The following is a 57,671-nucleotide window of genomic DNA, read 5'->3' as shown; positions in this document are numbered from 1 at the left end:
TAGTACCATTGCACTGAAGCGCGGAATGACCTATACCATCGAGAGCTTTACGTTGGATCGTGGGGTGACTTTGATATCCGAGCCGGGCTTCGGTACGCAAGCCCGTATTGAGATGTCTTCTTCCTTTAATGTAGAGGGAACGATGGAGCTAATTAAGTTCGAAGACGTGCATTTTACTGGCAACATCGGTGGTAGTTATGTGTTTAACATCAGTAAGGGGGCTGCAGTTAACAAAATTGAATTTGAGGCTTGTAGAATGTCCGAGCTACGCGGTGTGATGCGTCTACAGTCTGAAGGACAGAAATCGGTGAACGAGTACGTGATTAATAACTCTATTGTGCTGAATATTGGCAATTATGGTGTGTGGACCGTAGACCATGAGGCTGCTACTGTAAACAATGTCCAGTTAACAAATTCTACGTTTATTAATGCAGAGTGGATTGGACGATATAATTCTGCAGTGCGTACTGATCTGAATTCAATGTTGATAGAAAGTTCGACCTTCTTTCGCGCGCCTCACAGTAATAGATTTATTCTTGATATTGCGCGAACAGGTAGTACGATTGGTAGCTTTACCGCCAGCAATACACTATTTGGTTTTACGACAGGTGGGCGTTCGTTTAATAGTCGGACTCCGGCTTCGGTTTCCGGAACGAATAGCTTCGCTACTTCTGATGCAACCTGGGGCACGTCGGCGACTCAGGGGTTGCCAGCAGCAGGTATTGTACGTTCTTCGTTGTCTTCGGAACAGGTTTTTGCAGCGCCGGATAAAACCAACTTTGCCAATAGCGACCTGACGATTATCGAGGAAGCTTTGTTTACGGTTGGGGATCCAAGGTGGAGGCCATAGTCAGTTGGTTGCGAATTATAAATTGTTTTACGAATAAGAGTAATTTAAGGTATGAAATGTTCATGTTTCCGAAAATATAGACACACATGAATATTCCATATAGGCTTTAAAAGTCAAATAATATACATATGAAAAAAAGAACCTGTTTAGGAAAAATTTTTCCGCGGCGTGTTAAAGGGCTTTTTCTAGCAGGCATTATTGCGATGCCGGCAGTGGGTATCGCTGCGATAGAAAAAAACAATCCTTTTGCCATGACCGTCAATAAGTTAGTGAACGTTTCGGGAAAGGTTGTCGATCAAGATGGTAATCCTGTGGTTGGTGCTACGGTGCTTGTAAAAGGTACTAAGACTGGAGTAAAAACAGATCAGAATGGAGTTTTTCGCATTAATTTACCTGAAGGAAATACTATCATAGTTGTAAGCTATGTAGGCTATAAAGTCACGGAAGTAAATATGGCCGGACAACAGAATGTCACTATTAAGTTGGAGGTCTCTGATAATGCAATGGATGAGATTGTAGTTACAGGTTATGGTACGCAGCGACGTTCAGAGATTGTCGGATCTGTAGCTACAATTAGTGGTGAAGAATTAATGGATATTCCTGCGCCGAATATCGCTGGCGCTTTGAGGAATAGGATTGCAGGTGTTGGCGTAAGTCAGGAGTCTGGTAGACCTGGTGCCCGAATATCCTTGAATGTTCGTGGATCCAGTATATCCAGTAACGCGCCTAGAGGAGCAACGTCAGAACCACTCTATATTATTGATGGCATTACAGTGGATGCAGATGTGTTTGATAACCTAGATGCCTCTATGGTTGAGAACATCTCAATTTTGAAAGATGCTTCAGCGGCCATTTATGGTGCAGCTGGAGCAAAAGGGGTAGTCTTGGTTACGACCAAAAGAGGCAAACAAGGAAAACCGAGCATTTCATATAATGGTTACTTGGGTGTTACCGATATGGCTACAAAGCCCGACCTGCTGTCCGCATATGAGTTGGGTGTGTTTCTTAACGAAGGCTTTAGGACGAATAATTCACCAGCTGGTGACTACTTTTCGTTACAGGATTTGGAATATTTGAAGGGACTTAATACAGAAAGCTGGCTGGATCAACTGTGGCAACCGGCAGTTATGCAACGCCACAATGTCAGTGTTTCAGGTGGTGGTGAGCGAGTGACCTTTTTTGTAGGAGGCGGCTACCAAAACGAGAATGCAAACTATGCTGGTATGAAGCAGGATAAGTATACTATGCGGAGTGGATTGACTGCTACGATCTTAGAAGGTCTAAAGGCCGATATCAATTTCAGCGTGGATCATAGGGTGCGAGATAGCAAAAACGGGTTGAATGCAACCGACCAGGCTTTCTATGGGGCAATGCTTTCCACACCGGATTGGATTCCACTTACGATAGATGGAAAGCCTGTCTTTGTAGATCGTACCGGAACACGGAACCCGTTGGGCATTTTGAATTCGGGATCGTATCAAAGAAACAAATTGCAAAATTATCGGGTTAACGCGAACCTAACATATCAACCAAAATTTTTAAAAGGATTCACAGCAAAGTTCCAAGTTTCCCAGGGCGGGGGTAATACGACCAGTTCACAATACAATGCGCCTTATAAGCTATATGCTTTCGAGCCAATTGGTAGTAATAATCAGTTTTACTCTTCCCAACCGGCTGAAAACCATGAGAGAGATGGACTTGCCGCTACAAGTGCTAGCCTAACAACGAGTTTAGCCCGCGATAACAGTTATCAAGGATTTATTACGTTGTCCTACGCCAACACATTTGGTAAGCATAGTGTGGATGCTGTCGTCGGAGGTGAGCAAACGGTGAGTGATAATGAGTTTTTTTCTGGACGTTGGGATAATCAACTTATTCCTGGTACAGATGATTATTGGGCATTTGATCAGAATAGATACGTTTTACCAATAGGTGGTCGTACTATCAATGAAACTACAAAAAGATCTTTCTTTGGTCGTGTAGGCTACGATTTTGATAAAAAATACTTAGTACAACTTGTCTCTCGTCTCGACGCCTCTTCAAATTTTGCTAGTGGTAATCGTTGGGGTTTGTCTCCCAGTATTGGTTTCGGCTGGGTTGTGAGCCAAGAGAATTTTTTTACGGAAAATGTATCTTTTGTGAATTTTCTCAAACTTAAAGCGAATGTCGGTATAGCGGGAGATGACAGGGTTGCTGAGCGTTTATGGCAAGATCGATATAACTTAGATTTGAACAATGGATATATGTTTGGTGAGAACAATTACGGGATTGGGCTTAATCCTGCCGAATATCCGAATCCTTTTATCACATGGGAGAAAAAACGTACCATTAACTTTGGTATAGAGTCCTCGATGTTTAACAACAAATTAAATATTGGAATGGAGTTCTTCCAAAACAAGGTCTTCGATGGTTTTGATAGAGGAGGGAATGAAATAACGCCTCATTATGCGGGACTTCTTCCTCCCATTATCAATTATCGCGAGAGTTACAATTGGGGATCTGAGTTTACAGTTGGTTACAATACAAAAATTGGACCCGATTTTAACATCAGTACAAACATCAACTTTGGATGGGGTAATTCTATTGTAACTAGGGTGCTTTATGCTCCAGGTGATTTCCGTGTCTCAGACCTTTCCGACGGTAGTTGGATGGGAACCAAATTTGGAGTAGACCCCAACGTATATAACAATAATAACATAGGTTATAAAGTCGTGGGCATGTTCCGTACGCAGGATCAGGTAGATGCTTTTCTTGCTGAAAATCCAAACTACCGTATCAATGGTACAGTGCCACAGCCGGGATGGTTGATGTATGAGGATACAAACGGTGATGGTACAATAAGTACCTTGGATCAAACGCTATTGTTTGACCGGACAAACTCAGCATTTTCATCGGGTTTAACCGTTAATTTATCGTACAAAAGCGTCAGTTTAAATACCAATGTTTTTACGAGATTTGGAGGTAAGGTATTTATAGATGGTAACGCACGAGCGAAAGCAGGAGTTGGCCGAAATGTAATGAGTTTTTGGAAGGATCGATGGACTCCAGATAACCCAATGGAAGGTACCTATCCCCGAGCAGATGATCCTTTAATTAATTCAAATGCTGATTTCTGGGCATTAAATGGCACCACAATACGTATCAACAACATGACTTTGGCCTATAAAATTCCTACAAATGTAACCAGTCGTATAGGTATGTCAAATGCACGTGTTTTGTTGACCGGTAATAATCTGTGGACCTTAGTCAACCCATTTAGTTACAAAGATCCATATACCGGAAATGCTTATGATTATCCAACAGTGCGTACCATTTCTGTTGGTATTACTGCTAATTTATAATAGAATAGAGTTATGAAAGAGAATATAAAGGTAATTTTGAAGAGAGGATTGGGTATCCTATTAATCTCAGGCATGTTCGTCGCCTGTAATGACGACGACTTTTTCCTGCTGAAAAACCGAAACGGGCTAGGATCAGAGGTCGTTTGGAATTCGGAGGGATCGATTGATATGCATTTAAATAAAACTTACGACAATATCATTCCACGCTGGCCTTATCAAACGGTACCTGATCGTTTTGATATTCACTTAGTAAGCGATGAAAGCTATTATGCGTCAAATGCCGGTTGGGGAGCGAGGGCTATGGGAGTTTTTGGTGCAGCATTAACCAATCACGATGTACGTTATGTTGGAAATCTTTATAACAATAATTACTTATCTAACCGCTATTTTGATATTGCACGGTGCAACAATGCCATAAAGTTTATTCCCGATAGTCCAATAGACGAAGCAAGGAAACGACATTTTTTGGGTCAATACCATACGATGCGCGCGATGGTTTATTTGGAATTGTGTAAAGTTTATGGAGGTGTACCACTTGTACTGGAGCCGCAGGATCCGGCAAATATAGAGGCAAATGGTCGTGCCAGTGCACGCCAATGCTTTGAAGTAATTGTTGACGATCTAACTAAGGCTGTTGACTACTTAAGTGACCCAGATTACGTTACAACGGGTGATCATTGGGGACGTCTTACTGCAGAAGCTGCTGCATCATTAAAAGCAAAGGCCTTATTGTATTGGTCTAGTCCACAATTCAACCCAGTAAGCGATCCAAAGCATTCCTACGATGCGGCTAGATGGCAAACTGCTCTGGAAGCCAATAAGACTGCATATGATCTGTGTATTGCGAAAGGACATCGCCTGGTCCCGGAATACGGAAACATTTTCCGAATCGCGCCAGGGGCGTCAAATCCGGAAACAATAATTTCTAGACCTTATTCAAATTCTAGGCAGAATAGAGGGCATGACGAAGAACGAAAGAATCGACCAACGTCGGAAGCTGGGGCACCTTTCATAGGTTACCGAGCTACTCTGAAATTATTACAGGCTTATCCTATGAAGGATGGTAGTCCTATTGGAGAGGGTAATTATGCATACGATGAGGTCTTGTTTTGGAAAGACAGAGATCCACGCTTTACAGCGACATTCGCCCACAACGGTAGTGTTTACCCACTTAGTTCAAATAACAATCGAATTCAATGGAACTATCAGGGTGCTATAAATAACGGTGTCACGGAGAGCGCTAACTGGGCCGTTTATACAAAAAAATTCACGACACCCGGACTAGCTGCTGCCACAGTCCCAATTCAAAATGGCGTCGGGGGAAGCGGAATGGACTGGATCGAAATGCGTTTTGCCGAGGTGATGCTGAACTATGCGGAATGCGCGAATGAGACCGGAGATATGGCAACTGCAAAAAGATTGGTAAGGGAAATAAGACAGCGTGCGGGTATAGAGGCAGGAAGTAATGATTATGGACTGGGTACCATTGGAAGTCCAGCCCAGATGCGAGATCTTATTCTAAACGAACGGATGATAGAATTTGCCTTTGAAAATAAACGCAACTCAGACCTCCGCCGTACGCGCAGATGGCATTTGCTGTCGGGAGAACCTCTGGAAACGATACAGATCATAGTGAACGACCCTTTTACGGCCGCGAATTTAAACAGTGGAGTGCGGGAGACCATCGATATTAATAATAAGGAATCTTACGAAACTTACTTCACTACCGTAGTTCTTCCTCAGCCAAATGGGTATGGAGTGATCAATATTCCGGAGTATCATAATTTTTATACTTTTCACAACGATTTCGTATGGAGAGGAGTGAATATTTATCCGACGATTGGATGGGAAGGTGGAACTTTTGATCCTTTAGATAATTAACGATGTGTATTCAAGAAAATTAAATCAGTAAAAATGAAAAGAAATAAAATATTGGCTTTTTTGACTGTCATCACGTTGGCAACACTCTCTTCGTGTAGCGTGGAGTCTGAAAATATATTTACTATGTTTAAGGATGTGAATGTAACTTTTCACGATGATAGCCCCTACGCTGTAACAGACTACAAAAGGGTAAATGATGGAGATAGTGTACATATCAGTTTTACGATAAGTTCTGCAAACAAAGATATGATTAAGATCGTAGTAGATAGTACACGGGGCAACGGCGCCGGTCAGGTTGCTACAAGGGAGTTTGCAACAAAGGAGCATGAAAGACGATCCTATAGTGGCAAGATCAAGTTTAAGATGGCACGGGACGGTAAAACTACATTTCGAATATGGGCACTGGACGATAAAAACATCTATATTGGTGATGGATATAAAACCGTCACCGTAGAAGGTACGGCCAGTTATACACATTTAGCTAGCAGGACAGTATATGCCCCTTGGGGAGGAGGCGATGTAAATACCTTTTATTCTCTAGGTAAAGGAAGGTCATTTAATTACGCAGAAGGACAAGCCAATTCGGCCGATATAGATTTCGGGATTTATGTCTTGTCGGATACTAGACCTGCCCACCTCAATAGAGCTGCCTTCAATTTGTATTCTATTAGTACTCCAGTAAATCCTTTACCAGAATATGATATTAGTAGTTGGGAAAAGAGGGAAACCTTGTTCAGTGCACCTATAACAGGTAGTTTGAGTACCTTTAACGATGTATTGGCGTCTTCAAGCATGATCGAGCAGGAAGCAAAAAAACGGACAATTAATTTAACGCATACTAATGTAACAAATTGGGATTCTGCTTTAGGTCCAGGTTGCATGGTTTATTTTTTAACTCCTGAAGGAAAATATGGGGCCCTGCTAGTTAATCAGACTTCAGCTGATTTTGATAGACGTCCATATTTAGCAATCAGTACTAAGGTACAGAATTAAACATAGCTAAGTTCTAAGGTATAATCCGCACCTGTCTTCCGACAGATGCGGATTTGTTTTTTCAGTATCTTCTGCTGGGAAGATGTTTAACATCGTACAATAACTTGCTAATAGTAGACAATATTAGCATATACATTCTGTCTACCTTAACCGCAGTTATAGATCTAGCGACTAGCTATTGCACATCGATCAACTCTTTTATTGAATTTTGGTTTAGAGTAGATATAGTTTAGTTGGCATATGAAATTTATTTTGAGGATTAAAGAAATGAAGATAAAAAGTATTTTTTATAGTGGTTTCGGCATTCTAATGCTGACCTGTCTAATAAAATTTGTACAAGGACAAGATGCAAAACCTCATGTAAAAGTAGATTTCAATATGAATGGCCGCTCCCCTCAAGAGGTGGAGTACGACCATGGTAATTCAAGCCATGTCCACTGGACGGTCAGCAAGCCGCTCGCTGATGAAGTCACCGTAAACGGACCGACCTTTAGCGTGAAAAAGGGAAAACGAGGGGGACCGCTTAGTCCAACCTATTATAAAGCCTCTGTGCAGAAAGGATTATTTGATGCGAGATTTACAAACGATGGCGTTATGGTAGGAGGCGGCGATTTCGCCGAAGGTGCGGTAATAGATCTTATTATTAAGGGATTACCAAAAGGACAGCACAGCTTACAGACTTTTCATAATATGACCGATAACCTAGAAGCAGAAGAGGCCTGTCCCATTGATATCTATGTGAATAATGTTCAAAAGGTATCGGGGCTACTTCCAACGGTTCGCTTGGAACGGATCGAGGACATCGCTTCCGCAAGACTGGTATTGGATGTAAAGGAGAATGAAGATGTGGTAGTATCCTTCCGGGCAGTAGAATCTGGCGCACAATCGATAAAAAATGTGATCATTAACGGCTTTTACCTGAATGCAGCGGATGTCGCCGATTTAGCCAGAGCCATCGAACCGGTAAATGGGAACGAACATGTGGATGTACCTATTGGGGGCGGACATACACTGAGGTGGGAATCTGCCAAAGGCGCGCAATCGCATGATATTTATTTTGGCAAGGATTCCCTGGCAGTAGCATCGGCTGACCGGAATTCGCCCTTGTTTAAAGGAAACCAACCTAAGGCCGACACGACCTATGCAATCAACAATCTCTACAGTATGGATACCTACTACTGGCGGATAGATGAGGTGGTTAGCAAAGACGAGATGCATAAAGGTGAGGTGTGGCGATTTAGAACGGCACAGCTGGCTTTTGAAGGAGCAGAAGGCTTTGGCCGCTGGGCCCGTGGAGGCCGCGGAGGCCAGGTAGTATATGTCGACAACCTCAATGATAGCGGCCCCGGAAGTTTGAGAGAGGCGGTTACCAACGACATCGGTCCGCGTACCATTGTATTTAACGTCGGTGGGGTTATCGAACTGAAGTCAAGGTTAGTGCTAAGCGACCGCTACGTGACGGTTGCCGGGCAGACGGCTCCGGGTAAAGGCATCCTTATCCGTTCGGCTCCATTTGGTATCGGGGCGAGCGATGCGGTAGTGAGGTTTATACGATTGCGCTTAGGTGCTGGTCCTACAGCGGATGGTATGGGCATGAACGGAAACTATTCCATTATGGACCATTGTTCGATTAGCTGGACAATAGACGAATCATTCAGCTCGCGCGGTGCAAAAAACATAACCTTACAGCGTACATTGATATCTGAAGCACTGAATGCTGCCGGACATAAAAACTATCCAGCAGGTAAAGAACACGGTTACGCTGCGACTATTAGCGGTAGTAAAGGGAGCTTTCATCATAACCTGCTCGCGCATTGTTACGGGCGTAACTGGAGTTTAGGGGGTGGACTCGACGGTAATAACTATATGACGGGCTTATTGGATATCCGTAATAATGTGGTATACAACTGGGGTAGTAGAGCCACCGACGGCGGAGCACATGAGGTAAACTTCGTAAATAACTATTATAAACCAGGGGCAGGTACGACGAGGCTGCCGGAGGTCTATAATCAGCAGCATGAAAACATAGGGCTTGGAACACAGCGGGTTTATTTTGCCGGTAATGTGGTGCCGGGAGTATTTGATGAACAGTCACAGGATAGAGGAAGAAAAGCAACCTACAGTAATGGCGCCACCAAAACATACGAAACGTTTGTAGATGAACAATTCTTTGATGCGCCCGTTACCACGCAATCTGCCAAGCACGCCTACAAAATGGTATTGTCTGATGTAGGTGCGACGCAACCTTACTTTGATACCCATGATCAGCGTATGGTCGAGGAAACATTGGCCGGTACATTTTCGGTAAAAGGAAGTGTGACCGGTAAACCGGGGTTTCCGGATGATGAAAAAGACTCCGGGGGCTATGAAGATTATCCGACTACAGAGCGGGACGAAAAATGGGATAGCGACCGCGATGGTCTCCCGGATTGGTGGGAAAAGATTCACGGTTTTAACATCCATTCGCCATCGGGTGATTTTTCCGATGCCAATGCCGATGTGGACAGAGACGGTTTTACCAATCTAGATCATTACCTGCAATGGATGGCACAACCACATTATAACGCGGTAAACGGCAACGATGTAATAATTGATGTGAAAGAACTTTCGCGTGGTTTCGAAGCAAAGGCAGTTTATACCGTGGCTAAAACTGTAAACGGCACGGCTACCGTACACGATAATATGGTTACGTTTAAGCCTAGCAAGGAAGGTTTGTGTTCATTTGAATTTACGGTGACAGATAGCGAAGGGCATCGGATGACTAGGCAAGTACATATTCTCGCGAAGTAGAAAAGGGATGCTAATATCGTAGAATAAATTGATAACCACAGCTACGATTAACGTGCTAAAAGTACGTTAATTTGAGTTGCAATTATAAATTAGTGAGACTACAAAAAGCACAAACAATAATTTTGATTTATATAGTAAGTGATACAAAGATGAGGAGAACAATATTTCCATTAATGCTGATGATTTGTGGTTTATTCGCACAGTACGAAGCACAGGCGCAATATCCAAAAATTCCGGCGGATGTAAAGAAAGCATCTGACGAGTTGATGACAAGGGCCAAACAGCAGTCGGATGAAGCTTGGATAAAGGCTTTACCGGTTATCGAAGAATATGCCAAGCAAGGCAAACCGTATATTCCGTGGGCGGGACGACCAACAGATCTTCCGCAGGCGGAAATTGCTGCATTCCCCGGAGCAGAGGGTGGAGGTAAATTTACGTTTGGCGGACGTGGAGGCAAGGTATATGTCGTAACCAGCCTGGATGATAATGGACCGGGTACACTACGAGAAGCCTGTGAAAAAGGAGGCCCACGAATTATCGTATTCAATGTCGCCGGAATTATTCGTTTGAAAACACCCCTTATCATACGTGCACCTTACATTACCATTGCAGGACAATCTGCTCCCGGCGATGGTGTTTGCGTAGCGGGTGAATCCGTATGGATAGATACCCATGACGTTCTTATCCGTCACATGCGATTTAGAAGAGGGGAAACATTTGTAGGTAGACGGGATGATGCCATAGGTGGTAACCCCGTGGGAAATATTATGATTGATCATGTTTCTGCAAGTTGGGGATTAGATGAAAACATGTCTATGTACCGCCATATGTATAATGATAGCACCGGGAAGCAAGAAGTGAAGCTGGGGACTGTCAATATCACGATACAAAACTCTATATTTTCGGAGGCTTTAGATACATATAACCATGCATTTGGCAGTACGCTGGGCGGTGAGAATTGTACTTTTATGCGCAATTTATGGGCAAACAACGCCGCCAGAAATCCGTCCATAGGTTGGAACGGCATTTTCAATTTTTCGAATAATGTAATCTATAACTGGGTGCACCGCGCAATTGACGGCGGAGATTATACTGCACAATACAATATCATCAACAATTACTTTAAACCAGGACCGGCAACACCGACTGGAAAGCCAATTAGCTATCGCATCTTGAAACCTGAGTCAGGAAGAAGTAAATTACCGTATGTCGTATTTGGTCGTGCTTATGTAGCAGGTAATATAATCGACGGAAATGAAAAAGTAACTGCAGACAATTGGAATGGTGGAGTACAACTTGAAAACAAAGCGGGCAATGAAATGAGTTTTGAGGAAGCTACCCCGTACTTTGCTGCAATGAAAGTAGCCAAGCCACTACCCATGGCAGATATGAAAATAATTTCCGCTCAGGATGCCTATGGCTATGTATTGGAGAACGCGGGTGCAACTTTACCCAAAAGAGATCCTGTAGATACACGTATCGTGAAAGAAGTGCGTGACGGTAAACCGACTCCGTTACAAAACGTCACATTGCCAGAAAAAGATTTTGAACACAGAAGATTAGCAAAAGATTCGTATAAAATCGGTATTATAACAGATATCTCACAAGTGGGGGGGTATCCGGAATATAAAGGAAAAGCCTATAAAGATAGCGACAACGATGGTATCCCCGATGATGTAGAAAAACGTATGGGCTTAAATCCAAATGATGCATCGGATTCAGCTAAAATTACCGAATCGGGGTATGCAAATATTGAGATCTATTTAAATAGCTTAGCTAGTAAATAGAAAGTTAAGAGTTTCTAAACGGGGTGGTTCCCGTTAAGTCGGTTAGACCCTAATGTACGTGTGTCTCCCACACGGCTAGGGTTGATTATTAGTTGGTTTATTTCGAAAAGGTCGCATTCTGCGGCCTTTTTTGATGCTCCCGCCATCTTTGCGCTTCAGTTTAATGGTATCAAGCACCCTTGGTAAAATACTATAATAGCTAGAGAAAATGCTATAAAGACAATTCTACTTTTTAAAGTAAGTTTGTATTTGAGGGAGAAGCAATTAACAACATGTCTTATGCGAAATGAAACTGTATATTCCGCTCTAAACAAGGCCTCAGAGGCAGAGGTGAGATCAATGGAAAGGAAAATTACGAGTGGTGTGTTTTTCTATCAGGCATTTCGTGAATGCAGCGCATTTTATCTAAGTTTGTTTGTGCTAAGAAATTGATAATGTGAAGCTTTAAACCAGATTAATCAGAGAAATTACATTGAAAAAACGGTATATATATATGTTGGCTTGTGTGGCGGCGCGTTTTGCGCTCTCCGTGCTTCTGTGCTGTTCTGCTATTGTAGGATTTGCGCAAAAAAAGGTGAGTCCAGTTAGCGTGTCTTCGGACGGTAAGTTACAGTATGTCCTAGATTCCCTGGGTAACCAGATTCCTGATTTCTCCTATGCGGGTTACCAAAGCGGCAATGTCGCCATACCAGACGTACCGGTGAAAATTGCCGTTCCGCAAAAAAGTGGCGATGCAACTACGCGGATACAAGCGGCTATTGACTATGTTTCGGGCCTGCCGTTAGACAAAAACGGATTCCGCGGTACAGTTTTATTGGAGGCCGGTGAATATCAGTTAGCCGGATCGCTTAAATTACACAGCTCAGGTGTGGTGTTGCGAGGTGCAGGCTTTGATAACGAGGGTACAGTGTTGTTGGGTACCGGTGAAAGTCGAGAGACGTTAATCCGTATCGCCGGGAGCGTAGATCAAAAGATCGAAGCGAAGGCAAATGTAACATCTGCTTATGTGCCGGTAAATGCACGGAAGATGGCTGTTGATCATGCCGCCCAATTCAAAGTGGGTGACAAAGTAATGGTCAAGAGGCCATTTACACAAGAATGGATTAATATACTGGGTACAGACCATTTTGGGGGTGGAATCACTTCGTTGGGCTGGAAACCTGGACGAATCGAGATATCATGGGATAGAAATGTGGTGGCCGTAAATGGCAATACCATCGAGCTGGATGTGCCTATTACCACAGCGTTGGATCAACAATACGGCGGTGCAACAGTCGAAAAATATATCTGGAACGGAAGGATTGAACATGTAGGTGTAGAAAATATGACACTAAAGTCGGCCTACAACGGCTCGAATGCAATGGATGAAGATCACCGTTGGATGGCCGTAACCATTGAAAATGCAGCCAACAGTTGGGTGCGCCAAATGCAGTTTAAGCATTTTGCAGGTTCCGCGGTCTATGTGTTAGCTACGGCAAAGCAAGTGACCGTGGAGGATTGTATTTCGCTGGATCCAGTGTCAGAAATTGGTGGACAAAGGCGGTACACCTTCTACACAAAAGGTCAACAATGTTTATTTCAGCGCTTATATTCCGAAAAAGGGTACCACGACTTTGCAGTAGGCTATGCAGCTGCAGGACCGAATGCTTTTGTGCAATGTCAGGCCGTTGAGCCGTATAGTTTTAGCGGTGCAATAGACAGCTGGGCATCGGGGGTTTTGTTCGATGTGATCGATATCGACGGGCAAGCGTTAAGTTATAAAAATAGAGGACAAGATGGTCAAGGTGCCGGATGGGCTGCCGCTAATTCGGTTTTCTGGCAGATTTCTGCTGCTCTGGTAGAATGTTATCAGCCGCCAACTGCGCAAAATTGGGCCTTTGGCGTATGGGCACAATTTCAGGGTGATGGACACTGGGAACAGTCCAACGAACATGTTAAACCTAAAAGTTTGTATTATGCACAGCTCAAAGATAGAATTGGTCAAACTGCTGTAGAGAGAACTATCCTTCTACCAATATTGACAGAAGCCTCTAGTAGACCGTCTATCAGTGTGGCTATGGAACTCACAAAACAAGCTTACCAACTTAATCCACAATTGATTGATTTTATCCGTGAAGCTAAAACCCGTCAATCTTTGCAAATTTCTACCTCGGGCCTGCGCACGATAGATCAAGTGGGTTATAAAGAGCCCGTTACGCATACAGCGCAGGGATCCATGACCGTGGCAAATGGTTGGTTGCAACGTAATCAACAGGTGCTGGTCGGTAAAAAGACAGATATTCAATGGTGGAGCAGTACGGCCAAGCCACACAGTATAGAAAAAGCAAAACCGCATATTACCCGCTTTGTACCTGGTGAAACAGGTCTTGGTCTTACCGACGATCTGGAAGAAGTGGCGGCAACGATGAAAGCCAACCAGGTGTTAAGTATAGATCACAATTACGGTCTGTGGTATGATCGTCGTAGAGATGATCACGAACGCGTTCGTCGGATAAATGGCGAAGTATGGCCTCCGTTTTACGAACTCCCTTTTGCGCGTACAGGAATGGGATTGGCGTACGACGGCCTGTCCAAATACAATTTGACCAAATACAACAAATTCTACTGGAATCGTCTAAAGGAATTTGCTGATCTGGCGGACCAAAATGGACTCATATTGCTTCATCAAAATTATTTTCAACATAATATCTTGGAGGCCGGAGCACATTATACCGACTTTCCTTGGCGTACGGCTAATAATATCAATGAAGTAGGTTTTCCTGAACCGGTACCCTACGCCGGCGATAAACGCATATTTATGGCCGAGCAGTTTTATGATGTGGAGCATCCGGCACGCCGTGCTTTACATCGCGCCTACATCCGTCAATGTTTGGACAATTTCAAAGATAATAGTAGTGTTATTCAACTGATCAGCGCAGAATATACAGGTCCGCTACATTTCACAGCATTTTGGATTGACGTGATTAACGAGTGGAAAGTAGAAACGGGAAAAAGCCCCATCATTGCACTCAGCACACCAAAGGATGTGCAGGATGCGATATTGGCCGACCCGAAGCGTGCTGCCGCCGTTGATGTGATCGATATCCGCTATTGGCACTATCAGGAAGATGGTTCGACGCACGCCCCAGAAGGCGGCAAGAACCTCGCACCGAGACAGCATGGTTTTGGGAAGAAAACTTCCGCAAAACAGGTATACCGGGCAGTATCTGAGTATCGCAAGGCGTATCCGGATAAAGCGGTGACCTACCATGGCCCCAACTATCCAGAAATGGCTTGGGCCATTTTTATGGCAGGAGGATCGATGGCCAATCTACCTCTAGTTGGTGACGGGGAATTCTATCGGGCAGCGGCGACGATGAAAGCGGAGTCCATCGAAGATCATTGGATTTTAAAAGGAAAGGAAGGCGCTATCGTCTTTCAACCCAAGGTGGACCAATTGAAGACGCTCTTCCCTGAGCTGAAAGGGGTTTATGCCGTACATTATGTGGATCCTAAAACGGGAAAACTATTGGGATCGGAGCGGATTAATGTGGACAAACAGCCGTTATCCAAAAAATTTAACACATCGGATTTGGTCATTTGGATCAGTAAAAGATAATAAGCAGAATAAGAAATTAAGAATATAACACAACACGTATGAAGGCATTTGGGCATAAATTACTCCCTTTTCTATTGGCAGGCGCATTGTTCTCTTGCGAGTCGGAACAAGAATCAACAGGAATATCAACTTTGAAGGTTTCTGAAAACGGACGCTACCTGACTTCAGCAGACGGCAAACCCTTCTTCTGGTTGGGCGATACCGGCTGGTTATTGTTTGGTAAGCTGAACCGTGAGGAAGCAGAGACGTACCTGGAAGATAGAAAGCAAAAGGGATTTAATGTGATTCAAGCCATGGTACTACATACCGTGCCTGCTGTCAATGTATATGGTGATTCGGCAATGATCAATAGCGACATCGCCCGTCCACTGGTTACGGAAGGTAATAACCCGGATAATGCAGACGAATACGACTATTGGGACCATGTCGATTTTATGATTGATAAAGCGGCTGAAAAAGGAATTTATATGGCATTGGTGCCGGTCTGGGGCTCTCCTGTAAAAGATGGAAAGGTCTCTCCGGAACAAGCAAAGGTGTATGCTACTTTTCTTGCGGAACGTTGGAAGGATAAGCAAAATATTGTATGGTTAAATGGTGGCGACATCAAAGCGACGGATTCACTCGAGGTATGGCAGGAGATCGGTAAGACGATCAACGCGATTGATACCAATAATTTGATCACGTACCACCCGCGTGGACGTACAGCCTCTTCAGACTGGTTTCACAACGAGCCTTGGTTAGATTTTAACATGGTACAGTCTGGTCACAGAAGGTACGACCAAGATACGTCTGCAAACGAACAGAAGCATTACGGCGAAGACAACTGGAAGTTCATGGAAGTGGATTGGAACTTAAAACCGATCAAACCGACGATTGATGGCGAACCATCGTACGAAGGCATACCACATGGTCTGCATGATATCGAACAGCCGCGCTGGAATGACGCAGATGTACGCCGATACGGCTATTGGTCGGTGTTTGCCGGGGCATTTGGTTATACATACGGTCAAAACTCCGTGATGCAAATGCATTCCAAAACAGATACCACGACTGCTTACGGTTCGACGGAATTATGGTCGGAGGCCATACATGCACCTGGGGCAGGGCAAATGAAATACCTCAAAGAGCTTCTGCTTTCCCAAGACGATTATTTCAATCGTATACCGGATCAGTCTATCGTAGCGGAAAACGGTGAAAAGTATGATCGCTTATTGGCTACCCGTACAGATTCCTATGCCTTTATTTACAACTACAATGGTCGGGAGATGAAGATAAATATGGGTAAGATAAAGGGTGATAACGTGAAAGCATCCTGGTTTAACCCACGTAATGGGGAGAAAACGGCCATTGGCGACGTCGAAAATAAAGGTGTTCAGGTTTTTCAACCTGAAGGCGGTAAGAAGGATGGCAATGACTGGGTGTTGGTTTTAGAAAGTAAAAATTAAATAGGAGGATTTAGATGGGCCTGATCCGCAACATTCTTTTTTTTAGTATAATCATCCTTTTGGCGTCTTGCCAAAAGGATGTGTACATGTTTACATCTTTTCATGAACCCGCCGATGAGGGTTTACGGTATTTGTACAGTACGGATGGCTACAAGTGGAACGCGATTGACGGCATTTATTTGAAACCTGAACTGGGTTCTCAAAAAATAATGCGGGACCCGTCGATGGTGCGCGATAAACAGGGGGTATACCATCTGGTATGGACAATCGCCTGGAAAGGAGATAAAGGAATAGGTTATGCGCAATCTAGGGATCTAATCCATTGGGAGAACAAAAAGATTCTTCCGGTTATGGAGCACGAACCGACTACGGTAAATGTATGGGCGCCAGAACTGTTTTACGATGAGGATGTGGATCGGTTCATTATCATTTGGGCTTCTACCATTCCCGGCCGGTTTCCACGTGGAATAGAACCGGAGGATAACAATCAGCGTATGTACTACACGACGACGACGGACTTTGAAACGTTTTCGCCCACGAAGTTATTTGCTGATCCGGGCTTCAGCATTATTGATGCAGTCATTGTGAAAAAGGACAAAGATGATTATGTACTGGTATTGAAAGATAATACACGCCCCAACCGAAATTTGAAAGTTGCTTTTGCAGATAATCCACTGGGACCGTATACCGATGTTTCTGCACCCTATTCGGATTACCTGACGGAAGGCCCTTCTGTGATCAAGATCAAGGACGAGTGGTTGATTTATTTCGACTCGTATGGCAGTAAAAGTTACGAGGCTGTGTCCACGAAAGATTTTAAAACTTTTGAAAAGGCAAATGACAGAATTTCTGTACCTGAAGGACACAAGCACGGAACGATATTTAAAGCATCACGGAAGGATTTGAAAAAGTTATTAAGTAGATAAAGACGCAGATAAGCTGATTCGCAAATAAGCAATAAAAGAATGAAGATAAAGTCAACAATATTAGGGATAGCTGTTTTGGGATTGGTGCAGCAAGCATTTGCGCAAGATACGGTACGTTATGTGGGCAAGACGCTTTCAAACGTGGATTATCATCACGGCCAACTAACTCCTGCCGTGGGTACGCATAATATTCAAGTATTCCGTGCAAATAGGGAGTTTCCGGAACTTGCGGGTGGTCACGGTTTTACCTATAATCACCAGCCGTTTCTGGCGTATTGGAACAATACGTATTACCTGCAGTTTTTGAGTAATCCTATTGGGGAACACATCGCGGATGGAAAAAGCTTGCTGCAAACGTCAAAAGATGGCTATAGCTGGACCGCTCCCGTAGAACTATTTCCGCCCTATTTGGTCCCGGAAGGTTTTACGAAACCGGGGCGCACCGATAAGGCTGGTAAAGATCTTTATGCGATCATGCATCAACGGATGGGCTTTTACACGTCTAAAAATGGCAAATTGCTTAGCATCGGTTATTATGGCGTCGCACTCGATGCCAAAGATGATCCCAACGATGGAAATGGCATAGGTCGTGTCGTCCGGGAAATCAATGCTGATGGTTCTTTTGGACCGATCTACTTTATCCGTTTCAATTCTTCGTTCAATCAAAAATTAGCTAAATATCCTTTTTATACAACGAGTAAAGATAAGGCATTTGTACAAGCCTGCAAGGAATTGATGCAGCAACCTTTAATGATGCAGCAGTGGGTAGAGGAGGCTGATCGTAATGATCCTTTGGTGCCGTACAGTCGGCCTATTAAAGCGTTTGCGTACTATCACCTAAACAACGGCGATGTAATTGGCCTTTGGAAACATGCGTTGACTTCCGTGAGTAAAGATGGAGGCAGAAGTTGGGCGTTTACACCACTCCGTGCTCCGGGCTTTGTCAACAGTAACGCAAAAATCTGGGGACAGCGTACATCAGATGGCCGCTTTGCTACGGTTTATAATCCTTCAGAGTTCCGTTGGCCTTTAGCAGTATCGACAAGCAGCGATGGACTGAATTATACGGATCTCATGCTGTTGAATGGTGAGATCAGTACAATGCGTTATGGAGGCAATTACAAATCATACGGTCCACAGTATGTTCGGGGTATTCTGGAAGGAAATGGAGTTGTACCGGATAACAATATGTGGTTGACGTACAGCATGAATAAAGAAGATATGTGGGTAGCGAAAGTGCCTGTGCCTCTTGCGTCGACTGTGCAGGAAAATGTAACAGACGACTTCTCAAGCGGAGGTAGTGAAGCCTATAATAAATGGAATATTTATAGCCCGTTATGGGCAAGCGCCAAGATAGAAGGCAATGCCCTGGTCTTACGCGACAAAGATCCATACGACTACGCGAAGGCGGAGCGTGTGGTTCCAGCTTCCAAAAAAATTAAAGTTGAATTTGTCATAACAGCAGAGCAGGCCGATACCGGGAATCTTCAGATCGAGCTTTTAGACAACAAAGGGTTAGCTGCGGCACGTTTGATCTTCGATGCGGATGGATCGATTAAAAACAAGGCGGGCTACAGAAATGCTGGCGTTCAGATGTATCAAGCAGGGCAGCAATATGTGGTCACATTAACTGCAGATGTCGCTACACGTTCTTTCCAGATGTCTATCAATGGCGAAGAGAAGGGTACACGCTTATTCTTCCAACCCGTAAGCGAGATCAGTCGTGTGTCCTTCCGCACAGGGGATGTGAGACGTTATCCAGATGCCGATACACCGACCGATCAGGAATTTGATGTTAAGAGTCCAGGTACGGCGGTTACCGAGGCAGTATATAAGATTCTTTCCTTTAAGGCAGAAAAGATAAATTAAATGAGACGAGTCGTCATATTCCTATATTTGGCTATTTTTTGCGTATCAGCGAAAGCTGATATTGTATTGCCAAATGTGTTTGCGCATCATATGGTGTTGCAACGGGATCAACCCGTTTCGGTTTTTGGTTCCGCAGACGTAGGTGAAGATGTCGTGGTGGAATTCGATGGGCAACGCAAATCTACTCGTGCAAACGCGGATGGTTACTGGAAAATAGAGCTGAAAGCCATGAAGGCAAACTCTGTAGGACAGACGCTGAGGATTCGTGGAAAAAATGAAATTCGATTGAACGATGTGTTGGTGGGGGAAGTTTGGCTGTGTTCTGGACAATCCAATATGGAGTATCCCATGCGTAAGATCGCCAAGGAAAAAGCGCCGTTGAAAGGGGAGTTTCCTCAACATGCTGTCGCGGAAGCTAACAATGCACAGATAAGGATTTTTTTAGTTCGCAGAAAGTTCCTAGCGAAACCAGATGGCCGCTATGAGGGATGGAGTGTAGCGCAGGATTCGGCTTTACGTCAATTTTCCGCACCCGCTTATTTCTTTGGTAAAAAACTTCAGGAAGAACTCGGAGTACCGGTCGGGATTATCTCTTCGGCGGTGAGCGGTAGCCGCATTGAACCTTGGCTGTCGGAATCGGCGCTGCAGGCTTCTCCTTATTTTAAAGATAAAAAAGTGGACGGAGACCCGGGTAAATTTTACCATTCCATGATCGAACCGCTCGCACCTTACACGATTAAGGGCTTTGTGTGGTATCAGGGAGAAACGAATGTTTTTTTGAAAGAGACGGTGGAGTATGCCTATAAGCTGAACGCGTTGATTACGGAATGGAGAGATGCGTGGCATAATCCGAAAATGCCGTTCTATTTTACGCAACTTGCACCATTTCACTATTCGTTAGACGAGAAGGGAGAGGTTAGGATGGCAAGAACAGTACTCCCTGAATTTCGGGAGGCACAGGACCTGATTTTACAGATTCCTTATACCGCCCGTATCATTACGACTGATCTGGCCGATAATGTACACGATATACATCCCAACTATAAATGGGAAATAGGACGTCGGCATGCGCTGAAAGCATTAAAGTACGCCTACAAAAAAGACATACCCGCAGACGGCCCTGAATTCCGGAAGGTGACATACCAAGGCAAGAAAGCTTTGGTTCATTTTAGCGGTGCTGGCGATGGCTTACAGGCAGTAGATGGAAAGCCATTAACTGGATTTGAAGTAGCGGGGATAGATGATAAGTATTATCCTGCCGATGCGGTTATTCGGAACGCAACGATTGTATTGGAAAGCGCTAACGTGCCGCAGATTCAGCAGGTGCGTTTCGCGTGGGATGAGGCAGCACAGCCTAATCTCGTGAACGGCACCGGATTGCCGGCGGCACCCTTTAGAACAAACAATCCCAATAAAAATTTAAAACTGAAATAGCTTATATACGATGAAATTTGGCCTAAAAATAGCATTATCTTTACTGTTGTCCATGTGTATTGGGGGAGACATCCTCGCCCAGAAGACCGAAACACAATATTTATCCGGAAGAGGTAAAGATAATACTACTTTATGGGATTTTTACGTGACCGAAGGCCGTCAAGCGGGTTCGTGGACAAAGATCCCTGTGCCATCTAATTGGGAGATGCAAGGATTCGGTAAGTACAACTACGGATTCAATAAGGAAGAAAATAAGGGTAAGGAATCGGGCCGCTATAAGCACACTTTTGTGCTGGATAAGTCTTGGAAAGGCAAGAAGGTCAATATCGTTTTTGAAGGATCAATGACCGATACGGAAGTCAAGATCAATGGAAAATTAGCTGGCGAAATTCATCAAGGTTCTTTTTACGTTTTCAGGTATGATATCTCCGACCTAGTGCAGTATGGAAAAACGAATATCTTGGAGGTTAATGTCGCTAAGCATTCTGCCAATAAATCGGTAAATGCTGCAGAGCGGGAAGCTGACTATTGGATTTTCGGCGGAATCTTTCGTCCCGTGTATCTTGAGGCTATTCCAAAAGATCATATCGCCCGTGTGTCGTTGGACGCAAAGGCAGACGGGAGCTTTCGTGCAAAAATTCGGACGGAAGGTACTGCGGATAGGGTTCGTATGCAACTCTATGATGACCAGGGAAATGCTTACGGATCGGCTATTGAACAGCAGTTGAATGGAACGGAGGCCTGGTTGGACGCTACGTTTTCTAATCCAAGATTGTGGTCATCGGAATTTCCCAATTTATATCGGGCTCAATTCACATTATTACGAAAAGGGAAAACACTGCACCAAATCGAACAAAAGTTGGGATTTCGTACTGTTGAGGTCAGGGAACGCGATGGGGTCTTTATCAATGGGGTAAAAATAAAGTTTAAGGGTGTTAACCGTCATTCTTTTCATCCGGAATCCGGCAGAACAACAAGTAAAGAGATTAGCGTTCACGATGTCAAACTCATGAAAGAAATGAACATGAATGCGGTACGTATGGCGCATTATCCGCCAGATAATCATTTTTTGGAAGCATGCGACTCGTTGGGGTTATATGTGATGAATGAATTGGCAGGTTGGCATGGACATTACGATACGCAAGTGGGATCAAAATTATTGCGTGAAATGATGGTGGTTTCTGAAAATAACCCGTCGATTATCTTTTGGGCAAATGGAAACGAGGGCGGACATAATCCCGAACTGGACACGATCTTCTTTGAAGAAGATCTGCAAAAGCGCCCGTTAATTTATCCCTGGGCAGTATATGGTGGATTCGAAACAACCCACTACCGCGAATATAATTATGGCATAGGAACCTATGATCACGGACACAACATCGTCATGCCAACAGAATTTTTGCATGGCATGTTTGATGGTGGTCACGGCGCGGGGATAGAAGACTATTGGAAGGCGATGTGGGCAAATCCGCTATCTGCCGGCGGTTTCCTATGGGACTTTCAGGATCAGGGGGTAGTTCGGACAGATAAGCAGGACAGTATTGATACGGATGGTAACCACGGTGCAGATGGCATTGTAGGTCCGTATTATGAAAAAGAAGGCAGTTTCTTTACGATAAAAGAGGTTTGGAGCCCGATATTCTTTGAAAAAAGAGAAATGACAAAAGACTTCGATGGTGCTTTCCACATAGAGAACAGGTATTCTTTTACTAATATAAATCAATGCACATTTTCGTATGAATTACGGAAATTAGGAAGGTTTGGTGAAGACAAAAACAGTCAAACGGGTACTGTTGTTTCACCAGATATCAAGCCGTATGATAGAGGTATATTGAAAGTGAATTTTCCAACGGACTGGCGTAGCTACGACGCGCTGTACATTACGGCTAAAGATGTAAATGGACTCGAAATTTATACCTGGAGCTTTCCGATCATACGACCAGCTACGACGGCAGAACAACTAATTACAGTCGGGAATGGTACCATTCAGGTGTCTGAAGAGGCGAATAGTCACGTGATTAAAGCCAACGGGATAACATATCGCATCAATAAGACGACGGGACTATTGGAACAGGTCGACAATGCAAAGGGCCGTATACCATTTTCGAATGGTCCTGTGCTGCAAGAAGCTGTGAATAATTTTAAAGGATTTACAATTACCGAAGAAAGTGATAAAGTAATTATTGCCTCGACATTTGATAAGAAGGAGAGTTATAACACGCTGCGTTGGGAGATTTCGGCTTCGGGTCAATTAAAAATGCATGTGCAGTATTTTCCAGAGGCTTACTTCACGAGGTTTGTCGGTGTAAACTTTTCGTTTCCCGAAGATCAAATTAAAGGGGTAGAATATTTGGGAATGGGACCGTATCGGGTGTGGAAAAATCGCATGAAAGGGAACCAATTTGGAGTATGGAAAAAAGATTATAACGATGTAGCTACGGGTGAAGTCCCGTTTCAGTATCCGGAATTCAAAGGATACCATAGCAATATGTACTGGACAGAATTCATTACAAAGGAGCAGTCTTTTAAAGTATTTACGGATAGGGAGGATGTGTTCTTACGCTTGTTTACGCCAAAAGAGCAGAAAGATACGGACTGGAAGAATATGGAACCTACTTTTCCGAATGGAGATATTTCGTTCATGAATGGGATATCCGCTATTGGAACTAAAACCCAAAAGCCGGAAACAACAGGTCCTATGGGAATGAAGCATGTGTATTACGATTTTGAGAAAGAGCCGATAAGAGCACTACATATGATATTGTATTTTGATTTTTCGGGAGAGTAGTAAAATGAAAGAGATGACGAAGAGTATAGGTTTGATTTTCCTGCTGTGTTTAAGCTTAACCACTTTTGCACAAACCAGAGTAGATGCTCTACGTTGCGAATTGTTGGAAAATCCAATCAGTATGGATGTGTTGCAACCTCACCTGAGCTGGAAGATTGCTACGGACGAAAGAAATGTGGTGCAGCTTGCTTACCATGTCCTTGTAGCCTCCTCTCCCGAAAAACTAGCACAGGATATTGGCGACCTGTGGGATTCAGAGAAAATAACTTCTGCTAATTCTATACAGGTGATCTATCACGGTAAGCCGTTGAAATCTAGGAATGAATGCTTCTGGAAGGTCAAGGTCTATACAAATAAAGGGGAGTCGGAATGGTCAAATGTAGCACAGTGGACCATGGGATTGTTGCACTATAAAGACTGGACGGGACGTTGGATAGGGTTCGACCGTTATTTCCCAACCGACAATGTGGAGGAAGGCCGGTTATCGGCGCGTTATCTTCGGAAAGAATTCAAGACGGAAAAAAAAGTTCACAAAGCCATAGCCTACATCATGGGCATGGGGCTGTATGAACTGTATATAGATGGTCAGAAGGTGGGGGATCAGGTATTAGCACCTTCACCGACGGATTATACGCAAAATATTAAGTACAACGTGTTTGATGTAACAGATAGGTTGACCGAAGGTGATCACGCGCTGGGTGTAGTTTTAGGAAACGGACGCTTTTATGCCATGCGACAAGCCAAGCCATATAAAGTCAAAACCTTTGGGTTTCCGAAGTTACAGTTTCAATTGATGATTACCTACACGGATGGCTCTACAGAAACCATCAAAACCGATGATTCATGGAAAGGTACAGCAAACGGCCCCATCACCGCAAACAATGAATATGATGGAGAAGATTATGATGCCCGTAAAGAATTGTCCGGATGGGCAAATGTGGGATTCGATGAACATGAATGGTTGCCATCTGAATATGTTCAGGAACCGGGGGGTACCTACGAAGCACAGCTGAATGGACACATGAAGGTAATGCAGGATATCGTCCCCGTGACGGTGACCCCTAAAGGAAATGGTCGATTTATCCTTGACTTCGGCCAAAATTTTTCGGGCTGGGTGAAGATGAAAGTAAAAGGGGAGAGCGGCACTAGGGTAACGCTTCGTTTTGCAGAATCGTTGGAGAACAATGGCGAGCTTTTTGTGACGAATCTGCGTGATGCCAAATCCACAGATCACTATACATTGCGTGGAGGTGAGGTAGAAGAATGGGAACCCCGTTTTACGTACCACGGATTCCGTTATGTGGAGGTAAGTGGATATCCCGGTACACCGACCAAGACCGATTTTGTAGGTCGTTTTGTTTATGATGCTATGGAAACAGTGGGCACATTTACATCTTCCAATATCTTATTAAATCAAATTCATCAAAATGCGTGGTGGGGTATAGCATCTAACTATAAAGGTATGCCCGTCGATTGTCCACAGCGAAATGAACGTCAGCCTTGGCTGGGAGATCGCCCTGTGACAGCCTATGGAGAGACTTTTCTATTTGATAACACAAACTTTTATATCAAATGGCTGGAAGATATCCGTTTGTCTCAAAAGGAAGATGGTGCCATACCAGATGTTGCTCCGGCTTTTTGGCGGTATTACAGTGACAACATCACCTGGCCGGGCACTTACCTGATGATTGCGGATATGTTGTACCGGCAAACGGGCGATATTCGTGTGCTAGAGCAGCATTATCCTGCTATGAAGAAGTGGATAAACTACATGGCTACACGCTATATGGATACGGAGGGTATCATTACGAAGGACAGCTATGGAGATTGGTGTTTCCCTCCGGTATCGATCGAAGCAGGTCGTGGACAGATTGCGGACAAGAAGTATCCTAGTGCGCTGATATCTAGCGCCAATTATTACTATTTGCTGAATCTGATGAGTAGATTTAGTTTAATAGTCGGACAGGATGACGATAAACTTTCTTTTGAAAAAAGTGCCGATGGCATGAAAAAGGCCTTCAACAAACGGTTTTATCATACTGAAGGTTTTTATGGAGACAACAAACTCACAGAGAATATCCTGGCGCTGTACTTTGGCTTGGTTGAAGAAGGAAACAAGACCCAACTCGAGAAACAGATCGTCCGTAACATTGAAGTCGAAAATAACGGACACCTGAGTACAGGTGTTGTGGGTATACAATGGTTGATGCGTACACTGACAGAGATGGGACGTGCAGATTTGGCCTATAAATTGGCAACCAATACAACCTATCCTTCCTGGGGGTATATGGTCGAAAACGGTGCAACAACGATCTGGGAATTATGGAATGGGAATACAGCGCATCCCAAGATGAATTCCCAGAATCATGTGATGATGCTTGGTGATCTGTTGGTGTGGTATTACGAGCATCTTGCTGGTATTAAATCTACCGAGAATGCTTTTCAGTCTATTATAATGAAGCCTGAAATCGTTGGTGATCTGACATTTGTTAACGCATCCTATAACAGTTCGCGGGGTATGATCGAATCGCACTGGGTGAAATCGAAATCGAGCTTTGAATGGCAGGTTCGTATTCCCGTGAATGCAAAGGCCATTCTACATATACCTGCTAAAGATCTACAATCTATTACCGAAGGGGGACAGAAGATTCAGGACAATAGCATATTTAATATCCTGGAATCCCAAAACGGCAGCGTGACAGTGGAAATCGGATCAGGACACTATCAATTCAAAACCAAATTGTAAATGAGAAAGAAATTGACCACAGCAATAGTTTTTTGTATCGTATTGTCGGTATCGTTAGCGCAGGAAAATGCGCTGTACAAATGGAGAAAAGGGATCGTAAAAGACGAATTTGTTTATGAATCTGCGCCGTTCCCATCATGCCATTCGGCAACGATGGCCGAAACTCCTCAGGGACTGGTTTATGCTTTTTTTGGCGGAACACACGAACGTAATCCGGACGTAGAAATCTATGTATGCCGATATGAGAACGGTCAATGGACAGCACCGCAATCTGCTGCTGATGGTGTCCAGCAAGATGGTCGCCGATTGCCCACATGGAATCCTGTATTCTATCAAATTCCTGATGGAGACTTGCTTCTTTTTTATAAGGTAGGCCCCAAACCTTCGGAATGGTGGGGCATGTTGAAGCGTTCCAAAGACGGAGGGAAAACCTGGTCGGATGCTGAAAAATTACCGGACGGCATTTTGGGGCCGATAAAAAATAAACCTGTTTTGTTAAGTAATGGTAACCTAATTAGTCCGACAAGTACCGAAGGAAACGGATGGAATATTCATTTCGAAATTAGTGCTGATTTTGGCAAAACCTGGCGTAAGGTAGGACCGATAGCAAGAGGTGTAGACGATGTAAATGCCATTCAACCCAGTGTTTTGGATCATGGAAATGGAAAATTACAGATCCTGGCAAGAAGTCGCAATTGGGCAATCGTAGAATCCTGGTCAACCGACAATGGAGAGACCTGGACTCCGTTGGTCAAGAGCAGCTTACCCAATAACAATTCGGGAACAGATGCCGTAACAATGAAAAATGGTACCCATGTACTGGTTTACAATCATGTGCTACCTCCACCGGAAAGTCCGAAAGGCAAACGGACACCATTGAATGTTTCTATTTCCAAAGATGGTAAAAACTGGGATGCCGTACTGATCTTGGAGGATTCTCCGATCAGTCAGTATTCCTATCCTGCTGTTATACAGACGAAAGACGGACTTCTACATTTTGCCTATACGTGGCGACGTGAAAAAATGAAACATGTGGTCGTGGATCCAGCAAAATTAAAAAAGAGAAAGATTAAAAATGGAATATGGCCAACAGTGAACGGATATAGTTTACCAGAAGAAGAACCATATAAAGCAGAAGAAGAATAACTGATAGTTCATTGTATATGTTAACGAGTCGTGTGTTAAAAATTAATTTTCCGGGCCAATTGGTGTTCGGAAACGGAGTGTTAAAACAACTGGAGGAAGACCTTGTTCAGATGCAATGTAAGGGGGTCATCGTGATGACCATTTCCCCTTTGGAAGAGCAGTTAGCACCTTTCGTTCAGACGTTGCGCAATCATGCTGTCCAAGTTATTGTGGATACGAGCATCGTGCAAGAACCTACCTTTGCTGATTTTCGGCAGATAATGGCAAGGTTCCAGTCTGCTGATGTGGATACGGTCATAGGTATAGGCGGAGGCAGTGTTTTGGATGTTGCAAAATTAGTTGCTGCACAATTGGGCAATACCCAAACCTTAGAAGAGATTGTTGGAAACGGATTGCTTAAGGAGAGAGGTAAACGTTTGATATGTATGCCAGCTACATCGGGCACAGGGAGCGAGGTTTCTCCAAACGCTATCTTAGTCGATGACGAAGGACAGAAGAAGGGTATAATCAGTCCTTTTTTAGTGCCAGATATGGTATATGCAGATCCTCTATTGACCCTAAGCCTGCCAGCGTCGATTACAGCAGCCACCGGTTTGGATGCGCTGACACACTGTTTGGAAGCGTATACGAATAAGTTTTCCCAACCATTTATTGACATGTACGCTTTTGAAGGAATGCGTCTGATTGCTGCTAACCTAGAAGAAGCGGTAAATAATGGGCATAATGAAGAAGCTAGAAGTCGGGTCGCTCTGGGCAGTATCTTGGGAGGTTTTTGTTTAGGTCCCGTTAATACCGCTGGGGTTCATGCATTGTCGTACCCATTAGGGAGTTCGTTTCACCTGCCACATGGACTATCTAATGCGCTATTATTACCCTATGTCATGGAATACAATTATAGCGCAAGTCCAAAGAAATATGCTGAGGTAGCTATTGCCCTGGGCTGTAAAAGAGAAGGAACAGATGAAGAAACTGCACAGGCGGGAATAACCAAAATAAAAGAACTTATAAAAGCTTGTGGCATACCTGCGCGGTTGCGTGAATTGGATATACCAAGGGGGGCTATTCGCCAAATGGCAGCTGATGCCATGAAAATTACACGATTGTTGGTCAACAATCCTAGAGAGATTACATTGACGGATGCCATATCCATTTTTAATGCCGCTTATTAATTTATGAAAGAAAATAAAATGAAAGATACTATTGTTCCTGTAGTTGCTCCGCTCCATCAGGATCGTACCCTAGATAAGGATGCTGTAGGACGTATTTTCTCGTACTTATATGCAAATAATGCCATCCCTTTTATATTGGGAACGACCGGGGAGTCCGCTTCCCTGTCCAACGCCTTTAAAGAAAAGTACTTGCATGCAGCTTTAGCAAATAAGGTAGCGGATCAGCAAGTTTACGTGGGTATTTCCTCCAATATACTGGAGGAATCTATTGATTTGGCGCAACAGGCATACGATTTAGGCGTAAAAGCTGTCGCAGCTACATTACCCACCTATTATAAGCTGTCAGATGCGCAGATGGAGAATTATTTTCTGCAGTTGGCTGAAAAATCTCCTACTGATTTGATTATCTACAATATTCCTGCTACGACCCATATGTCTATCCCCCTTTATTTATTGGACAAATTGAGTTACCATCCAAAAATTGTTGGGGTTAAGGACTCGGAAAGAAGTATAGAGCGCTTAGATCAGTCATTATCATTATGGGCCGACAGGGCGGATTTTAAACATTACATGGGGTGGGCAGCAAAGTCAGCCTACGCTATGATAAACGGTAGTGCGGGCATAGTGCCCAGTTCGGGTAACTTTGCGCCCGCAATCTATCGGCAGATGTGCACCGCTGTACAGGATGGTGATGTAGATTTAGCCTACGCGTTGCAGAAGCAATCGGACGACTTGGGTGCATTATATCAAACGGATAAATCATTGGGTGAATCCCTGTGGGCGTTAAAAGTCCTGATGAAAGAGCTGGGCTTATGTGATGCCCATATGATGCCACCATTACAAGCGCTGGATGCAGCAGAGGAAAGTAAACTGATCTCCGCTTTTCAGGAGTTAATTAATAAAGACAGTATAAAATTGAATATTACGAATCATGTCTAAACCTATCATTGGAATTACCATGGGCGATCCGGCTAGTATTGGTCCCGAGATAGCTTTAAAAGCAGTTTTAAACCCTCATATTCATGAAATATGTAGACCATTGCTCGTAGGTGATGGAGCCGTTTTCGAACATATCGCAACGGTTTTGGGAATGAAATTGACTATCCATCGTATTCAGCAGGTATCGGAAGCCAAGTTTGAATTGGGAACAGTAGATGTTTTTGATTTAAAAAACACGGATATGGCCAAGATCACTTTTGGTGAAATTTCGGCTGAAGCGGGAAAGGCCTCTTTTGAATCGGTAACTAAGGTTATCGATCTGGCCTTAAAAGGCGAGGTTGAAGCCACAGTAACAGGGCCGATCAATAAAAAGTCCATTAATGAGGCGGGGCATTATTTTGCGGGGCATACGGAAATTTATGCGCATTATACCGGGACGAAGAAATATGCGATGCTCTTGGTAGAAGACAATTTAAAAGTGATCCATGTTTCTACCCACGTCTCACTGCGGCAAGCATGTGATCTGGTAAAAAAGGACCGGATTGTAGAAGTAGTAGATTTGTTGCATCATGGTTTGATCAGTTTGGGTGAGACAAATCTAAAAATAGGTATTGCCGGTCTAAATCCGCATGCGGGCGACTCCGGTTTATTTGGAACGGAAGACGATGAAGAGATTCTTCCGGCCGTTGTCGAAGCAAAATCCAAAGGGTACGACGTGGAAGGGCCGATTCCTGCTGATACCTTGTTTTCAAAGGCGGCAACAGGCCACTATGGTGGTATTGTAGCCATGTACCACGACCAAGGGCATATTCCGTTTAAGTTGACTGGGTTTAAGTGGAATGCGGAGAAGAAACAGATGGATAGTGTAAAAGGGGTAAATATAACCATGGGGCTACCTATTATCCGGACATCGGTAGATCATGGTACGGCATTCGAAATTGCAGGTAAAGGTGTTGCGAGCCCAGACGCAATGATTTTAGCGATTGAATCAGCTGTTCAACTAACGCAAAATAAGTAACAGATATGGCCGCCATGTTAATAATTGCAGATGATTTGACCGGAGCAGCGGAGATTGGAGGGATTGCGCTACGGTATAATCTAACTGTGGATATTGTACATCGATTGGATCAAAACGCAATGGTAGACGTACTGGTATTGAATACGAACACCCGATCGTTAGCAACAGAACAGGTGGTGCCACATTTGGAATCGCTGTTTGGCGATTTGGATCGGACGGTATTTGGATTTATCTATCTTAAGTTCGATTCGGCACTTCGGGGGCATATTGCACGAGAACTCGTATTTTATAAGGATTATTTTGGTTTTGAATCAGCCGTATTTTGTCCTGTAAATCCGGCTTTAGGTCGGGTAATCAAAAATGGGCACTACATCGTGAATGGGAAATGGATTAACCAAACGAGCTTTTCGGATGATCCGGAATTTCCGGTTAACGAAAGCCAGGTGTTGGCTATTCTGGGTACGCCAGAGTGGAAACTCGTTAGTGATTTTTCCACTATTTATGTAGAAACAGGAATCGTCGTTCCCGAAATTGAAAATACCCTACAGCTGGAGGTATTGGTGCGGAATATTTCTGACAGTAAATTATTGGCGGGAAGTGCAGCATTTTTTAACCTTTTATTAGGAGAAAAATTTCAGCTATACCAAGATCAAACAGAAAAACATGTAGTGCTGAAATATCCTTTATTGTATGTTTGTGGTTCTGCACATGAAGATAATAACAATCGGATTGCGGAAGTAAACCCGGAATATGTGGTTTATTTGGACGAGAGGGATGGCATAGCGAAAGAACTGGTTCAAAAACTCGAGGCAAACACAAAGGCTGTATTTGCTGTTTCACCAAGCTTACGAGGGAGTGCGGGTGAAATAAGGCAAACCATGGCTGAGGTTGTGGCTGAGGTATATGATCGGGTGACAATAAAGGATCTGGTTATTGAAGGAGGAGCTACATCGTATGAGATATTGATGGCGTTGGGCATTGAAGCAATGACTCCGGTGCAGGAGATACAACCGGGCCTGATTAAAAGTAAGGTGAAGGATAAAGAATTATTTGTTACATTAAAGCCGGGGAGTTATCCTTGGACGAATGAACTTTGGGCATTTTAATGCGCAAATAAAACCAAATTATAATGAATAAACCTATTTTGAGCATTTTTGATTACGGTATTATTGTAGTGGTATTGCTGATCACGCTCTATTTTGGATTGCGGTACGCAAAGAACCAAAAAACGACGGCTGATTATTTCTCAGCGAAAGGACGTGTACCTTCCTGGGCAATAGGTATGTCTTTATTGGCAACGTTGATTAGCAGCGTTACGTTCTTGGGGTACCCTGCAGAAGGTTACTCGCACAACTGGATTCTTTTGGTACAAGGGCTAATGGTGCCCATCGTTCTTCTGGGAACGGTTTGGTTCATCGTACCGCTCTACCGAAGGGTAATCGGACTGAGTACCTACGAATATTTTGAAAAGAGATTCGGCAATTTTGCCCGTTATTACAGCTCCATTGCGTTTGTGTTAAGGCAATTTTCGGGAATGGGAACTGTACTTTACCTGTTGGCAATAGCCCTATCAAGTATGACGAATATCAATACCTATTGGATTATTATTGTCGTTGGATCCATCATTGTTATTGTAAACCTGTTAGGTGGAATTGAAGCGGTGATATGGCTAGATGTTTTTCAGGGGTTTATGTTGTTCGCTAGCGGTATTTTATGTCTCTTGGTACTGATATTCTCCGTGCATGGCGGTCTGCCAGAAATATGGCGCATTGCTTCGGAAAACGGAAGGACGGGATTTGGACCGTATGATTTGGACTTTTCCCGATTGACATTTGTGGTTATGGCGATTAATGGGATGTTCTATGCCATTCAGAAATATGGAACAGATCAAACGGTCATACAGCGGTATTTAACGGCGAGATCGGATAAATCTGCGATAAAGGCGTCTTTATTGGGGATTTTACTCACCGTACCGGTGTGGTCTTTGTTTATGTTTATCGGCACGGCGCTTTTTGTTTATTATACGCAGCACAGCTTACCCGATGATGTGGGGCCTAACAGTGTATTCCCATACTTTATCATGAGCAACCTGCCTGTAGGGGTAGTTGGCTTTATTTTAGCGGCCATGGTTTCTGCGGCAATTTGTAGCCTAAGTGCCGATCTCAATTCATTGGCTGCTGTAGGAGTTGAAGATTACTATAGAAAGTTGCGCCCTAAATTGGCAGACAGAAGCTATTTATTAGCAGGTAGATGGATGGTCGCTATCGCCGGCCTAATTTCTGTTGTAATTGGTTTCGTGTACGTTAACTTAGGCAGCCAGAGTATCCTGGGAATTATCTTTACTTTATACGCCATTTTTTCGGGCGGTATTGTCGGAGTTTTTCTATTGGGTGTATTTTCTACCCGCGCGAACCGTCAAGGTGTTAACATTGCCATTATTGTCTGTATTTTGTTTACGGCATATGCTTTTCTGACCAGTACAGAAATAGATTTTGGCGGAGAGCAGCTTGTTCTATTGGATTTAGGTCAGTTTAATTTTACGCATAATAAATTGATGTTGGGTGTATACAGTCACCTGATCGTTATTATCGTGGGGTATGTGGCCAGTCTGTTCTTTCCGAAACCCGATTTAGATCCCAATTTATTCTACAACGGTTGGAAAGCTTCTCAGAAAATTGAAAAAGAAAAAGGAGGCTCTTATGAATAAATATCTGCTCTTGGTGTGTGTACTGGTCTTTTTAAGCAAAGTTGTTTCTGCGCAGGATTCGGACCATCAATACCGTAAACCCTTAAAAGAGGTGATCGAGCTAATTGAAAAAAGATATGATATTACGATAAAATATAATGAGGAGCAAGTCGACGGAAAATGGCTGAATTATGCAGCATGGCGCTTTCGAGCCGATGTAGAGGAGACCTTAAAAAATGTACTTGCACCTTTGGATATGAAGGTAAATAAGGAGGGAGACCGGAAATACAAGCTAAAAGAATACGAGTACTACCGGTGGGAAGTCAAGGAGGGTTGGGATTACCTGGATCAATTGGGCGCACAGTATCACGATCGGGAATCTTGGGAGTTGCGTAAAAATCAAATTAGACCAGCGCTGTATGAAGCACTTCGGCTGTCGCCAATGCCTGAAAGACTGCGCTCCAAACCCATTCTTACGGCGAAAAGAGTTTTTCAGGGCTACACGGTACAAAATTTTGCGTTGGAAATTTTGCCGGGAGTATACGTCAACGGATCCTTTTATACGCCATTAAAGAACAAACGAAAGATTCCGGTTGTATTGAGTCCAGATGGGCATTGGGCAGATCATCGCTACCGTAAAGATGCGCAGATCCGCTGTGCAATGATTGCTAAAATGGGAGGCATGGCGATCAGCTACGATCTGTTTGCCTGGGGAGAGTCGCTACTGCAATTCAACGCCGAAGACCATAGAAAGAGCCTAGCACTCACTGTGCAGACATTGGGCGGAATTCGAATATTGGATTATATCTTGGAAAATAAAGAGGTCGACGCCACCCGTATTGGCATCTGTGGAGGATCTGGTGGTGGAAGTCATGCTGTCCTCATGACGGCCATTGATGAACGTATTACGCTAAGTATTCCCGTAGTATCGTTGTCCTCCTATTTTTATGGGGGCTGTCCTTGCGAAAGCGGATTGCCCATTCACGCCTGCGGAGGAGGAACCAATAATGTAGAACTGGCGGCTATGGCGGCTCCGCGGCCACAATTGGTTATTTCCGACGGTAAGGACTGGACGGCACATATGCCCCAGCACGACTACCCTTACCTGCAGAAGATATATGGCTATTATGGTGAGGAGAATAATGTATATAACGTGCACCTGCCCGAGGATGGTCACGATTTTGGTTATTCGAAACGTAAACCGGTATATGACTTCTTAGGTAAGCATTTTAGTTTACAGGCCACGGGACTGCAAAGTTCGGACGGAGAATATGATGAATCTGGTTGCACAATAGAGGAAAAAACAGCGCTATATGTATTTGGTGTCAGGGGAGAAAATTTACCGGCTCATGCGATACATGGATTTGAAAATTTGGAAAAACTGTTTCAATAGAGAGCTATGGAAAAATTCAATAGAAGAGATTTTATAACAACGTCAGCGCTCTTTGGAGCGGCTTGTTTGATGCCTACGGCTCTTTTGGCTTCGTCGGCTAAAGAACACCGTTACAAGATCGCAGTCATTGATCTGATGATTTTAAAGCGTCAAAAGCTGAGTGCTTTTGAGCTAGCAAAGGAAATAGGTGCCGACGGACTGGAGGTTGATATGGGCGGATTGGGTAACCGGGACACGTTCGACAGCATCTTAGCAGACCCAAAAGAACGGGAAGCATTCTTGGCGAAATCCAGGGAACTCGGTGTATCCATCTGCGCACTGGCCATGACGGGCTTTTACGCGCAATCTTTTGCTACGCGGCCAACCTATCAACAAATGGTAGGAGATTGTCTGAAGACCTGCCAGCAGATGGGGGTGAAGGTTGCTTTTTTGCCTTTGGGAGTGCAGGGCGATTTGGTTAAAAATCCGGAATTACGCCCAGCGATCGTGGAACGATTAAAGATAGTGGGTAAAATGGCTAAAAAGGCAGGAGTAGTCATCGGCATAGAGACGGCCTTGGACGCGCAGGGAGAAGTTGATCTGTTAAAAGAAATAGGATCTAAAAATATACAGATCTATTTCAACTTTTCAAATCCATTAAAAGAGGGGCGCGATCTGATCAGTGAGTTGAAAATCTTAGGTAAGAAGCGTATTTGCCAAATCCATTGCACCGATGAAGACGGCGTATGGCTGGAAAACAATACCCGACTGAATATGCCGGAGGTGAAAGTTGCCTTAGACGGAATGGGCTGGAAAGGATGGTTGGTGATCGAACGTTCGCGTGATGCCAGCTTATCTCCGCGGATGGTAAAAGAAAATTTTGGGGCAAATACGAGATATATGAAACGTGTATTTCAATGAGATCAGGGTATATAAAAAAATAAATAGATGAAGACAGTAAACGTTTGGTGCGTACTCGTTTTCCTTTTTGCAGGATGTGGATCGGAAAGGCTGAATTATGAGCAGCTGGATAAAGCATTATTGTCCTATGCGCAGGTAGGCTCTGCTCATATGCCGGAAGAAATAGCGGAAGTAAATTCTCCCTATTTTGATGCGGTATTTCAACGTCCGGATTTTCCACCTGTAATAGATTCTGTTTTTCCGGGAGATGATATACAACCGCGAATAGATGCCCTAGCCAATATTGGTGGAGGTACATTGATTGTTAAGGTAGGGAACCATTTCACAGGTCGACTGGAGTTGAAATCGAATATTCATTTGTATCTGGAGGAAGATGCATTGATTGAATTTAAAAGTGAAATTGAAGCCTTTCTTCCGGTTGTTTTTACACGTAATGAAGGCATAGAGTTGTATTCGTTGGGGGCATGTATTTACGCCAACAATGCGAAAAATATTGCCATCACGGGCAAAGGTAAATTAATAGGTCCGGGGAAGGGTAAGGTGCGTGAACGGACTATGACACACGACGTCATCGAAAATCTAGTACTCGCAGATACACCTGTTGAAAATAGAATTTACGATGGAAAAACAGCGGATTACATTTTCCCGCCTGCACTGATTGCACCCATTAATTGTGAAAATGTATTTATTGAAGGTATTTCGTTGGAGCGGTCGGCTTTTTGGAATATTGTGCCTACTTATTGCGAAAACGTGATCATTAGAGGGGTTAATATCCATTCAATCGGTATTCAGCGGGGAGATGGTATAGATATCGAATCCTCGAGAAATGTGCTTATTGAGTATTGTACATTTAATACTGGAGATGATTGCATTGCTTTGAAAGCAGGTAGGGGAGACGACGGTCTCCGTGTTAACCGACCCACAGAAAATGTGGTGGTTCGTTACTGTTTGGCGGAACGAGGTCATGGTGGTCTTACTGTTGGCAGTGAAACGGCAGGACAAGTGCAACAAGTTTACGTACACGACTGTGCTTTCGATGGTACAGATGTGGGCATACGTTTCAAAACACGGAGACCCCGTGGTGGAGGGGGCAATAATATGTTTTTTGAAAACATACGGATGAATGTTGTGCATTCGGCACTCCGTTGGGATATGCTGGGCAGTGCGACGCATGTGGGTAATGCCGCAAGTCGTGACCATCAGGTGAAGCCGAACAGATTAACGCCGAGATTCTCGGATATCACCATACGGAAAGTTCTGATTGAAAAGGCGGCTGATTGCATTAAAATAGATGGAATTCCGGAATCCATGTTGGAAAACGTACGCTTCTCTAATATTCACGCTGCCGCAGAACGGTATTTTGTGGCTAAGGATGCCAAAGATATTATAATAGAAAACAGCAGTATCAACTGTGTGGAATGTGAAATAGATACCGTAAATGTATCTGGATTGAATCAAAGGAATGTTGAATTTATAAACTAGCTGATCGATTTTATGAAGATAGTTTCTCTTTTATGTGTCTGTTTATTGATCTCTGCCTCCTTATTTGCGGATTTACGAATAAAGGAACTTACGGTAGAGAACCGTATTAATCCATTGGGAATTAATACGCTTACACCTGCTTTTAGTTGGAAATTGACGAGTGCAAAGAAAGACGTCGTTCAAAGATCATATCGAATTGTAGTGAGCGAAGACAGTGCGCAGTTGGTAAGGGCAACGGCCGCCAAAACCTGGGATTCGGGGAATATCTCTTCTGATCAATCACTTTTTATAAAGTATAAAGGATCTGCATTAAAGGCAGGGACAACCTACTATGTATTCGTCGAAGTCGAAGATAATTATGGTGCACGAGCTAAAAGTGAAATTTGTCATTTTCATATGGGATTGCTCACCGAAGCAGACTGGGGGAAAGCAGAGTGGATTGCGCGTGAGAAGTTGCCGGATTCGTTAGTTAATCCCCTTCCCTTAAGCTCAAGCAAACTTCGGATTGACAAAAATTACGATCTCCCTGTATTTCGTAAAACGTTCTCCTTAAACAAGAAAGTAAAATCAAGCTATGCCTATGTATCTGGATTGGGACATTATGAGTTACAGCTGAATGGTAAGCGTTTAGATGATGCGTTCTTGCAACCGGGATGGACGAAATACGACAAAGAAGCATACTATGTAGTCTACGATTTAACCACTTCGCTACAGCAAGGGAAAAATGCGTTTGCAATACTTCTAGGAAATGGGTTCTATTATATACCGCCAATTAAGGGGCGTTACCAAAAACATAAGGTTGCTTTTGGCCTGCCGAAGCTAAAAATGAAGGTAGTGACCGTATATGAAGATGGTACATCCGACACGGTAGAAACGGATGAAAGCTGGAAGGTGCATGCCTCACCGATTGCATTTTCAAGTATGTATGGAGGAGAGGATTTTGATGCGCGTATCCTGCCAAAGGATTGGACCGACGTACACTATGATGACTCCAAATGGGAGAAGGCTATCGTTGTCGGCGGACCGGCTTTACGTGCCCAAGAAATAGCACCCACCAAGGTGATGGAAACGTTTAAGCCCGTTTCACATCAAATCGTACCATCACGTAAAAGCGAGGTATACGATTTTGGGCAGAATGCTTCGGGAATTGTATCGATAACGATCCGTGGGAATGAAGGCGATACGATTCGGGTATATCCGGCAGAATTATTGAATGCCGATGGCTCTGCTAATCAAAAACATACAGGAAGTCCTTACTATTACCAGTATATATTTGGCAAGGAAAAAGAAGTGACCTGGTCTCCGAGGTTTACATATTATGGACTACGCTATGCAGAAGTCATCAAGATGCCTGTGGCAGGAAGTCAGGTTGATATGCTACATATCGAATCGCATCATATCCGCAACAGTACCTCGACCGTTGGTACATTTGTTTCATCAGACACCTTATTTAATCAAATACACGAATTAATTAAATGGGGTATTCAAAGCAATATGGTCTCTGTTTTTACGGATTGTCCACACCGGGAGAAATTAGGCTGGTTAGAACAGTTACATCTAATGGGGCCATCGGTGCAGTACAATTTTGATGGAGGTACGTTGTTCGCTAAAGCCCTGCGTGATATGCGCATGTCGCAAACAGCAGATGGCCTTGTACCGGAGATAGCTCCTGAATACGTGCAATTCGACTGGGGTGGAGATATGTTTAGGGACTCACCCGAATGGGGAAGTAGTTCCATCCTATTGGCATGGTATGCGTATCAATGGTATGGTGATAAAACCTATCTCACGGATAATTATAGTATGATGAAGAAATATGTCGCTTATCTACAGTCCAAAGCCAAAGATAATATCCTTTATCAGGGATTGAGCGACTGGTATGATATTGGCCCGGAACGACCCGGAGTTTCTCAATTGACACCACATGGTGTGACAGGTACAGCGATTTACTACTACGATTTAACGGTAATGGGACACATAGCCGAAGAGCTTGGTTATGCAGATGACAAACTTTACTTCGACTCATTGCGCACCGAAGTTTATACATCTTTTAACAACACATTTTACAAAGCTGAGCAAGGTCAGTACGCTACGGGGAGCCAGACAGCTCAAGCCATGGCTATTTATATGGGATTGGTCGATGAGCAAAATCAAGAAAAAGTTTTGCAGGCACTATTGCAGGATATTTCGTCCAGAGATACCTCGTTTACAGCGGGTGATGTCGGACATCGATATTTGATTCAGGCACTGACAAATAACAATAAAGACGATATGATTTATGCCATGCATAAAGATGATACCCGTCCGGGATATGGTTATCAGATTAGAAAAGGAGCTACGGCATTGACGGAGTCCTGGGCAGCCTTGCCTAATGTGTCCAATAATCATTTTATGCTCGGTCATTTGATGGAGTGGTTTCATGCGAGTTTAGGTGGTATTCGTCAAGCCTCTAATTCAGTTGCTTTTAAACACCTCGTTATCGAGCCACGTCTGCTGGACAAAGTAGCGGACGTAAAAGTAACATATGAAACGCCTTACGGTGAGGTGATGCTAGATCGTAAATTAACAATTAAAGGCCATACGTACCGTATTCATGTTCCCGTTGGAACAGAGGCAAAGGTCGTTTTGCCGAAGGTCGGCAAGTACAAAATAAATGGTAAGACACCGAAGAAATCTATATTGTCGACCGTTGGAGATAACGTGAGTATTGACCTGGGTTCTGGAGTTTATCATATAGTAGAATAAGATGATGCGATTACTTTATATATTTCTCTCGTTCTTGTTTTTTCAACCCGTATGGGGACAAAATAAAGACTTGAAAGTTTCTGCAACGGAAATGCAGAACATTTACAATGCTGTCAAAACGCCATATAAGTATGGGTTAGTCGTTGTACCATCGACAAAGAAGCATCTCATGGATTGTCCTTCGGTATACAAGATCGGTCATATCTGGTATATGACCTATATTATCTTTGATGGTGTAGGATATGAAACTTATTTGGCGGAAAGTGCCGATTTATTGAACTGGAAGACGTTGGGGAAGCAATTGACCGCGGGGGAAGGTGATGAATGGGATGCCAAGCAAAAGGCAGGATACAATGCGTTGATCGATACGAAATGGGGAGGAAGCTATAAACTAAAAAAATACAAGGGCAAATATTGGATGTCCTATTTTGGAGGTTCTTCTGAGGGTTATGAGCCAGAGCCACTGTCATTGGGTATCGCCTATACGACGGAAACGCCTAATAGGCCTTTTGATTGGAACAGAATAGATAAGCCTGTATTAAGCAGTGAAGATGTCGATATCCGTTGGTGGGAGAATAGACATAAGCTTTTCAAGAGCTATATAATCGAAGACCCCAGCCGAAATACAGGGCACCGCTTTATTATGTACTACAACGCGGTAGGTGATTCGTTGGAGAATAATAAGCCAACACGGTGGTATGAACGTATTGGCATGGCGGTTTCGGATGATATGGTGAAGTGGAAACGCTATCTTCAAGATCCTGTCGTACATCATCCCGTAGGTATAACGGGAGATCCAATGATTCAGCGAATTAACAATACCTGGGTTATGTTTTATTTCGGTGCATTCTGGAAAGACCGCGGGGGGGCATTCAACCGTTTCGCAGCCTCAAAAGATCTGATTCACTGGACAGATTGGGAAGGTGAGGATTTGATCAGTTCTACGGAACCGTACGATGCACAGTATGCGCACAAATCTTTTGTAATTAAACACAAAGGGATAGTGTATCACTATTATTGCGCGGTAGATAAGGACGGTAATAGGGGGATCGCCTTGGCGACATCAAAGGATATCGGCAAGAGTGTGTTGAATTTTGTAAAGGAGTAATAATAGGGTTATTTAACTTTTTGAATAGATCAGTGAACAGAAAATGGGTAATAAATTTAATATGATTCGGAAGATAGTAACATTTATAGTTTTTTTAGCAGCTTCTCAATGGACGTTCGGACAAGCTAGGGAGCTTATTAACTTCAATACAGATTGGCGCTTTGTTCTGGATGATGATTTAACATTTAGGCATGCCGGTTTTGATGATAATGTGTGGAATCCGGTTACCTTACCTCACGATTGGAGCATGGGGTTTGATTTTGGAGCGGACTATCCTGCGGGTAATGCAGGTGGAGCGCTTCCAGGAGGAATAGGCTGGTATCGTAAATCTTTCTCATTGAATGAGCAGGATAAGGGAAAGGATATTGTACTTTATTTTGGGGGAGCATATCGTTATACGGAAGTTTGGATTAATGGTGTTTACTTAGGAAAGCATATCAATGGCTATCTTTCTTTTGAGCATGACTTGACAAAATATTTGAATTTTGGAAACAAGAAAAATGTCATTGCTGTCCGGGTGGACAATAGCTTACAGCCCAACTCGCGTTGGTATTCAGGATCAGGGATTTACCGGGATGTACGCTTAGAGAAGCGCAATCCTTCACACTTTTTGCGAAGTGAAACTTTTATCACGACACCTATGGTTGCTGTCGCCAAGAGTACAGTGCGTGTTCGATCGGCGATCAAGGGACAAGGTGTACAAGCTGTATTAAAGTTGATAGACGCACAAGGAAAGGTAGTGGCGAAGAAGAATATAACGGCTACAAAAGGCACCTTTGATGAGACATTGGAGATATCCCAGGCCAAGCTCTGGGATCCTAAAAATCCGAATCTATACCAGCTAGAGATTTCTTTATTGAGTGAAACCAATAAAGTTGTGGATGAACTGCACTACAAAGTGGGTTTTAGGAATTTCAAGTTTGATGAGCAAACCGGATTCTTTTTAAACGACCAGCCGTTGAAGTTGTTAGGGGTATGTTTGCACCATGATTTGGGAGCCTTAGGATCAGCTTTCAACAAATCTGCCGCAAAAAGGCAGCTGTTGATTATGAAAGATATGGGCGTCAATGCGATCCGTACAGCGCATAATCCGCCCGCTGAAGAACTACTGGATCTTTGTGATGAATTGGGCATTTTGGTGTACAACGAGGCTTATGACATGTGGAAGAAACGTAAGAACAGGTTCGATTATAATATTGACTTTGACGAGCACCATATCCCGGACCTTATTAGTTTTGTCAAACGCGATCGCAATCATCCTTCGGTTTTTATGTGGAGCATTGGTAACGAGATCCGTGAACAATTTGATAGCACAGGTATCGCCTTCACGCAAGAAATGAGCAAAGTGGTGAAAGAATTGGACCCGACAAGACCAGTTACTGTCGCTTTGACGGAAACGGAGTACGAAAAAAACTTTATCGCACAGGCAAGGACGTTAGATGTGTTGGGTTTTAATTACAAGTACTTTGACTATGATAAATTACCGATACAGTTTAAAGGGGTTCCGCTGATTGCTTCAGAAACAACCTCCGCATTACAAACGAGAGGAGTGTATGATAATTTGCACGATACGATTCAGCTGTGGCCAGCTTCCAGCAAGGATAAATATGTCGTTAACGGAAACGCAGACTTCACCGTTTCGGCATATGATAATGTAGCAGCGTATTGGGGTACAAGTCACGAGCGAGCGTGGTTGGAGGTGAAGAAGCGTGATTTCTTAGGAGGTATTTTCGTATGGACAGGATTTGATTATTTGGGTGAACCAGTGCCATACCCTTATCCAGCACGTAGCTCGTATTATGGCATAGTAGATTTAGCAGGTCTGCCTAAGGATGTGTATTATATGTACCAGTCGGAATGGACGGAAAAAGATGTCTTGCACCTTTTACCGCATTGGAACTGGAGCATTGGCCAGACGGTAGATGTATGGTGTTATTATAATAATGCCGATGAAGTTGAACTGTTTCTGAATGGACAGTCTTTGGGTAAAGCAACTAAAAATGCAGATCAATTGCATGCTGCATGGAAAGTGCCCTTTGAAACAGGAGAACTGAAAGTGGTAAAATACCAAAATGGTAAAGCTGTACAGGAGGTCGTCAAGCGAACTGCGGGAAAAGCTACACAGTTGGGGGTAAAAGTAGAACATGAGCGCTATGCTGTAGGAGACCAAACTGATTTATATTTCGTAACCGTGGACTTGCGCGATGAGAAGGGTGAGTTGGTGCCAAATCAGGATATAGAGTTAACCTTTTCGGGAGATAGCAATAGCCAGATTTTAGGAACGGATAACGGTTTCCAAGCAGATTTGAATGGACTAAGTCGCCCAACTAGAAAAACACATAAAGGATTGGCGGTGGCTTATGTGGCTAGACAAGATATAACGAAAGGAGCAACACTGACCATTAAATCCGTATTAGGAGAACAGAAGGTCACATTGAAGTAGTCTAAAGGGGAACTCAAAAAATAAGGTGAATCGTAGTTGGAAGAATTATGGGAGGATATAAAGGTTTGGTAAGTAGTTAGTTAGAAAGATTAAGGTAGTCGTGTGATTTTGGACTTCTCCTATCGTCGAAGTGACGTAATGTATAGTTATAAAAAAATGAAACGAAAATGAATAGAACAAAATATAGACTATTTCTGTTTTTAGTATTTCTTCTTGCTTTATCTGTTGGTAATCAGGCTGTCGCGACTGATATTCATGTCGGTGCTAAGACCCAGTCGCTTAAACGGGATGGCAGTGTCGCATCTCCCTTTGCGACATTAGAAGATGCATTGCGACAGGTGCGGGAATGGAGAAGGCTGCGAGATCCAAAAGTAGCACAAGGTGTACAGATCTTGCTGCAAGATGGGGTATACCGTCCCGCACAAACCATTCTAATTCGACCGGAAGATAGCGGAACAGCACAAAGTCCAACCCACATCAAAGCTATTGGTAAAGATGTTGTTTTTTCTGGAGGAGTGCCTGTAAGCGGGTGGAAGAAAGTGGGGAAGAATGTCTATGTTGCAGATGCACCGCGTGTAGGCGGAAAGTTTTTTCCGTTTCGTCAAATGTGGGTAGGTGATCAGAAAGCAATACGAGCAGAGAGCCACCACGATTATGAGTTACCCCGGATTTTGAATTGGAACTTTGAGCAGCAGACTGCCACTATTCCGAATGTCTTTAAAAACTTCCAATTTGAAGAAGGCATGGAGTTCTTTATCCACCAGTGGTGGGCTATTGCGCAACTTCGTGTAAAAGATGCCAAAGTAACCAAAGATAGTATCATCCTGGCTTTCCATGAACCGGAAAGCAAACTTCAAAGCGAACACCCTTGGCCCAAACCATGGCTGTCGGCAGAGCATGGGAATTCAGCATTTCGACTGGTCAATGCCATTCAATTTTTAGATCAGCCAGGCGAGTGGTTTTTGGATGAAGACACCCATAAGATCTATTATTATAAAAAAGCTGATGAAGACCTCAATCAAGTGGAGATCATCGTTCCCTATCTGGAGACGATTTTGCAATTTGCAGGCACACAAGAAGAGCCTGTTTCACATATTAGCTTAGAAGGTATCCAGTTTCAGCACACCTCTTGGTTGCGGCCTCATACACATGGACATGTCGCCCTTCAAGCGGGCATGTATTTTATAGATGCTTACAAGCTGCAGATCCCGGGCACTCCCGATAAGAAAGGCTTGGAAAACCAAGCCTGGGTGGGGCGGCCGAAGGCAGCGGTTGCCTTGAAAAATACTGCGTATACTGCATTGATCAGTTGTCACTTCCAACATTTGGCTGCGACAGGTGTAGATTATGAAGAGGGTAACATTAAGGACCAATTAATCGGTAGTGTCTTACAAGACATAGGGGGTAATGCCGTGTTGTTAGGGAAATTTTCGGATGAGCAGTTCGAGGCGCATCTGCCGTATGTTCCAAAAGACGAACGGATCCTAACGGATGGGGTGATGATACGCAATAATGTAATTAACAATGTAGCTAACGAAGATTGGGGTGCTTTAGGCATTGGTGCCGGTTTTGTACGTAATATTGATATTTCTAATAATGACCTAAGTGATTTGTCTTACACAGGTATTAGCTTAGGTTGGGGCTGGACACCTACGGTCAATAGTATGAAGAACAATAGCGTCCGGCGTAATCGAATCAGCCGGTACGGTAAGTTTATGTACGACGTAGCAGGTATTTACACCTTATCTGCCCAACCCGGAACTAAGATCCAAGAAAATCGGATAGACAGTATTTATGTGTCACCCTATGCCCATATTCCCGACCATTGGTTTTATCTGTATACCGACGAAGGTTCGGCCTACATGAATGTATCGGACAATTGGTTTCCCGAATATAAAATACTACAAAATGCAAACGGGCCATCCGTCGAATGGAAGAATAATGGCCCGGATGTTTCGTCTGATAAAATAGCGAATGCGGGGTTAGAAGCCGCATATCGGCATTTACTGCCGTACAAAAAGGAAGTTTCGGCATCAGCAAAATTTAATGTATATGTTCCATTCACAAAGCCTGTTTTTGTACAGGTTTATGATCCGAACGGCCAGATCTCCGACGATGAGCTGGCTCGATTTGTAAGCGGTCAAGGAGGAGATGCTAAACAGACCTACCGTTGGAAGGATTATCGTCTCATTAAGACCGATGACGGGATCGGTAAAAAAATAGCCAGTGCTTGGGTTGCAAATTATCCAAAGATCGAATTTAAGGTATTCGATGATTTGTTTTACACCTTCGACCGCTCCCGCTGTGGAGATACCGGAGAAGAGAAAGATGTAGATTATGTCTTGCTAACGACTAAGTTGATCGATGATGAGAAGAAGCAGCACATGTATTATGATTACCACGATAAACAGTTCGAACAATGGCCAGAGGTCGCCAACGGATTCTGTAACGCTGGATTTGAAGAGGTATTGTTATACAGAAAGGACAACCAATTGATGTTGTATATATCTTTTCCAAAAGGCAGTCGATTTGAGGATATCGATCCGTTGACCATTAAGGACAATCCGAAGGTTGTAGAATGGAATAAGCTGATGGGTGGCTTTCAGGAGGGGATCAAAGGAACGGCAGCAGATGAAACATGGATTTTTTATAAAAAATAAATAAGCAAACAGTGAAACAGTTAAGATTAGGTATTTTAGGACTGGGAGAAGGTCGCAGTACGATGTCAGCAGCATTGCAGAGTGAGCAGATTGAGTTGGTACAGGTTTGTGATCTGAATGAAGAGTTGGGCCGTAAACGGGCAAAAGAATTTGATTTCCATGCCTATACAAACAATTATGATGATATGCTCAATAACCCAAATATTGATGCCATCGCAATTTATACACCGGATCATTTGCATGCTGCGCATATTCAGCTAGCATTGGAGCACGACAAACATGTGATCTGTACAAAGCCGTTTATCGATAATCTAACGGATGCCAATGCGCTGTTAACCCTAGCCGAACAGAAAGACAAACGAGTTTTTGTGGGGCAGAGTTCGCGTTTCTTTGAGCCTGTTAAAAAACAACGTCAGGACTTTGAAGCCGGACTTATTGGAGATCTCATTACTATTGAGGGTTATTACCATGCCGATCACCGTTGGTTTTTGGACAAGCCATGGTCATTGCAGGCAAAATTCAAATGGCTGTATGGAGGTCTCAGTCATCCGGTAGACTTTATACGCTGGTACCTACCCAATATTGAAGAGGTGATGGGCTATGGTATGCTGAGCGCAAACGGAAAAAAAGGAGGATTGCAGAATCACGATACGATGCATTTTATTTTCAAAGCTGAAGATGGTCGAATTGCTCGTGTGAGTGGTGCTTATACAGGTCCGGTACAGCCAGTAACTCGGGATAGTGAGATGAGCTGTATCCTACGTGGTACAGAAGGTGCTAGTCAGGCCGATTATATGGATTTGCGTTATGCTATTACAGACCGTACAGGTGAGGAACGTATTTTAACATGGGAGCATAAGCTAAAACATTACTTTCGTTTTGAAGGTAAAAGCCATCATGCCGGTGAATATCAAAATTATTTGGAACACTTTGGTCAGGCGATTCAAAACAGGACGGCTGCTTTCCCGGATATGAAAGAGGGGATAGGTACGATTGCGTTGTTACAGGCCATGGATGAGTCTTTGACGACCGGTAAGCCCGTAAGGCCGAAAGATTTGCTTGAACGTTTTGGTGTTAATCCAATAAACGTACGATGAAATATTCATGATCGTTAAAAGATAAATTACACGCATATGAACACCATACTTGAAAAACTAACCCTATACGATTATATTATCGTTATCGGTTATCTTGTTGCGTTGTTGGTTATCGGATTGCTGTCTTCGCGCAAGAAAGAAGAAGGTGCCGAACACTTTTTGGCCGGTAAATCGTTGGGTTGGTATAGCATTGGATTCAATATGTGGGCGACGAATGTGGGCCCCTCAATGTTGCTTGCATTTGCCACAGTAGGCTATACGACAGGTATTGTCGCCATCAATTTTGATTGGTACGCATTTGTATTCCTATTCCTGTTAGCCGTCGTATTCGCTCCGCGCTACTTGGCTTCGAATGTACGAACATTGCCAGAGTTTATGGGCAATCGCTATGGTTCACAAACCCAGACCATTTTAGCTTGGTACTCGTTGGTCAAGATGTTGATTTCTTGGTTATCCTTGGGGTTATTTGCAGGAGGTTTTCTTGTGCGACAGATCTTGGGTATTCCGATGTGGCAAAGTGTCATTGTGCTGGTAGCTTTAGCAGGGCTATTTGCCTATACCGGAGGATTACGCACGGTAGCGAAAATCAATATCTTTCAGATGATTTTATTGATACTGGTGTCCGCTTTATTGACCTTTTTAGGCCTGTCCAAGATAGGAGGAATCGGAGCCTTGATTGATCAAACACCAGACGGTTATTGGTCGCTGATCCGACCGGCGAATGATCCCGATTACCCTTGGTATGCAATTGCCTTGGGCTATCCCGTTGCTGCAGTCGCGTTTTTCTGTACCGACCAAGCGATGGTTCAGTCGGTGTTGGGGGCTAAAAGCTTGGAACAGGGACAGTTGGGCGTGAACTTTATTGCATGGCTCAAGATCTTGTCTCTCCCATTATTTATTCTAACGGGCATCATCTGTTATATACTTTTTCCGGGTTTAGAAGATCCGGCGCTGGCTTATATGACGATGGTGACAAATTTATTTCCGACTGGACTGAACGGTTTGGTCATCGTGGTATTGATTGCCGTATTGGTTGGGACAATTGGATCGTCGCTTAACTCGCTGAGTACAGTCTTCACAATGGACATTTACCTCAAACATATTAATCCGGATGCGGTAGGTAAACAAATTACACAAGTAGGGCGTTATACGATTATCGTGGGATGTTTGGTTGCCGTTTTGATGGCAATTGCCATCGATCAGATTAAGGGACTTAATCTCTTCGACGTCTTCCAATCTATTCTGGGTTTTATAGCTCCTCCACTGGCTGCGGTATTCTTATTGGCCGTACTGTGGAAGCGGACGAATAAAGCTGCGGTAAACACTTTGCTAACCTTTGGATCAGTACTTAGTCTAGGGATAGGCATCTGTTATCTTTGGGTGTTTCCGAAAGATCAATATGATTTTTGGCCACATTATTTAATGCTCTCTTTCTATCTGTTCGTAGCACTTGTATGTATTGGTATAGTAGTCTCTTTGGCCGTAAAGCCATCTAAGTACGAATTAGAACACCTGGATCAGCAGTTTATAACATTGGAAAAACCATCAAAAAAGGTGAAATGGGCTTGGGGTATTTTATTTGTGGTAATGATCGCCTTATATATTTTGTTTAAATAGTTAAAAGCGTAAGAAAACTTGAATACAAGGGCTGCCTCCTATGTTTGTCCAAGACAAAGATAGGAGGCAGCTTCTTTTTTAAGACAGACCCAGATTACTTTCAATCTCCGTTTTACAACGTAATAAAGCTTCTAGTATCTTAGCATTAGAAATCTCATCTTCATGTTGCAGAGTGAGAAGTTTGGCAACCGTAAGGCAAGCAATGATACCCGATGTGCTGTTGCCAATCGGAACTGTTATGTCGATAATGCCTTGAGCATAGTGGCTTGGCATTTCAGCATACCCCATTACTGTAATACGCTTCAATTCCTTTTCAAAAACTTCACGTTGTTTTTTCGAAAGCGTTTGGTAATAACTATCGGTTTTCAGCGCCTGTTCTTTCGTTGTACTTTCCGAGAAGCTCAATAATAATTTTCCTGAAGCTGTCTGTGAAACCGAGTACAGGTTTCCTTCTTCGATAATAACCGCTATAGGCGATGGACTTTTGCTATATGCAACGACCATGACCTTATCATTGTATAATACCCCCAAGTGGCAGGGTTGTTTGATCAATGTGGAGGTTTCCTTCATCGCTTGTAAGGCTGCTGATCGAAGCTTATCAATAAAAGAATCATGGTGTGAAAGGTAATACAGTTTTAAGGTCAATGCATACTTCGTGGAAACTTGATCGCGATGTATATATCCCCTAGATTCTAATGCAGCAAGCATACGGTATATCTCATTGGGGCTTTTATCCAGGCCTTGAGCAATCTCGGCCTGCGACTGCGCTGTGGATTGTGCTGCTAAAAATTCAAGTATATCTAAGCCCTTTTCCAGGGCTGGAGCTTTGTATTTATCGGTTTTGATCATGGATAGTGCTAAGATATAAAAATAATTATGTGACAGCAATTGATTTGAATAATGTCAAACAATTCTGAATAATTGACATAGGATGAGTCGGTTGTTAATTTTCATTTATTTCGTGGAATTTCTATTAACTAGTTGTTTTATTGAATTTCAAACTGTTTTAAGTCAGGTTTTGGTTTTATCATGCAGTTACGGTTCGGATGTATGTTGTAATATGTAATATGATATGGTATCATTTTTATGATAACATGCTAGAATAATTGGATAAATATGTTTACGATTTGCACGGCGTATAGCGATAAATTTGAATTTAAATTAAGGTGTATTTTCTTATACGAATGGTTTGAGGGACTGTATGTTCGTTAAGGAAGGCTAACAACATAAACATAATTTCTATGATAAAATCAATTAAACAAGTACTGCTATTGACGTTAATAACGGTTGCTTTGTGCTTTGTAGACTATCCGTTTGTCATGGCAGCAGATCTTGCTATAAGTCAGCAACAATCTATTAAAGTCAGTGGTCAGATAAACACGGCTGAGGGGAAAGGTATCCCTGGAGTCACCATTAATTACGAAGGAAAGGAGACTGTTTCAAACAATGGGGGGCGATTTTCAATCGAACTTACCGCACCGGGCATTGTCGGTTTTTCAGCAGTAGGCTTTACTGGAAGGACAATTAATGTGACAAGAGATACCACGCTTACTGTAATACTTGAGGGAGGCGATGAAGTATTGGACGAAGTGGTCGTCATTGGTTATGGTTCGGTAAAACGACGTGACTTGACGGGAGCGGTTTCATCCGTCAAGGCTGAAGAAATTGCTATGGCTCCAGTTGCCAATCCGATTGAGGCTTTGCAGGGACGCGTGGCAGGATTGGATATCGCACGTTCATCTGGTCGGGCTAATTCGGATGCCAGTATTTTGCTGCGTGGTAACAGGTCGTTGACTGCCGGTAGCAGCCCTTTGTACATTATTGATGGAATACCCGGGAATATCACCAATCTGAACCCTAATGATATCGAAAGTGTAGAAGTGCTTAAAGATGCTTCTTCTACAGCGATTTATGGTTCTGCCGGTGCCAATGGAGTATTTATCATCACGACTAAACAGGCCAAGGCAGGACGGGTATCCATTAACCTAGATGCCTATGCAGGGATAAATTCGAATGGACGTTATCCTGCAGCTTTACAGCAGGATGCCTGGCTTCAATATTTAGAAGATAGCTTTGTGTCGACAAATGGCCGAAATGCTAACGATAGAAATGAATTGTTGACAGCCTGGAGCTTAAATCCCGAGCAGATCGGAAGGTATATCGATGAGGGAAAGTGGATAAATTGGGTAGATGAGACACTTCGAACCGGTGTACAGCAAAATTATCTGTTGTCGGTCAATGGTGGAACAGAGAAAACACAAGGCTTTTTCTCGATGGGATATAATTCGACCAAAGGGATCTACCGAAACGATCAATCCGATTTATTTACGGTACGTGCCGGAGCGACGAATAAAATTGGTAATTGGTTTAAGGGCGGGATCGTATCGGGTTTGACGTGGAGAGATAATGAATCGCGTCCAAGCCGTATGAATAAAACCTTCGATATTGCTCCCGTGGGTGATGTGTATGATGCAAATGGAAATATCAATGTGTATCCGATTGAGGGATTGACTATGCCAAGTTTGCTCGCAGATGATATTCCGAACACGTTGAAAAACAATTCAAAGAATTTAGTCGTTACGGTCAACCCGTATATAGACATAGATATTACAAATGGGCTGACATTTCGCTCTATATTAGGGGCGACGCTAAGTAATTCTAGGACAGGGATATTCAATAGTGATCGTACCTACATGATGCTGGCCGGTAGTGCCGCGCAAGTTCGAAATGCAAGCTATACCACTAACTTAGGATACGGATATGTCTGGGAGAATATTCTTAACTACCAAACCAAATTTGGACAAGACCACGACCTATCTGCAACGTTAGTGTCTTCTTGGGCAAATAATCAGTCCGAAAACTCTTTTGCCTACAACGAAGGCTTTTTGTACGACGAGTATTTGTACTACAGTCTACAAGGCGGAACGGTGCCTGCCGTTAGCTCGAGCTATTCGACGTCTAAACGTATGTCTTTTGCTTCACGTATCAACTACGGCTATAAAGGACGTTATTTGTTGACTTTGACACAGCGTACTGATGGTGTATCGCAGTTGGCGCAACGTTGGGATACATTCTTAGCTGCGGCAGGAGCATGGAGAATCAGTGATGAAAGCTTTATGGAAAACACAAAGGATGTAATTAGCAATTTGAAACTAAGGACATCGTATGGAGTTTCTGGAAATTCCGGCATTGCTCCATATTCCACATTGACAGAGGTGACCAGTACAGGCTTAGATCAGATCAATCTTGGAGGTGGAGTGCTACCCGTCAGCGTGTTGACACGTGCGGTAGGTAATCCTTTACTATCTTGGGAGAAATCATACAACTTTAATATAGGTCTAGATGTGGGATTATTCAATAATAGGGTAGAAGCTGTAGTTGAATTGTATGATACCGATACGAGGGATGTGTTGTATTCGAGGGATTTGCCGTTTTCAAGTGGTGGATTTACCCCAAAACAATCTTATCAAATGACCGCGAATCTTGCACGTATGAACAACCGTGGTATTGAGGTGACGTTAATTACCAAGAATATTGCAAAAGAATCGTTCAAATGGAACTCTACGGTGACCTTCGCCTATAACAAAGAACGCGTGAAATCGATAGATTTGGGTAGTGGGGTGTCGATGGACGATCTGATTTCTTTGGGTTTGTTTATGGATAAACCGAGCAAGACCTTATATGGCTACAAGAAATTGGGGATATGGCAGTTGGACGAGGCTGCAGATGCTGCGGCGTTCGGTTTGCTGCCGGGAGACGTCAAGACGCAGACTAACTTGACAAGAGTCAATGAAGGCGTGTGGGTGGATAATTCGGGAGAACTACCTGTAGAGTATACGGCACAAAATCCCTATTCTATTTCACCAAACGATCGAACTATTTTAGGACAGGGGGATCCTCGTTGGACAGCGGGCTGGCAAAATACCTTCTTATATAAAGGATTTGATCTAAACATCTTTACGATTGCACGATGGGGGCAACATATAGATGCTGATCTATTGGGTTATTTTGACTATAGGGCCATTAACATGCCTTCGGCATACAATTATTGGACGCCAGAAAATCCAACCAATGATTACCCGAGGCCATACATTAATAGGACAGTTAATCATTCCAACCCACTCTTGGGTATGAATACAGTTGATGGTTCGTTTATTAAAATCAAGAACATTACATTGGGATACACGTTACCTGAAAATATCGGAAAAGGAATTGGATTAGGAAGGTGCCGTGTGTACGGTACGATGTTCAATCCTATTATCATTACGAGAAGTCATCTACTGAAAGGGATGGATCCTGAAACCGGTGCGTCGGATGAATTCCCGCTGTACAGACAGATGGTATTTGGTGTAAACCTATCCTTCTAAAAACGGAGTTGATGTGGTATTAATAATTGAAAAAAATAAGACGATGAAAAATATATGTTATAAATTTTCGCTGTATGTGTTGTTCGTTTTTGGGTTTTCTTCTTGCTCTTTAGAGGAATGGAATCCTTCTACAGTCGACGTGGAGACAGCCTATAAATATAAAGATGGCTATGAGAGCTTAATTAACTATTGCTACGACGGACTGTATTACTTTTATGGAAAAGTGGATGGAATTGGCGCGATGGAGATGGGTACCGATCTGTGGACCAATGTTGCCAATAGTGAGAATGGATTTATATTATATAATAGTAATATGAATGCGGAGTTAGGAACGTTGAGAACGATATGGCAGGGTATGTATGCGACAGTAAATTATTGTAATACGGCCATTCACTATGCGCCGTTAGTAGAAGAGTATACTGATGCAGAAAGAAATGCGAAAGTCGCCGAAGCTTATTTCTTAAGGGGATGGGCAAATTGGCATCTGGTAGAGCAGTTTGGAGGTGTTGCACTGACTACTATTCCTTCTACGGTATCAGGACCCCAGAATAGTCCAACGCGGAGTTCCGAAGAAGAATTTTACGAATTGATTATTTCAGATTTGCAATTTGCAGCGGCAAACTTGCCCGATAAGACCGCCGCAGAACGTGGCCGTTTGTCTAAAAAAGCGGCGTATGCTATGTTAGCGAAAGCCTTACTACAGCGTACCCGATTAGGCGATAAAGAAGAGTATGCCCGTCAGGCTTTAGAAGCCGCGGAGGAGCTGATAAACAATGCCGGAAAATATGGGGTAGCGCTCTATCAATCCGATGCGCAACGCTCAGGCTTTGCTAAATTATGGGACGGCACAAATAACAAAAACAATACTGAGTTTTTGTTTCTTGAAGCTATCGATCATATTGATGGTCGTAATCCGGAGGGATGGAATCGGGGAAGAACACGGCAATATTATTTGATGGATGCAAGAACAACGGGCGCTCCATGGGGTACACAAGAAAATGATGCATGGCTGGGAAGGGCCAATAGCCGTAGCTTTAAGCCTACGAAGTATTTACTAACAGAGTTATTCGAGCCAGTAGCTAATCCGGCTGATAGCAGATTTAATGAAACATTCTTTTACGAATTTTACAATGCCACTTGGGGAGATATAACGATTAGCCAGAATATGGTGACGCAGTATGGTAAAAACCCAAATTTGATAGGTCGTGTGATAAAAAATACAGCAGCGACAGGAAGCAGCTTGGTACAAGGTAATCGGGCTATTAATCACTATGGTTTGGTAAATATGGTGGATAACGATGCTGACGGCTGGTTGGATGGTTTGTCACTATTGACATCGAACTGGGTGATGTCTGCTTCCGAAAAAGCAAATCTGCCATTTTGGATCGTTGACCCATCAGATTGGTTTGATGCAGAAGGTAAATGGGTAACTGCCGAAAGCAATAGCATGGCTATCTATCATAGAGAAGTCTATCCGTCTTTAAAGAAGTTTTCTAGCCTAGAATGGGTGTACGATCGCCAATATTGGATGGGTGATGTTCCGATTATTCGCCTAGGTGAGGTGTATCTAATTGCTGCGGAAGCAGCACTTCTTGCAAACAACGACGTAAATAAAGCACAGACTTATATCAATGAAATCCGTAAGCGTGCAGCTGTACAAGGAAGACAAGACGAGATGGTTGTGGGTGTAGGAGATGTTTCTCTTGATCTTATTTTGGCTGAGAGAGGCCGGGAACTTGCGGGAGAACAAACCCGTTGGTATGATCTGAAACGTATGGGTAAATTGACGACAGCATATTTACGTCAAACAAATCCGGAAATACAGTTTTTTGATCCAGTTAAGCATGTTGTACGTCCGATTCCGCAATCTTTCTTGGATGCTATCGCCAATCCTGCTGAGTTCGGACAAAATACGACCTATTAAATATAGTATGAACACATAAAGAGTATAGGCCTTGTTTGTGATTAACAAGGCCTTTGTGATCTAAATAATTTATATTCAAATAATATATTTATATTTGAATACACAGGCCGTTATACAACAACTTAGAAAATAGATTATTTACATATGAATAAGAAAATCCAATTGAAGGGGATTACATGGGGGCATTCACGTGGTCTGTTGCCCATGGTGGCGACAGCGCAGCGTTTTGAAGAATTGCATCCAAATGTAGAAATCATTTGGAGGAAGCGTACCCTACAGGAGTTTGCAGATAAATCAATCGCACAGCTATCCGAGGAATACGACCTTATGGTCATTGATCATCCATGGACGGGACATGCTGCGGCGCAGAAGAGGGTTGTTGCCCTCGATGAGGTGCTTTCCAAAGCTTTTTTGGAAGATCAGAAGGGAAATAGTGTAGGTAAGTCGTACACCAGTTATAATTTTGAAGGATTACAGTGGGCGTTACCCATTGACGCGGCTACGCCGGTAGCGGCCAGTCGGCCAGATTTGTTGGCCGAGTCAGGGATTGCGGTTCCAAAAACATTTGATGAGCTGTTGGCGTTGGCAAAAATAGGAAAAGTGGCTTTTGCGCTGATTCCTATTGATGTGCTGATGAGTTTTTATATGTTTTGCTGCTCACTGGGAGAAGACCCCTGCCTGACTACCGAGCGCATAATCAGCGAAGAAGTTGGAGTTAAGGCATTAAAACTATTTAAATCCTTGGCTGATCATGTTGATGAGCGTTTTTATAACAAAAATCCTTTTATGGTATACGAGGATATGGTAAACAATGACGATATTGCTTACTGTCCTTTCGCGTACGGGTACTCTAACTATTCGCGTGATGGCTATGGACGCAAAGTCTTGCATTTCCACGATCTGGTCGCTTTGGGAGAAAAAGGGCCGATGATAAGTACGCTCGGTGGAGCGGGATTAGCGATATCGTCCAAATCAAACCATATCGATGTTGCGGCTAAATATGCGGAGTTCGTGGCATCACCCGAAATACAGGCTACAATATACGTCGAAAATGGAGGACAACCTGGCCACTTGAAGGCTTGGAAAGACGAAGAGGTAAATAGACGGACAGCAGATTTCTTTGGGCAAACTTTGCCTACATTGGAACGTGCTTTTCTAAGGCCGAGATATTATGGTCATATGCATTTTCAAGATCATGCTGGGGATGTAGTGGTTGAATATTTAAGAAATGGTGGTGATGAACTATCAGTATTAGCAACGCTGAATACCATGTATAAAGAATCGTTACAATTAGTTGGAAGTAATGAATAGACCATTAGAAGGATTGTTGGTACTGGAGTTCTCGCAGTTTATGGCGGGACCCACTGCAGGATTACGTCTTGCCGATTTAGGCGCGCGCGTGATCAAAATCGAGCGCCCCGGCGCAGGAGAGTCTGGTAGACAGATTGCTATTAAAAACATATTTGTAGATGATAGCAGTTTGGTGTTTCACACAATCAACCGAAATAAAGAATCCTTTGCCGCAGATTTAAAAAATCCGCAAGATCTGGCCATCATCAAGCAATTGATTAGGAAAGCAGATGTGATTACACATAATTTCAGGCCAGGCATCATGGAAAAGTTGGGTTTAGATTATGCGAATGTATGCCTTATTAATGACCAGATTATCTACGCTACGGTAACAGGCTATGGCAAAGAAGGGCCGTGGGCCAAGAAACCGGGACAAGATCTGTTGGTACAATCGATGTCGGGATTAGCCTGGCTGTCGGGGAACGAAAATGATGGGCCGGTGCCATTTGGTTTGGCTGTCATCGATATGTATTGTGCTACCCACTTGACACAAGGGATATTGGCGGCACTGTTGAAACGTTCGCGTACACATAAAAGTGTATTGGTAGAAGTAAGCTTGTTGGAATCTGCATTGGATATGCAATTTGAGGTATTAACGACACATATGAATGACGGAGGTAAGCTGCCGCAACGTAGTAATGTGCGCGGAGGAGGACATGCTTATTTAAGTGCTCCCTATGGGCTGTATCGTACGGCAAACGGCTATCTTGCCTTAGCTATGGGAAATTTGCAATTTTTGGCAAGTATTTTGAATCTGTCCGGAGATTATTACCAGCAAAAAGATAAATGGTTTTCTGCACGCGATATCATTATGAAGGAAATTGGTGACGTTGTACTTCAGAAGACGGCAACGGAATGGGTATCTCTGCTCGAATCTGAGGGGATTTGGTGCATGGCAGTCAATGATTACCATCAGTTTTTGAACAGTGAAGGATTTGCCAACGCACGTATGATACAAAACATAAGGCTACACGATGACACGTTGTTACAAACCACGAGGAGTGTATTTTGCATCGATGGACATTACCTATTTACAGACAAGCCCGCGCCTCAGGTAGGACAAGATAACGAAAAAATTAAAAAAGATTATTTGCAAAGCTGATATGTTGCCATTAACCGATTTTACAGTAGTAGACTTTAGTCAATTTCTCTCAGGACCTCTCGCGAGTCTGCGATTAG

At 43.4% G+C, this 57,671-nt stretch carries 34 protein-coding genes (2 of these 34 cut by a window edge); 33 read left to right on the top strand and 1 reads right to left on the bottom strand.

Annotated features, from left to right (window positions below):
- The 28 genes from FAZ15_RS06495 to FAZ15_RS06360 form a co-directional block, all read left to right on the top strand.
- A protein-coding gene (locus FAZ15_RS06495) for a DUF4957 domain-containing protein (RefSeq protein ID WP_136900498.1) crosses the window boundary here: on the top strand, window positions 1-850 show its 3' portion. The gene continues 776 nt to the left of window position 1, outside the view; 850 of the gene's 1,626 nt are visible here — the last part of the coding sequence; its start codon lies beyond the left edge, outside the window; its stop codon occupies window positions 848-850.
- A gap of 128 nt (window positions 851-978) precedes the next feature.
- Window positions 979-4,191 carry a SusC/RagA family TonB-linked outer membrane protein gene (locus tag FAZ15_RS06490; RefSeq protein ID WP_136900497.1) on the top strand — a complete coding sequence of 1,071 codons (3,213 nt, stop codon included), beginning with the start codon at window positions 979-981 and terminating at the stop codon, window positions 4,189-4,191.
- Window positions 4,192-4,203: 12 nt separating this feature from the next.
- Window positions 4,204-6,072 carry a RagB/SusD family nutrient uptake outer membrane protein gene (locus tag FAZ15_RS06485; RefSeq protein ID WP_136900496.1) on the top strand — a complete coding sequence of 623 codons (1,869 nt, stop codon included), beginning with the start codon at window positions 4,204-4,206 and terminating at the stop codon, window positions 6,070-6,072.
- A 33-nt stretch (window positions 6,073-6,105) separates the two neighbouring features.
- Window positions 6,106-7,065, top strand: a complete 960-nt coding sequence (locus FAZ15_RS06480; protein ID WP_136900495.1) for a hypothetical protein — start codon at window positions 6,106-6,108, stop codon at window positions 7,063-7,065.
- A gap of 267 nt (window positions 7,066-7,332) precedes the next feature.
- Window positions 7,333-9,855, top strand: a complete 2,523-nt coding sequence (locus FAZ15_RS06475) for a T9SS C-terminal target domain-containing protein (protein WP_136900494.1) — start codon at window positions 7,333-7,335, stop codon at window positions 9,853-9,855.
- A gap of 149 nt (window positions 9,856-10,004) precedes the next feature.
- Window positions 10,005-11,642, top strand: coding sequence for a polysaccharide lyase (locus FAZ15_RS06470; protein WP_238387173.1), 1,638 nt, complete (start codon window positions 10,005-10,007; stop codon window positions 11,640-11,642).
- A gap of 472 nt (window positions 11,643-12,114) precedes the next feature.
- Window positions 12,115-15,240, top strand: a complete 3,126-nt coding sequence (locus FAZ15_RS06465) for a DUF6298 domain-containing protein (protein ID WP_136900493.1) — start codon at window positions 12,115-12,117, stop codon at window positions 15,238-15,240.
- Window positions 15,241-15,278: 38 nt separating this feature from the next.
- Complete coding sequence (locus FAZ15_RS06460) at window positions 15,279-16,685, top strand: glycoside hydrolase family 140 protein (RefSeq protein ID WP_136900492.1); 1,407 nt, start codon at window positions 15,279-15,281, stop codon at window positions 16,683-16,685.
- Window positions 16,686-16,771: 86 nt separating this feature from the next.
- Window positions 16,772-17,611, top strand: a complete 840-nt coding sequence (locus FAZ15_RS06455) for a glycoside hydrolase family 43 protein (protein ID WP_238387172.1) — start codon at window positions 16,772-16,774, stop codon at window positions 17,609-17,611.
- A 39-nt stretch (window positions 17,612-17,650) separates the two neighbouring features.
- Complete coding sequence (locus FAZ15_RS06450; protein WP_136900490.1) at window positions 17,651-19,480, top strand: exo-alpha-sialidase; 1,830 nt, start codon at window positions 17,651-17,653, stop codon at window positions 19,478-19,480.
- Entirely contained in the window at window positions 19,481-20,914 is a 1,434-nt protein-coding gene (locus FAZ15_RS06445) for a sialate O-acetylesterase (RefSeq protein ID WP_136900489.1), read from the top strand.
- Window positions 20,915-20,924: 10 nt separating this feature from the next.
- Window positions 20,925-23,702 carry a glycoside hydrolase family 2 TIM barrel-domain containing protein gene (locus FAZ15_RS06440; RefSeq protein ID WP_136900488.1) on the top strand — a complete coding sequence of 926 codons (2,778 nt, stop codon included), beginning with the start codon at window positions 20,925-20,927 and terminating at the stop codon, window positions 23,700-23,702.
- 13 nt (window positions 23,703-23,715) lie between these two features.
- Complete coding sequence (locus FAZ15_RS06435; RefSeq protein WP_202912329.1) at window positions 23,716-26,448, top strand: alpha-L-rhamnosidase; 2,733 nt, start codon at window positions 23,716-23,718, stop codon at window positions 26,446-26,448.
- A complete protein-coding gene (locus tag FAZ15_RS06430) occupies window positions 26,449-27,594 on the top strand; it encodes a sialidase family protein (RefSeq protein WP_136900486.1) in 1,146 nt (381 codons plus the stop codon). It begins immediately after the preceding gene.
- A gap of 32 nt (window positions 27,595-27,626) precedes the next feature.
- Window positions 27,627-28,763 (top strand): iron-containing alcohol dehydrogenase, encoded by a 1,137-nt coding sequence (locus FAZ15_RS06425; RefSeq protein ID WP_238387171.1) that lies wholly within the window; start codon window positions 27,627-27,629, stop codon window positions 28,761-28,763.
- 3 nt (window positions 28,764-28,766) lie between these two features.
- A complete protein-coding gene (locus tag FAZ15_RS06420; RefSeq protein WP_136900484.1) occupies window positions 28,767-29,702 on the top strand; it encodes a dihydrodipicolinate synthase family protein in 936 nt (311 codons plus the stop codon).
- Window positions 29,695-30,720, top strand: coding sequence for a 4-hydroxythreonine-4-phosphate dehydrogenase PdxA (pdxA, locus tag FAZ15_RS06415; RefSeq protein WP_136900483.1), 1,026 nt, complete (start codon window positions 29,695-29,697; stop codon window positions 30,718-30,720). The genes FAZ15_RS06420 and pdxA overlap by 8 nt, the downstream gene beginning before the upstream one ends.
- A 14-nt stretch (window positions 30,721-30,734) precedes the next feature.
- Window positions 30,735-31,826, top strand: coding sequence for a four-carbon acid sugar kinase family protein (locus tag FAZ15_RS06410; protein WP_162304893.1), 1,092 nt, complete (start codon window positions 30,735-30,737; stop codon window positions 31,824-31,826).
- A gap of 23 nt (window positions 31,827-31,849) precedes the next feature.
- Window positions 31,850-33,427, top strand: a complete 1,578-nt coding sequence (locus FAZ15_RS06405) for a sodium:solute symporter (RefSeq protein ID WP_136900481.1) — start codon at window positions 31,850-31,852, stop codon at window positions 33,425-33,427.
- Complete coding sequence (locus FAZ15_RS06400; RefSeq protein ID WP_136900480.1) at window positions 33,420-34,799, top strand: glucuronyl esterase domain-containing protein; 1,380 nt, start codon at window positions 33,420-33,422, stop codon at window positions 34,797-34,799. Before FAZ15_RS06405 ends, FAZ15_RS06400 begins: the two co-directional genes overlap by 8 nt.
- Before the next feature lie 6 nt (window positions 34,800-34,805).
- Window positions 34,806-35,699: a sugar phosphate isomerase/epimerase family protein gene (locus tag FAZ15_RS06395; RefSeq protein ID WP_136900479.1), complete on the top strand. Its 894-nt coding sequence runs from the start codon at window positions 34,806-34,808 to the stop codon at window positions 35,697-35,699.
- A gap of 27 nt (window positions 35,700-35,726) precedes the next feature.
- A complete protein-coding gene (locus FAZ15_RS06390) occupies window positions 35,727-37,181 on the top strand; it encodes a glycoside hydrolase family 28 protein (RefSeq protein WP_136900478.1) in 1,455 nt (484 codons plus the stop codon).
- Between the two features lie 12 nt (window positions 37,182-37,193).
- Complete coding sequence (locus tag FAZ15_RS06385) at window positions 37,194-39,926, top strand: family 78 glycoside hydrolase catalytic domain (protein WP_136900477.1); 2,733 nt, start codon at window positions 37,194-37,196, stop codon at window positions 39,924-39,926.
- A gap of 1 nt (window position 39,927) precedes the next feature.
- The gene (locus tag FAZ15_RS06380; protein ID WP_238387170.1) at window positions 39,928-41,034 is read left to right on the top strand and encodes a glycoside hydrolase family protein; all 1,107 of its coding nucleotides are present in this window, start codon (window positions 39,928-39,930) and stop codon (window positions 41,032-41,034) included.
- Between the two features lie 61 nt (window positions 41,035-41,095).
- The gene (locus tag FAZ15_RS06375; protein WP_136900476.1) at window positions 41,096-43,477 is read left to right on the top strand and encodes a glycoside hydrolase family 2 TIM barrel-domain containing protein; all 2,382 of its coding nucleotides are present in this window, start codon (window positions 41,096-41,098) and stop codon (window positions 43,475-43,477) included.
- Window positions 43,478-43,644: 167 nt separating this feature from the next.
- Window positions 43,645-46,137, top strand: coding sequence for an L-rhamnose mutarotase (locus FAZ15_RS06370; RefSeq protein ID WP_136900475.1), 2,493 nt, complete (start codon window positions 43,645-43,647; stop codon window positions 46,135-46,137).
- Between the two features lie 11 nt (window positions 46,138-46,148).
- Complete coding sequence (locus FAZ15_RS06365) at window positions 46,149-47,234, top strand: Gfo/Idh/MocA family protein (protein WP_238387169.1); 1,086 nt, start codon at window positions 46,149-46,151, stop codon at window positions 47,232-47,234.
- 36 nt (window positions 47,235-47,270) lie between these two features.
- Window positions 47,271-48,851, top strand: a complete 1,581-nt coding sequence (locus FAZ15_RS06360) for a sodium:solute symporter family transporter (protein WP_136900474.1) — start codon at window positions 47,271-47,273, stop codon at window positions 48,849-48,851.
- Window positions 48,852-48,929: 78 nt separating this feature from the next.
- Here FAZ15_RS06360 and FAZ15_RS06355 read toward each other — a convergent pair whose 3' ends face one another.
- Entirely contained in the window at window positions 48,930-49,700 is a 771-nt protein-coding gene (locus FAZ15_RS06355; RefSeq protein ID WP_136900473.1) for an IclR family transcriptional regulator, read from the bottom strand.
- A 392-nt stretch (window positions 49,701-50,092) separates the two neighbouring features.
- On the opposite strand from FAZ15_RS06355, the gene FAZ15_RS06350 reads away from it, so the two are divergent.
- The 5 genes from FAZ15_RS06350 to FAZ15_RS06330 form a co-directional block, all read left to right on the top strand.
- Window positions 50,093-53,218, top strand: coding sequence for a SusC/RagA family TonB-linked outer membrane protein (locus FAZ15_RS06350; RefSeq protein WP_136900472.1), 3,126 nt, complete (start codon window positions 50,093-50,095; stop codon window positions 53,216-53,218).
- Window positions 53,219-53,261: 43 nt separating this feature from the next.
- Window positions 53,262-55,142, top strand: a complete 1,881-nt coding sequence (locus FAZ15_RS06345) for a RagB/SusD family nutrient uptake outer membrane protein (protein WP_136900471.1) — start codon at window positions 53,262-53,264, stop codon at window positions 55,140-55,142.
- A gap of 144 nt (window positions 55,143-55,286) precedes the next feature.
- On the top strand, window positions 55,287-56,453 hold the full coding sequence (locus FAZ15_RS06340; protein ID WP_136900470.1) for an ABC transporter substrate-binding protein: 1,167 nt from the start codon (window positions 55,287-55,289) through the stop codon (window positions 56,451-56,453).
- Complete coding sequence (locus FAZ15_RS06335; RefSeq protein ID WP_136900469.1) at window positions 56,446-57,594, top strand: CaiB/BaiF CoA transferase family protein; 1,149 nt, start codon at window positions 56,446-56,448, stop codon at window positions 57,592-57,594. Before FAZ15_RS06340 ends, FAZ15_RS06335 begins: the two co-directional genes overlap by 8 nt.
- 1 nt (window position 57,595) lies before the next feature.
- Window positions 57,596-57,671: the beginning of a CaiB/BaiF CoA transferase family protein gene (locus FAZ15_RS06330; RefSeq protein ID WP_136900468.1), read on the top strand. Its footprint extends 1,067 nt past the window's final position; the window shows 76 of its 1,143 coding nt (coding positions 1-76); the start codon lies at window positions 57,596-57,598; its stop codon lies beyond the right edge, outside the window.

The organism is Sphingobacterium olei, from assembly GCF_005048855.1.
Taxonomy (GTDB): domain Bacteria; phylum Bacteroidota; class Bacteroidia; order Sphingobacteriales; family Sphingobacteriaceae; genus Sphingobacterium; species Sphingobacterium olei.
Note: the sequence above shows the minus strand (reverse complement) of the source record. Positions and strands in the feature narration are given on the sequence as shown.

What these genes read in the sequence shown, in the direction of transcription:
- FAZ15_RS06490 (WP_136900497.1), top strand. Translation starts at nt 979, where the DNA reads ATGAAAAAAAGAACCTGTTTAGGAAAAATTTTTCCGCGGCGTGTTAAA.
- FAZ15_RS06485 (WP_136900496.1), top strand. Translation starts at nt 4,204, where the DNA reads ATGAAAGAGAATATAAAGGTAATTTTGAAGAGAGGATTGGGTATCCTA.
- FAZ15_RS06480 (WP_136900495.1), top strand. Translation starts at nt 6,106, where the DNA reads ATGAAAAGAAATAAAATATTGGCTTTTTTGACTGTCATCACGTTGGCA.
- FAZ15_RS06475 (WP_136900494.1), top strand. Translation starts at nt 7,333, where the DNA reads ATGAAGATAAAAAGTATTTTTTATAGTGGTTTCGGCATTCTAATGCTG.
- FAZ15_RS06470 (WP_238387173.1), top strand. Translation starts at nt 10,005, where the DNA reads ATGAGGAGAACAATATTTCCATTAATGCTGATGATTTGTGGTTTATTC.
- FAZ15_RS06460 (WP_136900492.1), top strand. Translation starts at nt 15,279, where the DNA reads ATGAAGGCATTTGGGCATAAATTACTCCCTTTTCTATTGGCAGGCGCA.
- FAZ15_RS06455 (WP_238387172.1), top strand. Translation starts at nt 16,772, where the DNA reads ATGTTTACATCTTTTCATGAACCCGCCGATGAGGGTTTACGGTATTTG.
- FAZ15_RS06450 (WP_136900490.1), top strand. Translation starts at nt 17,651, where the DNA reads ATGAAGATAAAGTCAACAATATTAGGGATAGCTGTTTTGGGATTGGTG.
- FAZ15_RS06445 (WP_136900489.1), top strand. Translation starts at nt 19,481, where the DNA reads ATGAGACGAGTCGTCATATTCCTATATTTGGCTATTTTTTGCGTATCA.
- FAZ15_RS06440 (WP_136900488.1), top strand. Translation starts at nt 20,925, where the DNA reads ATGAAATTTGGCCTAAAAATAGCATTATCTTTACTGTTGTCCATGTGT.
- FAZ15_RS06435 (WP_202912329.1), top strand. Translation starts at nt 23,716, where the DNA reads ATGACGAAGAGTATAGGTTTGATTTTCCTGCTGTGTTTAAGCTTAACC.
- FAZ15_RS06430 (WP_136900486.1), top strand. Translation starts at nt 26,449, where the DNA reads ATGAGAAAGAAATTGACCACAGCAATAGTTTTTTGTATCGTATTGTCG.
- FAZ15_RS06420 (WP_136900484.1), top strand. Translation starts at nt 28,767, where the DNA reads ATGAAAGAAAATAAAATGAAAGATACTATTGTTCCTGTAGTTGCTCCG.
- pdxA (WP_136900483.1), top strand. Translation starts at nt 29,695, where the DNA reads ATGTCTAAACCTATCATTGGAATTACCATGGGCGATCCGGCTAGTATT.
- FAZ15_RS06410 (WP_162304893.1), top strand. Translation starts at nt 30,735, where the DNA reads ATGTTAATAATTGCAGATGATTTGACCGGAGCAGCGGAGATTGGAGGG.
- FAZ15_RS06405 (WP_136900481.1), top strand. Translation starts at nt 31,850, where the DNA reads ATGAATAAACCTATTTTGAGCATTTTTGATTACGGTATTATTGTAGTG.
- FAZ15_RS06400 (WP_136900480.1), top strand. Translation starts at nt 33,420, where the DNA reads ATGAATAAATATCTGCTCTTGGTGTGTGTACTGGTCTTTTTAAGCAAA.
- FAZ15_RS06395 (WP_136900479.1), top strand. Translation starts at nt 34,806, where the DNA reads ATGGAAAAATTCAATAGAAGAGATTTTATAACAACGTCAGCGCTCTTT.
- FAZ15_RS06390 (WP_136900478.1), top strand. Translation starts at nt 35,727, where the DNA reads ATGAAGACAGTAAACGTTTGGTGCGTACTCGTTTTCCTTTTTGCAGGA.
- FAZ15_RS06385 (WP_136900477.1), top strand. Translation starts at nt 37,194, where the DNA reads ATGAAGATAGTTTCTCTTTTATGTGTCTGTTTATTGATCTCTGCCTCC.
- FAZ15_RS06380 (WP_238387170.1), top strand. Translation starts at nt 39,928, where the DNA reads ATGATGCGATTACTTTATATATTTCTCTCGTTCTTGTTTTTTCAACCC.
- FAZ15_RS06375 (WP_136900476.1), top strand. Translation starts at nt 41,096, where the DNA reads ATGATTCGGAAGATAGTAACATTTATAGTTTTTTTAGCAGCTTCTCAA.
- FAZ15_RS06370 (WP_136900475.1), top strand. Translation starts at nt 43,645, where the DNA reads ATGAATAGAACAAAATATAGACTATTTCTGTTTTTAGTATTTCTTCTT.
- FAZ15_RS06360 (WP_136900474.1), top strand. Translation starts at nt 47,271, where the DNA reads ATGAACACCATACTTGAAAAACTAACCCTATACGATTATATTATCGTT.
- FAZ15_RS06355 (WP_136900473.1), bottom strand. Translation starts at nt 49,700, where the DNA reads ATGATCAAAACCGATAAATACAAAGCTCCAGCCCTGGAAAAGGGCTTA.
- FAZ15_RS06350 (WP_136900472.1), top strand. Translation starts at nt 50,093, where the DNA reads ATGATAAAATCAATTAAACAAGTACTGCTATTGACGTTAATAACGGTT.
- FAZ15_RS06345 (WP_136900471.1), top strand. Translation starts at nt 53,262, where the DNA reads ATGAAAAATATATGTTATAAATTTTCGCTGTATGTGTTGTTCGTTTTT.
- FAZ15_RS06340 (WP_136900470.1), top strand. Translation starts at nt 55,287, where the DNA reads ATGAATAAGAAAATCCAATTGAAGGGGATTACATGGGGGCATTCACGT.
- FAZ15_RS06335 (WP_136900469.1), top strand. Translation starts at nt 56,446, where the DNA reads ATGAATAGACCATTAGAAGGATTGTTGGTACTGGAGTTCTCGCAGTTT.